Source organism: Ruminobacter amylophilus (assembly GCF_900115655.1).
In the GTDB taxonomy this organism is placed as follows: domain Bacteria; phylum Pseudomonadota; class Gammaproteobacteria; order Enterobacterales; family Succinivibrionaceae; genus Ruminobacter; species Ruminobacter amylophilus.
In genome coordinates, this window is the sequence record NZ_FOXF01000003.1 from 57,672 (window position 1) to 115,342 (window position 57,671).

Genomic DNA, 57,671 nt, shown 5'->3' on the forward strand with positions numbered 1-57,671 from the left:
CTTCGGTGTAAACAGTTCTCTTTCCGGAGTGGCTTTCAACATAGCCAAAGCCATGACGGTTCTGGGAAATGACGTCAGCCTGGCGTCACTTGTCGGAAATGATTTGGTTGCCGACATGTTTTACGCCGAGCTGAAACGGCTGGGTATTGAAACAGGTCACGTGGTACGGAAACTCAAAGATACGCCGGCTTCCGTCGTACTTTATGATGAATCCGGCAGAAGACAGATATACTGCGACCTCAAGGATATTCAGGAAACCGCTTATGACTTTTCCGGTAATATGCTGGATGATGCTGATGCGGTTGTCGCCTGCAACATCAATTTCAGCCGTCCGCTGCTGGATATGGCCAAAAAAAGGAATAAACTCATAGCTACCGATGTTCACGTCCTGTCAAATCCGGACGATGACTATAACAGGGATTTCATGCGTTATGCGGATATACTGTTTCTGAGTGATGAAGGAATATCCTGGGATAAGAAGGATTTTCTCAGAGCTTTAGGTGATCGCTACCATAATCAGGTCATTGTTCTGGGAATGGGGGCGAAAGGTGCCATGCTGTATATGCCGCACCAGAACGTTATCGTTGAACAGCCAGCCTGTCACGTGGATAACGTAAAAAATACCGTCGGAGCCGGAGACGCGCTCTTTTCAGCTTATCTTCACTATCATCTCAGCGGCCTTACTCCCGTTGAGGCGTTAAGAAGAGCTCAGATGTTCGCCTCTCTGAAAATCAGAAGCCACGGAGCCGCCGACGGTTTCGTGACACCTGATGAAATCGAAAAAAACATTCATTAACATTGTCTGTGTCAGCGTAAATGCAAGAGCAAAAACACGTTAGGTTTATATTGGAGAAAACAGTGAAATACGTTAGCAGGTATCTGTCTCTGATTGTGGTTCTGGTAACCATATTTGCATATTTTGTCGATAACAGTTTTACTTCCTGGGTCGGCAATCCCGAATTCTTCAACGGCTGGATAAATATTACGAATCTGCTGATTGTGGTTATGTGCGGTATGGGAATGACCATGAAATTCAGCGATTTCCGGGTACTGGTCTATCATCCGAAGAACGTGATTTTCGGTGAAATGGCTCAGTTTCTCATCATGCCTCTTGCCGGTTTCCTTCTGTGCATGCTTTTCAGACTGCCTCCTGAACTTGCGGTAGGTGTTATTCTTGTCGGGTGCTGTCCCGGCGGTACTGCCTCAAACGTAATGACCTTTATGGCAAAAGGCAATGTTGCTCTTTCAGTGGGAATGACTGCCGTATCGACTCTTCTTGCTCCGTTTGTCACTCCTCTTCTGACAGCTCTTTATATAGCTCTGTACACCAGCTCGGCCGAACATGCGGTAATTAATGTTGATGCCGTCAAAATGTTTCTTGATATCGTGAAGATAGTGATTATTCCTGTCTTTGCCGGCTGTCTTTTCAATTACTTTTTCAGCGGTTTTACCAGAAGGATAGTGAATTATCTGCCTCTCGTTTCCTGCCTGGCCATCTGCATGATTGTCGGAGTGGTAATTGATGCCAACAGTGCAAAGCTGTTTGAAAACGGACTGACCATTGTAGCGGTGGTGGTACTGCATAATATCATCGGGTATGCCATGGGTTTTCTCATCTGCAGAATGTTTCGTATCGGCAGGGCGGAACGCAATGCCATTGCCATTGAGGTCGGAATGCAGAATTCCGGTATGGCGACCACTCTTGCAGGTACCTGTTTTTCAGGTCTTGCACTTGCAACCGTTCCAGGTGCCATATTCAGTGCATGGCACAATATATCAGGGGCTGTGGTTGCAGGCATAATGGCCCGTTTTTCGGAAAAAGACGAAAAGCCAGGCAGGATTCAGTATAACGGTTAACCTGTCTTTTTCTGAACATCAGTTCTGTGGAAAGGTCCCGGATTTCATGCTGTCAGAATGATGAACAGATAAAAACAAAGAATCCCCGCTTTTGCGGGGATTCTGATTATAGCTCGACAGAACCTGATTAGATTAGTTGGTGAAAAGACCAACCTTAAGATCTGTAGCATGATAGATTGGGGTTCCGTCAACGGAAACCACGCCGTCACCGATGCCCATAATCAGCTTGCGCATGATTACGCGCTTGAGATTGATGGTATAGGTAACCTTCTTTGCAGTAGGGAGAACCTGACCGGTGAACTTAACTTCGCCTACACCGAGAGCTCTTCCCTTGCCAGGACCGCCTTTCCATCCGAGGAAAAAGCCTACAAGCTGCCACATGGCGTCAAGGCCGAGACATCCGGGCATTACAGGATCTCCCGGGAAGTGGCACTGGAAGAACCAGAGATCAGGATTGATGTCCAGTTCAGCAACAATTACACCTTTGTCAAATTCACCGCCTGTGTCACTGATCTTGATGATACGATCAATCATCAGCATGTTTGGCGCAGGTAACTGGCTGTTACCCGGTCCGAATAACTCACCACGGCTGCATGCGAGAAGGTCTTCCTTTGAGAAAGAATTTACGCCTCTGTCACACAGAGACAGCTTATTTGAAGTGTCTTCCAAAATCTAATTCCTTATTAATTTTTATCCCTGTATATGCGGGAATCGTATTGCACTGAGGGGTATTTTATCCTATTTGAATACATATTTACAGTGTAAGCATGTAAATTTAAAAAAATAATGTAATCTACTGTATGTTTCCTGAAAATTTTTACTGCCGGCACCGGTCCTTTCAATAGGAAAGGGGAACCTTTACGGTTCCCCGTGATGACTATTTGCCGAAGATTCTTGCAAAGAATCCCTGTTTTCTTACTCTGGTTTCCTGCTCTCCGAGGCTGTCCAGATACTCTCTTATGATGTTGTAGAGGGTAGTTTCCTGATTTCCAGTCTCTGCTTCGCCGGAAGATGAGTTCTGCTGGTCATTGTCGGCTTTTCTGCGTCCTTCGATGAGACCTGCCTTTATGCCCGTAAGAAGTTCAACGGCCTCATCAACCGTTTTTACGGGATAGATATGGAAACTGCCGTTTTTTACGGCATTCACAATCTCGTCGTTCAGAACAAGAGACTGTCGGTTGCTTTCAGGGATAATTACGCCCTGGGTCCCCGTTATGCCCTGAATCTTGCAGATGCGGTAGAATCCTTCAATCTTTTCGTTCAGACCTCCAACAGGCTGTACGTTGCCCAGCTGGTCAAGAGAACCTGTAAGTGACAGATTCTGTTTAATAGGTTTGCGGGACATGGCGGAAAGAATCGCGCACAGACCGGTAAGCGACGCACTGTCGCCGTCAATTTCGTTGTAGGACTGTTCAAACACCAGATTTGCACTGACCGGAATGGATTCGTCGCGGCCGAAGGTGTTGGTGAGATATCCGTTGATAATCATCATGGCCTTGGTATGAATCTGTCCTGCCAGATCCGCCTTGTGTTCGATGTCGGAAATGTCACCTTCGCCTCCGGAATGAATGGTGGCTGTAATACGCGTAGGTTCACCGTATTCAAAATCCTCGGCATAGGTGCTGATGACTGAAAGACCGTTAATCTGGCCGATAACCTCTCCCTGAGTCTGCAGCAGCATCTGTTTGTCTCTGACAAAGTCGGAAGAACTTTCTTCAGACTGATTGCTGCGGAAAATTCTGTGTTCCAGTGTTTCTTCGATTATTTCCCGGGTTATCTCGGCTGATTCCTTTCTCGCGGCCAGCCCCGACGCTTCACAGATGATGTTGATCAGAGTGTTTTCATCAAGTACGAAATCCTTCTGGCTTTCCGCCTGGCGGCAGCTGAATTTCAGAAGACGCAGGGCGGCTTCGTCATTTACCGGCAGGTAGCCGTTGTATGAGACCAGTGAACGGATGTATGAAAGATAGTCCTTCCCGTGTTCCCTGATGGAAAAATACGATGATATGTCGGTTCTCAGGTAGAACGAACGGTCGCATAACGGATCAAGGTTGTGCAGCTCTGCAATTTCAAAATAGGAACCGGCGATAATAACCTTTACGTTTATAGGTGTCGGTTCAGGGTTGAAGAACGGAACTATGTTGGTGGTTATTTCCACCGGATTTTCCCAGTCCAGCAGACCAGAGTCCAGAGAACTCTTCAGTTTGAACCACAGCATAGGATTGTGAATGAGTTCTTCTGCCGGAATAATCAGAAAACCGCCGTCAGCCTTTCTGAGCAGACCGGCTTCAAGCAGGTGGTGGTGAGAATAGGTGGTGCCGTTTTCGGTAAGATAGTTTACGCCGCCGAACAGCTTTTTCCAGGTAAGATCTCGGGCGTAGATGACGGGAGCCTTTCCTTCCTCGTGACACACCATGAGATTCATCAGTACAGGGTAGGTGAATTCGCCGCCCTTGGCCATGAATATTGAAAGATCCGACAGATAGGTTTCCAGCTTGGTGTTGCCCGGCTGTTTTTTCATAATCTGCAGAAAATCATCTTCAGCGTTGATCTTGTGGTTGATCTTGTTGAGAAGTTCGATAATCTGCTTGTTGAACTCATCTGCAGTTCCTGTCTTGATATGAAGCCAGGTAGGTGCCAGTTCATTGTTGAGATTCTCGGCATAGATGATGTCGTGCAGTTCTCTCGGCGGATGTTCACATCCTAAAAGCAGATCCTTTATGCATTTTTCCGGATTGCAGCCTGCCGTATTTAGCAGCATGATTGGATTCGGTTTGGAAGTGTATACCAGTTCCTGAATGGCGTTCTGAGCTCTTTTCTGGAATGATGCGAAGGTGACGCCGTCTTTATGTTCGGCATTGAGCAGTTCCTGAAAATCCGGTAATAATTCTTGGTGTTTTAATTCTTCCATATTCTTTCGGCTCTTTTTTATCTGGCGGTCATGCCGCCATTAGGCTTCTGTTTAATTTTCTTCTACTTCATTAAGGATATCATACAGTTTTACTCTGACTGTGTCAGATAAAAATTTAAGATATTGAGTGTCAGGTATCTATAAATCCGCAAAATACCGATCAAATCGACATTGTTGCTGTTTTTTGTATGACAGGGGCGTCATAAATAAGGAAAAGATCCTTTTGAGCTCCTCAAATAATGTTTAAATGATAAGTATAGAATCCTCTGTTTTTCGTGCCTGCGTACCTCAGAATCGTCCGGCACCCGGTCTTCCGTGAGCATGACATGGTAACGGCCGGATCCGAAGCATACTAAACGACAGGATGACATTATGTATCTGGAAAGAATTGAAATAACAGGATATCGCGGTATTTCAAGACTGACGGTAAATTTTAACAATCAGACCGTGCTCATAGGTGAGAACTCCTGGGGTAAAAGCTCTCTTTTACGTCTTTTATGGTGTGTGCTCGGCAACGGCGAGGTTCCCTATGAATTCGTGGAGGATGATTTCCGCAAAGAGGTATCTGACTACCAGTTCGAACGCTATGATGAGGAAAAACAGACAAAATATCTGCATGAGAAGGATATTTCCGTGGTGCTGGTGTTCAGAGAGGTTGTCCTCGGGGCCGCGCTTAAGGATTCCAGACTTCAGAGACTGTACCCCGCATGGGTGAGGTGCCGTGATTCATACAGCAGGGTCTTCTATTATCTCCACGGTCATATGAACTGTAACGGTTCCGTCTTTACTGATCATTCCTTCCTTGACGCCAACGGAGATCTGCTTAATCAGCATGTCAGCATGATGAAGCAGGTAGTGTCTCTGCTGGCTCTCAATCCTCTTTTCCGCATTCGTGACCGCCGCCGCGGCAATCACGGACTCGATTTTGGCGGTGATGCTGACAATACGTTTCGAAGGGAACAGGATTACGGTTCCGAAAGTACCGGATATCAGAACGGCTTTGATAACGGAGATTCCGAAGATTATGATTATTCCGGAGATGATGTTTCTGAGACTTCTTTCAATACTGCGGGAGCTGATGACGTCGGCAGAAAAAATCAGGTTTTCGGCAGAAAATCTGGTCAGCAGAAGGCTCTGGAACACATCAGACAGAAGCTGCCGAAGTTTCTTAAAAGCATGATTGTGTCTGACGGTGAAAATGTTGCGGATACGCTTCTTTCGGAAAATCTGGATGCCATCAATACGCTTCTTGAGCATTATTTCTCCATCGTTCCTCCGTTATCACGGACGGCAAGGGGAAGCAAGGGGCGTAAAACCGGCAGGGACATACAGGATATAGTTTTAAGACCTGTGTCCAATGAAGCCTTCGGTTCGGTAAGCAAACTGCTTAATCATTCCGGAAAACGCAGCATCAAGATAATTCTGTCTCTTATAGTGGCTTCCTTCGTCGATGATCTTGAAGGCCGGAAGATTGACAGTCAGGCCAGACCGATAGTGGTGTTTGAAGATATCGAATCCCGTCTGCACCCTACAGTGCTCATGAATATCTGGAATCTTGTTGATCTGATGCCCATTCAGAAAATTGTCACCACAAATTCCGGGGATCTGCTTTCTGCCGTGGCATTAAGTGACATCCGAAGAATGTGCAAGACCGTAAGCAGCGTGGAATGCCGGTTCATAGATGAAAAGAAATTCAATAGTGATGAAATGCGCCGCATAGCGTTTCATATCCGCATAAACCGTCCTATGAGTCTTTTCGCCAGGGCATGGATATTCGTTGAGGGGGAAACAGAAATCTGGCTGCTTAACGAGTTTGCCGCAATTCTGGGGATAGGACTGCAGGCCGAGGGTATCAGACTGGTGGAATACGCACAGTGCGGAGCCGGACCTCTGATAAAGCTGGCCAATCAGCTGGGAATTTCCTGGCATCTTCTGGCGGACGGTGACGAGGCCGGCGTAAAGTATGCGAGAAGCGCAGGAAACGGAGACAGTGATGACTGCGTGACACTGCTTCCTTCTGTTGACATAGAGCATTTTCTGTATGATTTCGGGTTTGCCGATGTCTACAGACAGAACTGCGGGGTTTCCAGTACGCATAATTTAAGCCGTAACAAGATTATCGACATGGCCATCAGAAGAAAAAGCAAACCGGGAATGGCTCTTGCCGTGGTGGATGAAGCAAGAAGAAGGGGAAAACGCAGCATACCGCATCTTTTTCAGAAAATTCTGGTAAAGGTGAAGAGTGAGGCCAATAACCGTCACTGACGGAACGAGAGCGGCACATCCTTTACGTTTTCTGCCGGGCGGGGACCGGTTTTCTTTGTATTATTTTTTCAAAAAAACTTTCAGAAAAAATAATTTTTATGAAAAAAAGTTAAGCTGAAAGTAATGTCTGTTTACAAAAAAGTGTGATTTTTAAAAAATTTTCACATTTTTAAACACTAAAACACGATATGTATGTCAAATTTTATGACAATTATAATGATTTTATAAAAAATGATTGTTATCATATGCGTGTTAGGATTTTTTATCCTGATATACCGAAAACACGGAATAAAAACAAAGAAATATAATAATAAATAGTGCGTTTTTTAAGCACTTACAAGCCACATCAGGCAATGGGAAAAAAAGACATGGTTTTCAGAATGAAAGTCATGTCTTTTTTCTTTTTCATGTTTTTGTCTTAAAGTTTTCATCCGGCTGCAGGCCTCAGACAATCGGCGTTTTCGGAGACAGTTCCCGGGTAGAGTGTTTTATAATGAGGCGCAGACAGCCTTTATTACCAATCTTTATCTTGCAGTTATCAAACTTGTGGTAAAATTCAGAAGGTATTTTATTTGTCCGGAAAATGCGAAAATCACGGGATTTTCCGGGCAGTTTTTCAGTATACGGAATCAGAAATGCGTAAGATCATAAATATGGCGGCAGTAGCGGTTAACACTACTCCTCTTGATATAGATAATAACATTGAATTAATTTATCAGGCCTACAGCGAAGCCGTCGGCAGCGGAGCCGATGTGGTTCTTACTCCGGAACTTGCGATTACCGGATATGGTATGGAGGACATGTTCTATGTATCCGAAATCATGCATGAAATTCCTTCACTGGTGGTTTCTCTTGCGGCAAGACTCAGGGAAAACACCTACCTTGCAGTCGGTTTTCCTTATCTTGTGGACGGCGGTCAGCTTTACAATGCAGTGGCTCTGCTTACAAAGGACCGGGTTCTCGGCATAGTATTCAAGCAGCATCTTGCCCGCAGCGGCATTCATTACGAACCGAGATGGTTCAATCCGTGGCATGCAGGTTCAAAGATAGAACTGGACTTTGCTGGGCAGAAGGTTCCGGCGGGGGATATCGTAATAGTTATTGACGGCGTGCGCATCGGTTTTGAAATCTGTGAGGATTCATGGGTTGCCGATCGTCCGGGCCGTTCACTGTATCTGCGCAACACTGACATTATTCTTAATCCGAGCGCCTCCCATTTTGCCATCGGCAAACAGCAGGAACGTTCCCATTTCATTATCGAAGGTTCAAGAACCTTCGGAACCGTGTACGTTTACGCCAACCTTCTCGGCTGTGAATCAGGCAGGGCGGTTTATGACGGTGACTGTATGATTGCCTCTGGCGGAAAGCTGGTTGCCGTAAGTCCTCGCTTAAGCTTTACTCCTTACAGAATTCTTCAGGCAACCTGTGACCTGCGCGTTAACCGTAATCAGAGAGCTCAGTCAAGCATGCTTCTCAACGTGTCAGACGCCTACTCTGACGGAGTGGTGTTCACTGACTGCAGATTCAATGACGAAAGTGATACGGCTCCGATTGCCGGGGCTGTTTTTCTGGCTCCGGAAAATGAGGAGGAGGCGGTTACCAGAACTGTTGCTCTCGGTCTCTGGGACTGGATGCGCAAGACTCATACCGGCGGATACGCTCTGAGTCTCAGCGGCGGTGCCGATTCCGCTCTCTGTGCCGCGATGGTTTACTATGCCATGGCGGAAGGTCTTAATGCCAACGGTTATGAAAGCTTTATGAATACCATGGCCGGCTGCGGTCTGAAATTTGAGCCTAAGGCAGAAGGTGTTTCCTACGAGGAATACCTAAAGACCGTGATTATGCCTAAGGTTCTGGTTACCCTTTATCAGGGTTCTCAGTATTCAGGTGATGTAACCTTCAATGCCGCCAAAGGACTTGCCGAAGAAATCGGAGCAAATCATAATCACTGGTCCATTGCTGAACTTGTAAAGGAATACATCAGACTGGCAGACAGTCTGACTCCTGACAGACCTATGACATGGGAAACAGATGACCTTGCTCTGCAGAATATTCAGGCTCGAGTACGTTCTCCTGGCATATGGCTTCTTGCAAACCGTGCCAACAAACTGCTGATAGCCACCTCCAACCTCTCTGAAGCTTCAGTTGGCTACTGTACAATGGACGGTGATACTTCAGGCGTTATTTCTCCTATAGGAGGTATCAGCAAGTCAAGAGTTCTTAAAATCAACCGCTACATCATGGAACAGGGGCTGTCTGTACTGGACAACCGTCTGTACGCTGAAGACAGACTCAAGCTTGCTTCAATGAGTGCCATTGTGGCTCAGGCTCCGACCGCCGAACTTCGTCCTGTGGAACAGACTGACGAGGGCGATCTGATGCCTTATCCGCTTCTTGATGAAATCCGTTCACTGACCCAGAACGGCAATCTGACGCCAAAGGAAGTGTTCATTGAACTGTGCAGAAGTTCTTTTGCCGAAAAGATGTCAAAGCAGAGTCTGCTGAATTCTGTCCGCCGTTACTACAGACTGTATACTCGTAATCAGTGGAAGAGAGAAAGAATCGCCGCTTCATTCCATATTGAACGTGACAGCGCGGATCCGAAGACCTTCAGACGCTTCCCTATACTGTCGTCAGCTCTCAGCAGGGAAATGGCGGCTCTGAACGCTTATGCGGTTTCCATCGGGCTTGAATAATATCCAAAGGATTTTCAGAATGGTAAAGGAAAAGTTTAAATCTTCAGCAGCCGGTTTCACCGGTATTCTTTCAGCGCTGACTGCCGCTGCAGTGATGTCGTTTTCCGTGGCCGGATGCGGTCTTGTGGCGATGGGAATAACCGAGTCACTGGGAAGTCCGGATTTAAAGAAAATCAGTAATGCAAAAGAAATCGGCTATGCCGTAACCTTCAGAACTCCTGCAGTTGCGTCCGATGTTACCGCGGAGGAAACGGCGGCCGCCAGAAAGAACGGCACCACCTTTACCATGCTGACCACTCAAAAGTACATCATCCTGGATATCGTCAGAAAAAACAATAACAGAGTATCCAGAAAAATGAGAGTAATTGAGTATCCGGATAAGGATCTGTATGCTCTTGAGCTCAGCGTACCTGCGGAAAAAAACACTCATAAGCGTTACGCTTATGCTTTTCCTGATGAATATACATTAAGTCAGGCGGTTGGGTTCGCTGATTTCTACAGCCTGAGAGGTTTATCCAATTATCTGATTTCAGTAAAGGATAAAGACTGTACAGGTCCGTCAGGTGAAACCTACAGGGAACTTGAACTTATTTCCGCATGTAAAGGGAACGGCTTCAGGTACAAGGTGGAATCATTCATCAATTTTGATCATGGCTTTATTTTCCCTAAGTACTTTTCCTATATGGGGCCGGCATCTGAATCCCATTATTTTGAGGTGGACGGTGTCAGAAACGTTAATTCCGACAAGGTCAGGGCTTCCTCAAAGCTTATGAATGAAGTAAACAGGGATTTCAGTCAGAAGCTGGCGCGCGGACTTGCTAAAAGGGCAGATGCTTCGGACATCAGAACCATAAGAAAGCTGGTTGAGGATAAATAGACCGGCGGAATGATGTTTTCTTAAGTCACAGGTAAACCTCCGAAATTAAAGTTTCGGAGGTTTGTCTTTTATAGGAAATTAATGCCTGGTGTCTTCCCAAAAACTGTTAGGAAACGTATAGTTTTGTTTTTTACACAAGAGGAGAAAATCAACGAATATCCGGTCTCATCTATTCGTTAATAAAAAATTGCTCTCCGGAGGAAAAATTACATCAATATTTTGGCCTCTCTCCCCTGTACTTAAAGTGCAGGGGATTTAAGTAGACAATGTTCAGAATTAATCCTGATCTTCGATGATTTCCTCAGCTGAAGATTCAGCTTCAGTATTGATAATCGCATTGTTTACCGGACGACCCTTGCTGGTCTTCTGAATGTCTTCAAGCGGCATGTTCAGTGAATTTGCAACGGATTCGGCAATTGTTTCCTTGCAGCTGTACAGCATTGAAATAAGATGCTTGAGGAGATTGTCTTCAATTTCAGCTTCCTTTTCCTCATCCGGAGTTTCAGGAGCCTTGTCTTCCTTGATACCGAAAAGCTGGTCTTCAATGGACTGCATTGATTTTGAAGCAGTATTGTTAAACCATGGGGAATCTGGATTGTCAAATTCCTTAATCAGAATTGATTCGGCACTAGGAATGCTTACCTGCTGTCTCAGATCGTCCTTGAGGTAAATCTCCCTGCCTGTTCCGGTATCCAGTTCATACAGACTGTCCGGTTCAACATTCTGACCGAGTTTGAGTTTCTGTTTGCTTTCCTCTTCGCTGAGGACATTGTTTTTCAGAACGTCATCAATTGAATTTCTGGTGTTGACCAGAATTTCTTCAGCGTATCTGGCGATGTCCTTGCGCATATTGTTAAGGGAGTTATCAAGGTTTTTGATGCTCATGCTGCTTATAAATGACTGTTTGAGCTGTGAGTCACCGGCAATAAACGGATACTGCGAGTTACGTGCCTTGTACCAGTTTACGAAGTGTTCGGCAGAATCGTTGAGATCATCAAAGTGCTTGTTGATTTCCGTTGAAACGGTAGACATCAGCTGATGCAGATCCCTAATGGCTCCGGTCTTGATGTCGCGGATTTCCTTGAGTGTTCCAATCTTATACTTGATACCGCCAATGAGTTCGGCTTCAACCTTCATCTGGGTGTTGTTGTTCATTTTGGCCATTTCAAGATACTGCATGTAGCGAGGGTATCCGAATACATAGGCTCCTGCAAGGAATACCGTCATGAACAGCGGGAGCATAATTGTTTTCCAGTTACGTACCAGGAAGCATTTTCTCTGTTTAACCCATTCCTGTTTGGAGTAAATCATCTTGAATTCACTCCATGGCATGGTAAGCATTCCGATAATGATTGCCACATGCGCACTGAATACCCCCATAGGCATGCCTATAAGCACTGATTTTACAGGTGTATACCAGGCTGAGTCGGCCAGAGAGTAAAGAATATAGTCAACCAGAGCGACTACGTAGTTGAGTCCCTGAATGAAAATGGTGAAAAGATTGTTGTGATAATCACTGTTAAAGCTTCCGAACAGAATGTTTCTGGCTTCTTCCTGAGACAGGGAAGGAGCGTACAGGAAACATCCTGTGGCAAATCCGGCAATTCCGCAGATGAGACATACGATAAAACGTCTGTTGAATCTGAAGAATGTTTCCTTTTTGTCTGCTTTCATGAGACGGCTGAAACCCGGAATGTTGAAAGTACTGTTAAGCAGCGCAAACAGGATGAATGACTGCAGGAATACCAGTCCTCCGTTTTTGGCATGGGTTACCAGAATAAAGAAGAGGATGATCCCGGACATGAGAAACATGAACATGGAGGACAGATTTCTCTTGGTTGAATAGATGAGTCTGTCCGTGAAGGAGTGCGGAGTGTAATCCTTCTTGATTTCGTTGTTCTTGTAAACACGATAGTATCTGATGTAGAAAATTCTCGGTAAGACGCCGAATATGCAGATCATTACAAGCGAGAACATGCATCTGGAGGATACGCTGCTGATGAATCCGGTAACGGCCCAGGTAAACAGAATGAGAACAATGATACCCGCGTACTTGAAAAGAAGTTCATAGAACGATTCTTCCATATAAATCTGTTCATATGATCTGGTGAAGAAATTCAGGAACCGGCTGTCATTTTCAAAAGAATGACTGAAATTTTCGAAATCCTGTGCGTCTTCATTGATTATATGAGCTGTATCATCCTGCTGACTTCCAGTATTTTCAGCGGCGGATTTGGTTTCATTTTCCTGACTGATGTTTAGAGTCGGTACAGCTTCTTCGGTATCTGCGCTGTTATCCGGCTTATTATCTGTAATGTTATTGTACATGGGCGGAACTCTGTTACCTGATTAGTTTAATTATTGCTGTTTTTCACGTAAATCGATGTGTTGTGTGATTCCGGTAAACAAAATGTAAATTCTAGGTATGTATTTTAAACTGATTATGAAATTTTTACAAAAAAAGGATGAACTGAAATAACCGAAATTCGAACAAGGATTGATTCACGGGGAATTTTCATAAAAAAAGGCCGGCAAAGGTGATATGTCACCGCCGGCCTTTCTGATTTCCAGAGAAAATTTTTATTTGAGCAGAGCTTCAATCTTTTCCTTTTCGGCAAGATAATCCGCGTATCTCTGTTTGATTACCTCATTGTTCTTCTTCATTCTGTCAATGCCTTTCTGCTGGCTGTCCTTAACCCAGCCGTCTGTTCTTCTTGCACTGAATATTCTGTTTGAGCCTTTGATTCTTGCATTAAGTTCGTTGAGAGTGATTTCTCCGTAGGCCTTTTCGTTGCTCATGGCCTTCTGACAGTCAGAGCGGCAGGAAATGATTTCCTGAATTTCCTCACCGGGCTTCAAAGGAGAGAGGAACGGATATGCAAAATGTTCGATCTGATAAAGAGGAACATCTCTGCCCTCAGCCTTGATAACGATACTCATGTTGATGTCGGTAACAAAGAGACTGTCAGTGTTGTTCTTGAACGTCAGACTGATGTTCTTCGGATCTCCTTCAACTCTTCCCAGTGTTACGGCAATCTTGTTGAGCTTGTCTTCCTCGTAATCGGAGATGATAAGCTCCTGCAGGGAATCCGTGTTTACAAATTTTGCAGAAACGTCATTTCCGGTTTTAAGCAGATGATCAACCTGTCTAGTAAGTTCTGCAGCCTGTTTGCCTGCTTCCACCTTTTTGCTGATGTCTCCTGCAAATTCCAAATTGCGCTTCTGGTTGTTTTTATATGCGACAACCAGTTCCTCGTCACTGAGATTTCCGAGTGTGTCTGCGATGATTTCCTGAAAATCACTCTGACCGGAGAAGAAGCTGATGAAATTCTTAACGTCCTGATTACCGCTCTTCTGAGCCATGATAATGATTTTCAGCTGTTCAAGTTCCTTGATGTCGGATCTGTTCAGATCCTTATCCTGAAGCATGGAAACGAAAGTTTTCACCTCGCTCTGGATGTCATTCATTATCTGCTTTGATTCGGTATCGGCTGCGAATGCGTTATACCAGCCTGAAAGAAGAATTGATAATGGCAATGCGGTAAAGAGAATTTTTCTGATCATTATTTGTTCTCCTCTGATAAGGATGAAATAACACCGTTGATCCTGTCTATGGCCTGATCTGTTATCTCAGTATATGAAGCACAGAGATCCTTTACGATGGTGTCCTGACCGTTGATGGAATAGTAGTAGTTCTTTCTTTCGTCGCTGAAGGCCTGATAATCACTCATTTCCGTAGAGAAGAAACGATTTGAATAAGGATCGTATATATTTATGTCGATATCCTTTTTATCGTTAACATCATAAAATGAATAGTATACAGGGTAGCAGTCATAACCTTCACTGAGCAGGTCTGCAGAGTGTGATGTTATTTCCAGTGTGGACTGTTCACCCGGTGCCACTCCTCCCGGAATCTTCGCATGGTCTGAAAGATGTCTGTCTATTTTCAACTGCACTGAGCTCAGAGGCATTCTGCTGTTGTTTTTAACTGTTAACAGAAGGGAATTCTTTTTGTTTGGATTGGCCTGACAGGTGTATTCGATACCAGAGAAAAGTTCTTCGTCTCTCTTTATTCTTGCCAGAGTTTCCTTCTGATAATCACTCAGTTCTTTTTTTTCAGTCCCGTTGAGACGGTTGCAGACACCGGACAGATCTGAGTAGTTAAAGCCTGATTTGGTGTTTTCGATCCATAACTTAAGAGGGGTTACATTGATATTGTTTCTTATGTATTTTTCCTTCCAGTCGTTTCTTACGATCCTGATGATTTCGGAAGCCTTTCTGCCGTCTATCACTTTGCGCTGGTTTTCTGAACCGTTGTACCAGCTGATAAAGGCGATTTTATCTTCAGCGTCCAGACTGTTGAGCATGTCCTTAAGGCTTTCTTTTACCTCTTCTTTTGAACCGCTGAGATTCAGAGTCGGATCTCCGCATCCGGTGATGAAGAGAGGCAGGAACATTCCTGCTCCGATGATTGCTGATAATATGTTTTTCTTCATGATTATTTAAATTCCGTTTCAATATGTTAAAACATGTCTGTTAGAGACTCATGTTTCTGCGGACTGCCGGTTTTGCAGTATTCTCTGCCGGAGTCTGTGCCGGAGTCTGTGCCGGTGCTGCAACAGGCTGTTCCACCTTTTTGGCTACAGATGCTGCAGGAGTAACTACGGTTGCAGTAGCTGATTTACCTGAAGATGCGGTTTTGCTTTTAACGTTTTCCGCTTTGGCAGCGGCCAGACGTCTGGCTCTTTCCTGTTCAGCCTTTCTCTGCTGAGCCTCAAGCTCCTGTTTCTTCTTTTTGTCCTTTATCAGATTTTCAACGTCTTCACGGATTTTTCTCAGATCCTCAACGGCAAACTTCTGCTTCTCGGCTTCGAGAATGTCTTCGCAGCCTTTCTGTGAATAGCAGGTGTATTCAGCTACGTTTCTGAGAATTCCGTCAGGTGAATATGCAAAAATATTCAGTTCGTAGTACGCATGATCTCCGTTGAGCAGAGGACTGAAACTGAAGGTATATACTCCGAGTCTGTGAATGTAATCCTTTGGCTTGATTTCCGGAATATTTGTCAGAATATATGTTATTTCCTTTTCATCTATGGCCGGAAAAGTCTCCCATGGTTCTCCGAGTTTTGCTTTTACGGCAGATTCGGTATCCTGACCGATGGTGAACTGATTTACTTCTTCCGATGACAGATGCGTGCCGGCACAGCCGGAAAGCAGTAATGAAACAATTGCTGAACACAGCAGTTTGCTTTTAATGTTTATGATCATGAGTTTCCCTTTTTCAATGATTGTGTTGGGTTTTAGATACTTTGTGAAATATGTAGTTAATGCTTTAATTATATTTTTTATGTATATGTTTTTTTATTCAGCATAGCTATTTTATAATAACTATGATCATTTTTGTTGTTTTTTTGTAAAAAACGTTCTGTCAGAATTGTTCTCATATTTGCAGCGTGCAGAACCCGGGCATCGTTACACACCGTTTTACGGCGAATAAGGAACCAGTCCTGAACTGTCCTGGATACATGTCAGTTCTGATATGTTACAATATAGGAACAGAGATCGGCGTGGTGAAAACACCTGTTTTTCGGAGATACGCACGGTGCGTCAATCTGAAAAGAGGTGCGCTGACTTATCTGCAGTCTGAACAGACAGGTTTATAGGAGTACGGATGAATACCATTAAAGAAGTTGTAGAAAAGGAAATTGAACATCTTAAGATTTTTGCCGCACATCTGGATGAGCCTGAATATCAGAAAGCTCTGGATCTGATTCAGGCATGCAAAGGCAAAATAGTGGTTACCGGGGTTGGAAAATCCGGTCACGTGGCTTCTAAAATCGCCGCCACCATGGCAAGTACCGGAACTCCTGCGTTTTTCGTTCATCCGGGAGAGGCCTGTCACGGAGACCTGGGCATGATTCAGCCGAACGATCTGGTGATAGCCATTTCCCATTCAGGTGAAAGCTCTGAAATAATGACAATTCTTCCTATTGTAAAAAGCAGGGGAATAAAGATCATCACCATTACTTCAAAGCCTCAGTCTTCAATGGCTCTTATTTCCGATGTCCATCTCTGCACCTATATTACTGAGGAGGCGGGGAGACTTAATCTTGCCCCGACATCCAGTACCACCACTACAATGGTTTTAGGTGACGGCATCGCCATAGCTCTTGCCGAAAGAAACAATTTCACGCCGATAGATTTCGCGGCAAGTCATCCCGGCGGAGCCCTGGGTAAAAGACTCCTGGTTCATAACAGAAACGTTATGCATACCGGTTCAGAAATTCCGTTTGCAAGACTGGATAACACGCTCGGTGAGGCGATTCTTGAGGTAAGCGAGAAAAAACTCGGCTTTGTAATTGTTCTTGATGCCGAAGACAGACTGTACGGAGTGTTCACCGACGGTGACATCAGAAGAGCGTTTACCAGCGGATTTGATTTCAGAACCGCAAAGGTGAGCGATGTAATCAAGAAGGGCTGTTACACGGTTAAGGAGGATCAGATGGCTTATGATTCTCTGGTTCTTATGGAAGAGAAAAAGGTCACCACCATGGTCGTGGTTGATGGCAACAACAGAGTAGTGGGGGCTTTCAATATTCATGATCTGTTCCAGTCGGGAATCAGAAAGTAGGAATTTAAAGTTCTGTATGTAAATGATGCGGAACAGCCTCTGCAGAATTATTGATTTCCACTTCAGGAGATAAAAGACAGAAACCGGCAAGGATGCATTTGCCGGTTTCTTTTATCTTAGCATTACAGTACAGATGCTGGAATGAGACAGTCTGTACTTAAGCCTACTTCTGCATGACTACTGCAGATAGATTCCGTCCGGATTCACTATCTCCGGAGTGTTTCTGTACTTTGTCAGAACTCCGTCAGCACATACGTTCTTTGAACGGTACTTGTGAAGATTGCCGTAGTCGTTGTTTGTAACGTAAACAGTGAATGTCTGTTCAGGGTAGTTCTTATCGAAATTGATAAAAACCTGCTGTTTTTTCTGTATCACATTTGCCACATGACCACATACCGTCTGATATTCTCCTATGTGGTTTATGGCGTCAGTAGTGGCAATACCTGCCTGTGCTGACGTGCTGAACAGCAATGTTGAGAGAATTATTTTGTTTTTCATGTAAGTTTCCAAAAAAAGAATTAATGTATATTCTTGTAATAATTATTATTAAATTTATGTACGTGAATTCCACGACACGCGGATTATACCACTTTTTTTAAAAAAGTGTGATATCTGTTCATTATTTGATTAAATGAAATAAATAATAGGTACAAAATATATAAAACAGTTTGTTATTTCCGGTTATAGTTCAATTTTATATATTAAAATCATGATTCCGGTGCCTGCCAGGATAACCGTTTATTTTTCCTGCGATGAAGGTGAAATATTCATGAACTCCATGAGTCATGCCATAGCCAATGAATTTGAAAAATAATTATCTTTTTTTTATAAAAATGACTGCGTTTTTTCTGCGAGGATAAATATTACGCAATTGCAGTTTTTTACTTGATTATGGCTGAAATGACCTTATGTTTAAAATGAAGGTTATTTTAGGAGACCATATCATGTCAGATGCAAAAACAAAGCAGAAGGAACTTCTGTGGGATTTTCCTGCTGCCTATAAGAATAAAAGTTACGATGCCGCTGATGTAAGCAGCTTTGCGGAAAAATACAAGACATATCTTGATAGCTGCAAGACAGAAAGGGAATTTGTCAAATATGCCGAACCTTTCCTTAAGGAACACGGTTATGTTCCGTTTGAATCCGCGGCGGAAGAGGTAAGGAACGGCACGAAAACGCTGAAGCAGGGTGACAAGCTGTATTTTGTAAACAGAAAGAAAGCTCTCATCATGTGTACCATCGGTTCCCGTCCTATAAATGACGGTTTGAGAATCACCGTTTCTCACGTCGATTCACCAAGACTTGATCTCAAGCCGTTCCCTGTTTCCGAAGACAGTGACATTGCTTATCTCAAGACTCATTATTACGGCGGTATCAGAAAATATCAGTGGGTTACCATCCCTCTAGCACTGCACGGTGTGGTTGTTAAGAAGGACGGTTCGTCAGTTGAAGTGTCCATAGGTGAAAATCCTCAGGATCCGGTACTCTATATAAGCGATCTGCTGCCTCATCTCGGACAGGAACAGAGTGAACGCAAGCTTAAGGACGGCATAAAGGGCGAAGAGTTAAAGGCCATTGCCGCCACCATTCCTTTTATGGACGATACTGACGAAGTTATTCAGAATGGCGTTAAGCTTAACCTTCTGCATCTTCTTAATGAAAAATACGGCTTTACCGAAAAGGACTTCCTGACTGCAGAGCTTTCTCTTGTTCCTGCATATAATGCAAGGGATGTGGGGCTCGACAGAAGTCTGGTAGGTTCCTACGGACAGGATGACCGTGTATGCGCCTTCGGCGCCTTCATGGCGGAACTTGAAGCTGACAAACCTGAATACACCACACTTACCGTGTTCGCCGACAAGGAAGAAATAGGTTCCTACGGTCCTACAGGTATGAGTTCAGATTTCATGCTGAATTTCATTGAAGATCTTACCGAGGTCATGGGTGGAAATGTAAACAGGGTACTTCGTGCTTCAAATGCTCTGTCAACAGATGTTGATGCTGCCTATGATCCTGTTTTTTCAAGTGTGTACGACAAGCAGAACAGCTGTCAGCTGAACAGAGGATGCGTAATAACCAAGTATACAGGTGCCCGCGGCAAGTCAGGCAGTAACGATGCCAGTGCCGAACTTATGTCCATGGTAACCCGTATCCTTGATGAAAATAACGTAAGCTGGCAGATAGGTGAATTAGGCGCTGTGGATGTCGGCGGTGGCGGAACCGTTGCTCTGTATATCGCCCGTTTTGACATTAATGTAGTGGATGTCGGCGTGCCTATTCTGGCAATGCACTCTCCGTTTGAACTGGCTGCAAAATATGATATTTACAGTCTGTACAGGGCAGTGGCCGCATTCTACAGATAATGAAGATATAAGACAGAGGTCTCTTTATGCCTGACCTCTGTTTTGCAGTCCTTATATACTTATATAATTAAGGAATACGGATCCGGACTTTTGTCCGGATTTTTTTCCTGTATGTCCGGATTTCGGGAATTATCTGTTTTTTGCTCAGCCGGAGGGTGTATACATATATATGTATGACTCCGTATTATGCCGGGGGCTGGTATTTGTCATAAAAGGATTTAGAAAAAACTGTACCGGAAGCTGTTTTTGCTGATTTGTTTTAGTTCAAAAAAGCATAAAACGTGAAGCAGTTTGCATTTTTATCTTGATAAAAATAGCTAATAGTATAAAATGCTTAAGATTTAAGAAGATTTTTGTTATTGAGGCATGTTTTTTTGCCCGGTAACAGGAATTTTATTTCATAAAGTAGTAAAAATAGTAAGTATTCCGGAGGTCATCTTGACTCATTCTGCATTACTAGTGTTGGAAGATGGCACAGTATTCAGGGGTGTTTCATTTGGCGCTAAAGGCTGCGCTGTTGGTGAAGTAGTATTCAATACTTCAATGACTGGATATCAGGAAATTTTAACCGATCCTTCATATTCCAGACAGATTGTAACACTCACATATCCTCATATCGGTAATTATGGTTGTAACGAAGAAGATGAGGAGTCCCCAAAAATTCATCCTCAGGGTTTAGTAATCCGCGATCTTCCTCTGTTAGCTTCTAATTTTAGAAGTCAGTGTTCCCTTTCAGATTATCTTGTTAAGCACAACGTAGTAGGTATCTGCGACATCGATACCCGCAAGCTTACCAGAATTCTTCGTGAAAAGGGCGCTCAGGCCGGCTGCATTTTATCCTGTGATGATCTGAATGAAGAAGAGGCTTTACGTCTTGCTAAGGATTTCCCTGGCTTAAAGGGAATGGATCTGGCCAAGGAAGTTACCTGTGATGCTCCATATGAATGGACTCAGGGTACCTGGTCTTTAGGTAAAGGTCACAAGGAACAGAAAGCCGAAGACCTTCCATATCACGTAGTAGCATACGATTTCGGTGTTAAGAGAAATATTTTAAGAATGCTCGCAGACAGAGGCTGTCGTCTTACTGTTGTTCCTGCAACAACTCCTGCTTCTGAAGTGCTTGCCATGAATCCTGATGGGGTATTCCTTTCAAACGGTCCTGGGGATCCGGAACCTTGTACCTATGCTCAGGAAGCTATCAGAGAAATTCTTGATCATAATATCCCTACATTCGGTATCTGTCTCGGTCACCAGCTCCTCGGCCTTGCCAGCGGTGCAAAGACCATTAAGATGAAGTTCGGTCACCACGGTGCCAACCATCCTGTAAAGGATCTTTCAGACAATACTGTAATGATTTCATCACAGAACCATGGCTTTGCCGTGGACAAGGATACACTTCCATCATGCCTGAAGGTAACTCATGTATCTCTCTTTGATGGCAGTTTACAGGGTATTGAACGTACTGATAAGCCTGCATTCAGCTTCCAGGGACACCCTGAAGCAAGTCCGGGCCCTCATGACGTATCAGGTTTATTCGATCATTTCATAGATTTAATTAAGGCACATCGTCAGGGTAAGTAAATGGCAAAGCGTACAGACATAAAAAGCATCCTTATTTTGGGTGCAGGTCCAATAGTAATCGGTCAGGCCTGCGAATTCGACTACTCAGGTACTCAGGCATGTAAGGCTTTAAGGGAAGAAGGTTACCGCGTAATTCTGGTTAACTCAAACCCTGCCACCATCATGACTGACCCTGAAATGGCTGATGCAACCTATATTGAGCCAATCACCTGGCAGGTTGTTGAAAAGATCATTGAAAAGGAAAGACCTGACGCAATTCTTCCTACCATGGGTGGCCAGACTGCACTTAACTGTGCTCTCGATCTTGAGAACAACGGCGTATTAAAGAAGTACGGCGTTGAAATGATCGGTGCTACCGCTGATGCCATCGACAAGGCGGAAGACCGTGACCGTTTCGACAAGGCCATGAAGAATATCGGTTTAAGCTGTCCTAAGGCCGGTATCGCTCACAGCATGGAAGAAGCCTGGGAAGTACAGAGACAGGTTGGTTTCCCTTGTATCATCAGACCTTCATTCACCATGGGCGGTTCAGGCGGCGGTATCGCTTACAACCCTGATGAATTCGAAGAAATCTGTAACAGAGGACTTGATCTCTCCCCAACTCACGAACTTCTGATCGATGAATCACTCATCGGCTGGAAGGAATACGAAATGGAAGTTGTTCGTGACCGTAACGACAACTGCATTATCGTATGTTCAATCGAAAACTTTGACCCTATGGGCATCCATACCGGTGACTCCATAACTGTTGCTCCTGCTCAGACTCTTACTGATAAGGAATACCAGATTATGCGTAACGCCTCTATGGCTGTTCTGAGAGAAATCGGTGTTGAAACCGGTGGTTCAAACGTTCAGTTCGGTATCAATCCGAAGGACGGCCGCATGGTTATCATCGAAATGAACCCTCGTGTATCACGTTCTTCAGCTCTCGCTTCAAAGGCTACCGGCTTCCCGATCGCAAAGATTGCCGCAAAGCTTGCCGTAGGTTACACCCTTGACGAACTCAAGAACGACATCACTGAAGGCAAGACTCCTGCATCATTCGAACCTTCAATTGACTACGTTGTTACCAAGGTACCTCGTTTCAATTTTGAAAAGTTTGCTCAGGCAAACGATCGTTTAACCACTCAGATGAAGTCCGTTGGTGAAGTTATGGCTATCGGCCGCAACTTCCAGGAATCTCTGCAGAAGGCTCTCCGCGGTCTTGAAATCGGCAAGAGCGGTCTTGATCCGATTGTTAAGCTTGATGACGAAGATGCACGTACCACCATTGAACATGAACTCGAAGATGCCGGTGCGCATCGTATCTGGTACATCGGTGATGCTTTCCGTCTCGGCATGAGCCTTGAAGAAGTTCAGTACCATACTGATATCGATCCATGGTTCCTCGTACAGATTGAAGAACTCATCAAGTACGAAGAAAAGATCAAGGAACTCGGTATTTCCGGTCTTGACGAAGACTTCATGCGTGCAATCAAGCGCAAGGGCTTCTCTGATATCAGAATCGCAAAGCTCGTCGGCACCACTGAAAGAGAAATCAGAAAGTTACGTAACAGATTAGGCGTGCTTCCTGTATTCAAGCGTGTTGATACCTGTGCTGCTGAATTCTCAACCAATACTTCATACATGTATTCATCATACGATGAAGAATCAGAAGTTGCTCCTTCAGACAAGAAGAAGATTATGATTCTCGGCGGCGGTCCTAACAGAATCGGTCAGGGTATCGAATTCGACTACTGCTGTGTACATGCGGCAATGGCTTTACGTCACGACGGTTACGAAACCATCATGGTTAACTGTAACCCTGAAACCGTATCTACCGATTACGACACTTCAGACAGACTTTACTTCGAACCTGTAACTCTCGAAGACGTTCTTGAAATCTGCCGTGTTGAAAATCCTGACGGTGTAATCGTACAGTTCGGCGGTCAGACTCCTCTGAAGCTGGCTCTGTCTCTTGAAAAGGCAGGCGTACCTATCATCGGTACCAGTCCGGATGCCATCGACCGTGCGGAAGACCGTGAACGTTTCCAGCAGTGTGTAAACAGATTACACCTGTTACAGCCAAAGAATGCAACCGTATTCGCTCTTGAAGAAGCTGTAGAAGAAGCCAAGAAGATTACCTATCCTCTGGTTGTACGTCCTTCATACGTACTCGGCGGCCGTGCAATGGAAATCGTATACGATGAAGTTGACCTTCGCCGTTACTTCAAGGAAGCTGTTAAGGTTTCCAATGAATCTCCGGTTCTTCTGGACAAGTTCCTCGACAGCGCAACAGAAGTTGACGTTGACGCAGTATGCGACGGTAAGAACGTTGTTATCGGCGGTATCATGGAACACATTGAACAGTGCGGTATTCACTCAGGTGACTCAAGCTGTTCATTACCTCCATACCAGCTTACTCCTGAAATTCAGGACAAGATTCGTGACCAGGTAAGAAAGCTTGCTCTCGAACTCGGTGTTGTAGGTCTTATGAATACTCAGTTCGCAGTACGTGAAAACGAAGTTTACCTCATCGAAGTAAACCCTCGTGCAGCCCGTACCGTTCCGTTTGTATCAAAGGCTACCGGTGTTCCTTTAGCCAAGATTGCAGCACGTATCATGGTTGGTCAGTCTCTTGAAGAACAGGGCTTAACCAAGGAAGTTATTCCGGCTTACTACTCTGTTAAGGAAGTAGTACTTCCATTCAATAAGTTCCCAGGCGTTGACCCTCTCTTAGGACCTGAAATGAGATCTACCGGTGAAGTTATGGGTATCGGCAGAACCTTCCCGGAAGCGTTCGCCAAGGCTCAGCTCGGTGCAAACTCAAAGATTCAGAGAAACGGTCATGTTCTTCTGTCAGTAAGAAACTCTGATAAGCATCGTCTGCCTGAATTAGGTAAGAGACTTATCAACGAAGGATTTACCATCGATGCAACTCATGGTACTTACCAGGTTCTTTCTGCAGCAGGTATCCCTTGCCGTCAGGTTAAGAAGGTTTACGAAGGCAGACCTAACATTCTGGACTTCATGAAGAGCAATGAATATAACTACATCATCAATACTACTGAAGGCAGAAAGGCTATCGAAGATTCCAAGACTCTCCGTCGCGGTGCTCTTCAGTACAAGGTAACCTATACCACCACCATGAATGCGGCTTTCGCTTCATGCATGGCTAACGATACCAAGGTTGATGAAACTGCTTCTGTTCATTCAATTCAGGAACTTCACGCAGCTTTACATTCAGGACTCAATATCAAGAAGTAACTGATATCTGACAATGAATGGTCCGGGGCTGAGCCCCGGATATGAAGAATCATAATACAGGGCATAAGCCGCATTGCGGTTTATGCCTTTTATGTTTTTACAAGGTAATGCGCGTCCGTGTATTACGGCCGGGGACGGCAAAAATCATTTTTGAATAAGCGTTCTGTTGTGCTAGAATTCTGCACAGAATTTTTTGAGGTGGTCTGTCGGATGAATCCGATATCGGAGTGGTAAATGAAGATTTCTTTTCTGTATGCGGCGGTTGCCGGTGTGTTTTTACTGTCAGTAGCAGGGCAGACTCTGGCTGCGGAAAAAACAGATGGTACCGACAATTACAATTTTGCCGGTCATAAGTTTAATGTTTCCAGCGGTGAATTTGACAACGAAGGCATCTGCTCGGTAGAACTTGATGACATGCATCCGAGGGAATATCAGATTACCGTAGAAACCGTAAGCAGACCTTCTCTTGAAGATTTTTCCCTGACCTTCAATGACATGAAGAAACGCTGTACTTCAGTAACCTTTATTGATAACAGCGGAAACATTTCTTCTGAGCCCAGAGTGACACCTGACGGAGTATACCGCTTTGAAGCAAAATGTTTCAGAGGCAACGGCTATGTCGAGGGATTATACGACACAAATAAAAAATTCTACCGTTATGTTCTCATGTATGACATGACGGATGCCATCATCAAAAAGCTTAACGCTGCCGGTGTTCCGGCTCACATGGACAACGTGCTTGTCAGAACATGTCCTTTCTACAGCAGATAATATGGTGTTTTCAGATATAGAAGCTGTTCAATAAATAGTCTGATTTGTTTTAAATCCGACCTAATATGCACAAATCTCTCATTAAATTCCCTTAATTATGGTTTTATGAAAATCTGTGGGGTATTATATTGAGGGATTTTGTGTAATGTTCTGTGCATTATCGGTTCAGAATTTTTTATATCCGGCTGCAGATGACACTCATGGTGAAAATCATCCATGTTTGCATCCGGAACGGTCAGCACTCTGTATACTGCGATAACAGGGGCTGCTTTTTTATTCCGTCGGAATCACGGCTCCGTCAACCATGCCGTGCGTCATTCTCTGACGGTAAGTCATCATTTTTATCAACAGACATTGCGCATAAGGTAATAATCATTTTTTGTGGAGTGGAAGGCGACAGTAATGTTATTCCGTCTTTACCGTGTTCTGTGTCTGCTGGTTTTTCTTCTGACCTGTGCTGCTAACTGTTATGCCGACACAACGTATGATGCTGATTATAACTATAACCGGCAGCTTCAGTTCCAGAACGAATACGTCCAGAAGGACGGGGGCCTCAATGACGGTGTTTCCGAACAGGTTCTGGAAAAAATAGTCAAATACAAAGTTGAATGCAGCAACAGCAGCGTAAGGGATAATGTGGAGGCATATCTTTCCACTCTCCCTGAACTGCATCGCCGCAGCTTCAATACTCCTCATGTTTCAGTCAGAAAAATTGAAGAGCGCGTCAATGAAGCTTCCAAGGTCTACGGATACTACAGACCGAATGTTAAAATGACGTTCAGATCCAAAAAGAGTGCCGTGCTGGTGGTTTATGTTGATCCCGGCAAGCCGGTATGGGTTAAGAATACCCATGTTCAGATTCTCGGAGAGGCTCTGACGGATCCGGGCTTCATGCGTATTTTCCGCAAAATGACTATTAAGCCGTATACGATTCTTACCCATGACGCCTACGAGAGTCTCAAGGCAAAGATTATTGCCACGGCTCTCATAAGAGGTTATTTTGATGCGCATTTCGTAAAGAATCACGTTTATGCGGATCCTACTGAAAACAGCGCTGATGTCTATCTGATTTTCAACAGCGGCAGAAGATACAGATTCGGAAAGGTTTCCTTTACCGGAGATACCCGGTATGTTCCGGCCATAGAACCACTGGTTCAGATTGAAGAGAGTGACAGGTTCAATACAGACAAACTGTCTTCCGTAAGCAGTCATCTGTATGACACCGGTTATTTTGCCGATGCTGAAGTTCATCCGATTCTTGAGGAAACCGAGGATTATCAGGTACCAATCAACATTCATCTCAAGCGCAAGAAGTTTAACGTGGTGGAAACCAGTCTCGGTTACGCCACAGACGAAGGTGTCAGAGGCAAGGTGAAGTGGAACATGCCGCTGCTTAATGAAAGAGGTGATTCTCTGGTCATGCAGCTTCATGCTTCTGAAGTAAAGCGTGAATTTCTGGTAAGATACAAGATTCCGTTCAGAAATCCGCTTTCCGATTATTTCTTCCTGCAGGCTCAGCAGATTCGTGAAAATCTCAATGATACCCTTGATAACATCACGTCATTTCAGGGCCATTACGTGACCAAGGAGCATGCTCCGTGGTCTGTGGATTACGGGTTTACCGTGCAGTATGAAGACTATTCTCAGGGTATAGAAAATGGAAACACCTGGACCATAGGCCCGAGTCTCAGAGTTAATTTTGCGAGAGCTTTTCCGTACAGGGACGTCCGTTCAGGAGAGAACTATAATTTCAGAATTTTCAGTTCCTCCACCAATTTAGGCGGAGACGTTACCTTCCTGCAGCTCTACAGCTCAGCCAAGTGGCTGCTGAGTCCGACCAGGGATTCCAGATTCATCCTCAGACTGGAGCAGGGGGCAAACATAGGTCCGGACGCCAAATCGGCTCCACCTTCCTACAGGTTCTTTGTCGGCGGTGACAATTCCGTAAGAGGTTTCGGGTACAAGACGGTTTCCGATCGTGACAGAGGCGGCAAGCTTTCAGGCGGTCGCTACATGACGTCAGGAACGGCGGAAATTCAGATTCCGGTTATCGAGGATCTGCGCAACGCATGGTTTATCGATGCCGGACAGGCAACCAATGAATACAAGAGTGAAAATACCGTTATCGGTGTCGGTACCGGTATAAGATATGTAACGCCGATAGGACTTGTCAAGGTGGATCTCGGCTTCGGGGTTTCAGAGAAAAAAGTTCCGTTCCATCTTCATTTCGGTATAGGTCCTGATATTTAGTTTTTGAATTTTTGTCTCAGACAGCGGTTTAATAGTTATGCAGAATCCAGAAGAACCATTGGAAGTCAGAGAAGAAACGGTAGAGAAGAAAGGTGTTTTTGGCAGAATCAGATCTATCGTTTTCAAAGTGATCAAGTGGTCAACGGTAGTGTTTTTTTCACTGCTGATATTTGTTATTCTTACGCTTTTATTCGTACTGTTTACCCATACCGGTTCGGAATTCACATGGAACAGGGTCAAGGGATTTGTGGACGGTATTGACGGTGATCTTACCTACGGTAATCTTGCCAACGGCTTTACCATGGAGAATTTCCGACTGGATATAGAGGACTCCATTCATATTGATGCCGGAAAACTGGAAATCAAGTATTCAGTATGGGATCTGCTGTACGGTCATCTGAATGTCAGATATCTTAAAACTTCAGACATACTGCTGGTGCTCGGCAATAAGCCTGTGGAATTTCCGGGAATAAGTGATATTCTGGAAAAACGTCTTTACGAGAACTATTCCTTTGCCCTTAACGAACAGGGAGACATGGTAAGAATCAGGGAATCGGCAAAAGAACCGGATCCTACCCTGATATACATGCCCGCTCCGGACGTGAATCCTTACGTGGAAGCAGAAGAAGAGGTCGAGGATGACGGGGAAAGATTCGTTCTGGACATGCCCGTGAATCTCAGTGTGAAGAACATCGAGATTGATCGTTTCCTGATGCTTTCAAACATTATTGACGTGGCTGTAAAACGCTGTACCGCGTCAGCTTCAATGAATCACACCGTGCTTAACGTGGATTACCTCAATATTGAATACGGGGATTCCCTGCTTCACGGAGATGATCGTGACGCACTGCTTGCCCGTCGTGCAGGGGGAGAGCAGATTACTTATGAATCTCTGCTGTCCCTTCATCCTGAATATACAGCCGAATCAGCCCGCAGGGATAATGAATCCGCTGAAGAACAGGCAGTAGACAGTCGGACTGAAAACAGCGGGGATGTTTCTGTCTCAGAGACTGAGAGGGTTTTGGAAAAAACGGCTGAAACGGCAGATGTGAAGACAGGTAAAAAGCCTGAAGAAAAGACTCCGGTTCAGGTTTCAGCCGACGTACAGGCATCTTCAGAGACTCCCGCTTCCAAAGACGAACTTCCTCTTAATGATCCTTATGACAGAGATGAGATACATAAGCGCATTGAACCGCTTTATACCGTAATTCTGCCGTTTGACCTTTACGTTGAAAAGGTTACTCTTACAAATTCCAGATATCACATGGATTCATTTGATACCGGTATTTTCAACGGCGGCTTCAAAATGAATTTCGTCGGACCGGATCTCCATGTTGATCATCTTTATTTTGATCATGAGCTGGGACATGCCGAGCTCAATGACAGTGACATGACCTTTAAAGAATACTATCCTATAGAAGCTCATTTAAAAGCGAGTTCAAATAATCCTGACTGGTTCGGTCTGCTTCACAATCACACGCTTGACGCCAATGTGACCGGAGATCTGGCGGATCTCAAAGGCGGAATTCACGCAGTGGGGGCAATTGACGCGGATGTCATTGTCCGCAGCAATGTTCTGGCTCCGACACTTCCTTTCAGTGCCGATATTGATGTCAGACATGCTCTCTGGCCTCTTGATGCCGATGTGATTGAATATTCGGCGGAAAGTCTGAAGCTTCATGCAGACGGCAGCCTGCAGAGTGTGGCTGCCGACATTACCGCATCAGGTATCAGGGCTCTGGATTATCCAGTGCTGGATCTGCACGGAGTTCTGAATACTGATTTCGGATCCGTCGACATAAGCGAATTCAGGGTTAATTCAGACATCGGTGACAGCCTGGATGTTTCAGGAAAGGCCATCTGGAGTGATCAGTATTCATTTGACGGCAAGGTTGATGCCAATGTCGTTGAACTTGCCAGATATCTGCCGGATTATGAAGGCAACGTAAATCTCGGCATAACCTCATACGTGCATTTCCAGAACAGCAATGACTGGGTGGTAAAGGTTTCCAGACTGGATGCCGACGGCAGACTGATGAACTATCCTCTGTCCTTAACCTCCGGCCGTTTTGAGCTGAATTCCTCCCGCAAAGGAATTATTGAAGGCGTACATCTGGCCGTTGGTGATGAAAACACCCTGGATATCAGCGGAAAAATCCAGAAGACGGCGGATCTGCATGTCAGTCTGGACGTGCAGGACATAAGCGTCATCATGCCGGATTATTACGGTCTGATTAATGGTGTCATCAGGATAACCGGCGATTTTGAATCACCAAACATCGATGCAAAGATATATGCCAGCGAGTTTATAGCCGAACATTACCATGTATACAACGCAGCCCTTGAGCTTCAGGCATTTCTGAAGAACATGGTGCTTGCCGACAGTAAACTCAGTCTGTACATGGATGAACTGAGAAAGGGCAAGGACTCATATATAAAGGATTTCAATCTCGATTTTAACGGCGGTGAATCAAAGCATCATCTGCTGATGAAATCAGATACCATCGCAGGTCCCGTAACTCTGGGATTTGACGGCGGTCTCAACAAGGCCAGAGATCTGTATATCGGCAGTGTGAGTGAACTGACCGCCAAAGCAAGGGATGTTGCCGTTAGTCTTGTAAGACCGGTAAATTTCAGAATGAAGCTTGCCCCTGATTTTTCAGCCAGTCTTAACGGTCATGCATGGTCAGTCAATGACGTGCTGATTAACGTATCAGACGGATATTATTCATCAGCAGCTTCAGAAATAAATCTGGAAATTCCGAAGCTTGATCTGATGCGTTTCAAGAAATTCCTTCCGGAAAGCTTCATGATTGACAAGCCGCTGGATATCTTCGTTAAAGCCGGCACGAAGCACAGTCAGCCTTTTGCCTCCTTCAGACTCAGGGAAGACGCCAATGCCCTGTATTACAACAGGGAACGTCTTGATATTGACAGACTGGGACTCAATGCCGAACTGTCAAAGGATAATCTGACTTCCAGCATAAGAATAGATCTCGGCAAACTCGGTTATATCAGTACTGATTTCAATGTAAATCAGCTTTCATCAAAGAAGATTGTCAGCGGAAGTCTGGATATCAGCAATCTCAACCTGATTCTTGCGGAAAAATTCTCCGAAGAGGTAACATCAGCCAACGGTATTCTGTCAGCCAGAGGAACCTATGGAGGAACTCTTGATAATCCTGCCTTCTACGGACAGCTGAAAATAAATGAAATGAATGTGTTCCCTTCAGCCGGTATCGGTATGATTGAGCATATCAACAGCACCATGGACGTGGACGGACGTAAAGCCTCCATAACCTCGTCCTTCAGCTTTAACGACAAATACGGAAAGATTAACGGCAACGTATCCTGGGAAAAAGGACTTGATGCCGTGATAAGAGTTGATACAGAAGAGCTTCCGGTTCAGCTTATGGGTTACGGTAACGCTCTTGTCAAGCTGGATATTACCGGCAAGTTCACCGACAGATACGGCAGTATTGACGGAACGGTTGACATTCCTTCAGCTAAAATCAAGGTCAAGGAACTTCCGGCAAGTTCCGTATCCGCTTCAAGCGACATAACGGAATATTATAAGAACAAAGACGGCATGTATGTCGATAACGAGGAAAACAGCATGCCTTTCCGTATGAATATCAAGGTTAATCTCGGACCCGAAATCAAGGTTAACGCTCTCGGTCTGAAATCATACCTCAAGGGAAGTCTGACCCTGGCTCAGAGACCGAGAAGGTCGATGACTCTCAACGGTAAGATTGAAATGATTGACGGTACATTCCATGCCTACGGTCAGAATCTTCTGATTGAACAGGGCAGAATTCTGTTTGTTGGAGATCCGGCAAGTCCGAACCTGAATATCAGAGCCATCAGAAATCCTCAGTCCATGGAGGATGACAATATCATGGTCGGTATCAAGGTTACCGGTAATGCCAACAGTCCTACGGTTTCCATCTTCTCACGTCCGGAAATGAATCAGAGTGAGGCTCTGTCCTACCTGCTTCGCGGCAAGGGGCTTGACCAGACCAGCGGCAGCAGCGACATGGCTACTCAGCTGCTGCTGGGTGTCGGGCTGATGCAGACCAACAGCATAGTGGGGCGCATGGGAGAGGTTGTAGGTCTCGAGGATGTGTCTCTTGATTCGAAGGGGGAAGGCGATGATACCTCCGTTGAGGTTTCAGCTTACATTCTTCCTAAGGTTCAGGTGGCATACGGTTACGGTATCTACAATGCGGTATCTGAATTCCGCATCAGATATGAAATGTTCCCGAGATTCTATATCGAAGCCCTGAGTTCCATCGAACAGGCGGTTGATGCGGTCTACAAGTTTGATTTTGATTTCTGGAATTCGGATTCGGCTGAAAAGACAGATGCCAGATAATAAGATTATTCTGAGGTAAAAAATCCCGTTACCGGGGGTCAGTGCGAATCCCGTTATTGATCACACAGATTGATAACGGGATTCGGCCATAATTCCCCGGATTCAGGCGCAACCGCATGATTCGTTACTTACTGTATCTGATAACCGAACCGTCCTCGGCTGATACGGTAACGTATCTTGGTGTGGAGTCATAGGTCCTTGTATATTCCGGCTTAGTTGTTTCAATGCTGCTCTGTTCTGCCACGAAATAATCATCGGCATCGAAGACTCTTTCTATTTTTTCCTCATATCGTTTTTCTTTGTGCAGATAGAGTTCATTGAGAATTGATTTGTAAACCATCGGCTGTACGCAGAAGAATGTGATCAGCGCTATTATAAATACCGGCTTGGTAAAAAATATCACGAACAGTACCAGCAGGAACAGGACTGTCAGGGCAGTGTTGAACAGTATCCGGGACATCCTCTCGTCTTCAAACAGACTGTTGTAATCAGGCTGAATGTTTACTATGAAATAAAAAGGCTGAGTCACCATAACCAGAAACAGACCTAGTTCAAAGGCATGTCTTGAAAGGATAGAACACGCACACATGATTATGGTGGAGACAACCAGATTGACAACGGTCAGAAAAGCGGCTCTCCTGTACGGAGCTATTTCATCAGCAGGCAGTGTTCCCACCAGTCTGCCGGTCTGTCCGTTCATGGCAAAAGTAAATTCCTCATTGTCGCACTTTACGGTCATTTCCCATACCGGGAATATGGCGTAAACAATACTTACAGGCTTAACATTGAATTCTGAACTTCTGGATATTTCATGAAAATATCTTAACGACTGTCTGGTTTTTTCCTTTGCCGTTGTCAGAACTCGCTGTTTTACAGTTGCAAAGCCTGCTTTTTCCTTGATATCAGGCAGTACCACGTCGAGGCCTGAAAGGTATCCGGCGCTGTACGGTCTGCTCTGATTTATATTGAACGGTTCCACACTCTGGGAAACGTCATCTGAAAATTTTCTGCTGGCATCCTGAGGAATGCTTGAGAACGTCAGCCGGCAGGTCATCTGATTATTATAGCATTCGTGCGTAAGAACAGGCTGCCTGTACGTAAGCTTTTCCATCTGACAGGTTCCCCTGCCTTCGACATCAACGTCGTAAATCCAGAAGGGATAATATCTGGCTGTTATTTCTGCAGAGTCGAGGGAATCAAGAAAACCACGACGGATAAAACTTCTTTCATCGCACAGTTTTTTAAGTTTTTTCAGGAGAGTGTTCTTTGACTGCATGAATGGAATGACAATATCCGGAGATTTATCCTTTTTGATTTTATCATTCAGTATGATGGGTCTTTCGCAGAAAGGACATTTTACAAAGGCCTGAAGCGCACCGGGATAAATTGCGCCCCCGCAGAATGAACAGGTGTAGAGGGACGTTTTGTTTACCCTGCTTATGTATTCGTTCCGCAGACCTGTTTCCTGAATCTCTTCGCTCTGAGAGGCGGCAGGGACGGCCGTGTTTCCCTTAAGGGCTTCATAATCCTCACATGACAGCACTCTGTCGCATTTATCGCAGCGCAGTTTCTGATAACCGATGTCAAAGAGTAAAAAACCGTCACATGATGGGCATCTGCAGCTTTCAGGTTTGTTATTGTTTACCATCATATTCTCTCTATATATCCGCAACGGCATATCTTACGTGCTGTGGATATGCCAAAGTTAAGGTACTCAGGTTAATGATAGGTTATTTTTTATGAAAAAAATAAAGATACACACACAATATAATAAATACGAGACACGGTATGTATAAAAATGTTATGAAAGAAACAGGAAACGAAAACTTAATACAAGGTGTGAAACTGTCAGGCATGGAATGTATTATCATTCCGGTTTGTCGGAATGATTCGGTGTTTTTCGGAAAGAGGCTGTTTCCGATAATTCCTTGTATTTTTCTAGGTTTTTGAAGGCTTCCCGTAAATCAGTCTTTAAATCATCTTAAAATGTGTGATTGATCAAAAAAAATCAATGTGCAATAATGCATGCAATTTTTGATTTTTGGTTTAAAAACTTTGTTTCAGGCGCTTGCCTGAATATTTATTTTCGGGACAGATTATGACCAGCAGCAAACAGATTCTTCTGATAAATGATATTTGCGGTTACGGCAAGGTGGCTCTTTCAGCCATGATTCCTGTGCTTACCAATATGGGGTACCACATCTACAATCTTCCTACCGCACTGGTTTCAAATACTCTGGAGTACGGTAAATTCAGAATACAGGATACCACGGACTATATGCGTGATTCCATCAAGGTATGGGAAGAACTCGGATTCAGATTTGATGCAATCTCCACCGGACTCATCACCTCCACGGCTCAGGCGGATCTGCTGATTGATTTCTGCGGCAGGGAAGCTCAGAAGGGCGTGCTGATTTTCGTGGATCCAATCATGGCGGACAACGGTTCTCTGTATAACGGCATGAGCATGGAAACCGTAGCCAACATGAAGAGACTTCTGGCCGTTGCCCACTGCTGTGTTCCGAATTACACCGAAGCCGTGTATCTGACTGATTCCGAGTATAAGGACGATCTTACCAGGGAAGAGGTTTTTGCTCTGGTTGACCGCCTGAGAGACCTCGGTTCCCGTTCAGTGGTAATTACCAGCTGTCACGTTGAAGGCAGCGAGGCAGTTGCCGGATACAGCGCCGAACAGGATGAATACTTCTTGCTGCCGTATGTTTCCGTACCGGTATTCCTGCCGGGAACCGGTGACATATTCCTGTCAATACTGATGGGCAGACTGCTTCAGGGAATGTATCTCAAGGCCGCAGTTTCAGATGCCATGATTTCAGTCAAGAAGATGGTTATCAGAAACAAGGACAACGACGACAAGTTCAAGGGCATCAGAATCGAAGCCTGTCTTGACGTTCTGCAGTAGGCGAAAGTACAGGTCGTTTTTTTGAGATAACCGGCATATTCGCGCTTCTGATATGCAGAGTCTGCGGTAATCCCTTTATAATTATCCGGCTGACGGTTCTGATGAAGGACCGCGGCCGGATATGTTTTTATACCGTCTGAAACCTTAAGGTTGTCAGTCGGAGGTTAATGGAATTCGAGTGTATGATTAATAAGATCTGGGGCGGGATGATAGTTCTGGGAATTATCTCCGCGCTCATAAGATGTCTGGTTACGGATGACATGCAGATTGACGCATTCCTGCAGGAGTTCTTCAGTTCCGCGGATCTGTCGGTCAAGGTTATCATCGGGCTTCTGGGAATGACCTGTCTGTGGATGGGGATTGCCTCCATAATGGAATCCGCAGGACTGACCGCAAAGCTTGCCAGAGTGCTCGAACCTCTTTTCAGAGTGATAATGCCGGATATTCCGAAAGGACATCCGGCCATCGGCAGCATCACCATGAACATGTCCGCAAACATGCTCGGACTCGATAATGCCGCAACTCCCTTCGGTATTCGTGCCATGAAGGATATGCAGACACTCAACGGCAGTTCAGATACGGCTTCGAACAGTCAGATCATGTTTCTGGTGATAAACACCTCGGCCATCACGATTTTTCCGGTAAGCATCATCATGTACAGAACCCAGTTCGGTTCCGCAAGTCCGACGGATGTGTTTCTGCCGCTGCTGCTTACCTCCGCGGTCTCTACCACGGTCGGTTTCCTGGTGACGGCCCTTATCCAGAAAATCAATATTTTCAAAGTGCCTGTGCTGGCGGCTTTCGTCTTTCTGGCGGGGCTTATTGCGGGGCTTGCCGTATGGGCGGTAAGAGCCGGAGAAAATCTGGCTTCACAGGCCACCGTATTCAGTGACGTGTGCATGGTGGGTTTCGTGGGTGCGGTGACTGCCTATGCGATGTTTCTTAAAAAGAATGTGTTTGAGGACTTCGTAAAGGGAGCCAGACAGGGCTTCGGCATCTGTATCGACATTCTTCCTTATCTTGTGGCCATGCTGTTTGCCATTGCGGTATTCAGAAGCAGCGGACTTCTGGAACTGATTACCGGAGGACTTAAATGGCTGTTCGGTCTGTTCCTTTCGGATACGGCCTTTACCGATGCGCTGCCGGTAGGTCTGGTCAGACCTCTTTCCGGAAGCGGGGCAAGAGCCATGCTTCTTGATGTCTTCAAAAACTACGGACCTGATTCGCTGCAGGGGCACATAGCCTCCATTATGCAGGGATCTACTGAAACCACACTGTACGTCATAGCCGTTTATTTCGGTTCGGTGGGAATTACCAGAGTCAGACATGCCGTATTCTGCGGTCTGATGGCGGATCTCGCCTCAGTGATAGCCGCAGTGGTTATAGGCTACATGTTTTTTGGTTAAGTGCGTTATGGTTTTGTCAGCCTTCCGTTTGGGAGAATAACGGATCTGCTGTATAATTCAGGCTGTTTGCGCCGGAGTTTCCGGCTGTTTTTTCTGAATATTTAAGGATGTGTCGTGAGCTTCAGATTTAATTTAAAGCAGGTTTATTTCCTGTCAGGCTATGCGCATGCGTACGAGGAACTGAAAAAAATACAGGGAAGCAACTACAATCATCATGATGACGGTTCGATTAAGGAACTGCCTGTCATAAAGGCCATTCCCATGATGATGCGCAGACGTCTGAGCTCTTCGGGCAAGATGGCCGTGGCCCTGTCAATGGAAGCATTCAGACATTATGAAATCGACAAGGTTATCTTTGCCAGCAGAACAGGAGAGACCAAAAGGTGCATCACACTGCTAAGGGACGTATACATGGACAACGGTGTTTCTCCTACCGAGTTTTCCGCATCGGTTCATAACGGCAATGTCGGCGTGTTCTCCATCGTCAGCAGATTCTTCGGAGAAACCACGGCGGTAAGCGCCGCTGAAAAAACGCTCGGTGCGGCCATGGCCGAGGCCTATGCCTCCCTTTACGGCGAAGGAAAGGAAAGAGTCCTAATTGTGGTTTATGAGGAGGATCTTTCAAACAATATCATGCCTATTCCGGAAAGCGTGTTCGGCAACGGTTCCTATGCCTGTGCCGCGGTTCTTGAAAAATGGCAGGCGGACATCAGTTCGGTGGATGAGCTTTACCGCACGGACAGCGCCATGAAAACTTCCGAATCCGATCCGGAAACCGAAGAGCATTATTTTGAATTTGACTACGGCAGAGAAGGTGGAATGGATCCGGTTGATTATTTCAGGGAACTGAGGTTCGTGAATCCTCCGCAGCCGGAACCTGCAGAAGACAGATAAACAGCTTTTCTGATACGGAAAAAGAACATGCAGAAAATCGCGCTGATTTTAAGAAGTCTGGCAACACTGACCGTTTTCGGTGTCTTCTCACTGGGAGCGGTACTTCTCGGCGTTCCGGTGTTTTTTCTGCTGAGTCTTGTCATCCGTAACGGCAGAAAGCGCTGTCTGGTACTCAGAGGGCTCGTAAAATCCAGTTTCCGCTTTATAGTTTTTCTGTCCGGAATAATGTTCGTATTCAGAGTTCATTTCAGGGATGTCGAGGACGAAAAAGATTCCGCAGCCACGAGTGACCGCTCAATGTCTTCCTCTTCAGGCAGAGGCCGTATCTACATTTCCAATCATCCGACACTGGTCGATTACGTGATTCTGCTTACTCATACCGAAGTAACCGTAAATACCATGGTAAAGCATTCGCTTACCGTTGGATTCATGAGACACATCATAAATCATCTGGGATACGTGAATAATCTCTCATCACTGGATGAGGTATCCTCATCTCTGAAAAACGGAGACAGCCTTCTGATATTTCCGGAGGGAAGCAGAACCCACGGTGACATCTGTTTTAAAAGAGGTGCCGCCAATCTGGCTTCACGTCTGGACATGGATATTGTTCCGATATTCATTTACTGCTCGGAACCTGAATATCTCAGCCGCGGTTTCCTGAACATCATGGCTCCGAAGCATGTTCCTCATTTCTACATTGAAAGGCATCGGCCGATTAAGGTTTCCGACATGGTGCCGGAAGATAATCTGCCTCCCGCCGTACGGGCAAGACATCTGAACAGGTATCTTGAAAAAATGTACAGAGAGAAAATTCCCGAACTGAAATCAGCCTGTGATGAAGGTCGGGCCGGCTTCTGACATAAAGCAGTACTCAATTCTGAAAACCGGGGCTTTTACATGCTGTCCGGCGGCGGACGGAGATTGTTTTTCATGCTTACGGATATTTTTCAGGCTCAATATTTGACTGAGGCACGCTTTTTTAGGTGCTGATGTTTCATAAGTTTTGATGAACAGTCAGATAAAACATAAAATGTTGTACATAAATATTCTGTTTGTTTTACATGTTTATGCAGAAACGGATTTACAGCATAAAGATTATGTACTTTTTCGAGGACTGAAGAATGAAATTATCCAAGTTGACAGTGGCAGTAACGGCACTGGTTTATTCAGGATACGGAGCAGCCGCTCTGGCGGCCGACCCCGAGGTTCTGAGAACAATTGATCAGAATCAGACCGGAGCAGCCACCACCTGTCTTGTCATGACACAGAGCATGGAAACTGAAGGCAATACTCCGAAGGTGCTGGCCAATTACGTGTCCGCACTTAATAAGACAACCGGCAGGGTTCAGGAAGTGAACCTTTTCACCAGCGGCAGAAATCTCTGTCTTTCCGATCTTGATTTCGGAACCGAATACAAGGTTACCCTGAAGGCAGGTCTCAGGGATTCCTCCAATGCAAAGCTTAGTCATGACACATCCGTGGAATTCAAGACAATCGATCATCAGCCGAGCATCAGATTCCAGGCCGGAAATATAATTTCTGCAGCCGAAAAGGATAAGAAGGTAGCCGTAGAAAGCATTAACCATGATAAGTTCAGGGCTGTTCTCTACAGAATCTCCTCCATGGATCTGGCAGCTTACACTTCAAGAGCAACCAGTGATCTGGATTACCGCTGGAGCACGGTTGACTATATCCGCGAACACGGTACTTTCCTCGGAACAAAAGTCTACAAGGTTGAAGGCGGAGAAAACACCACCGTCACTACTTTTGTGGATCTGAAGGATCTTTCCGCAAAGCAGGAACCGGGTACCTATGTACTGTTCATTACCGGCACCGATACCACTGAATGTGATGCCGAAGGAGACTGCCTTGACTACATCACGGATCATTACGGAAGCATGTTCATGGCAAAGTCTCTGGTTATCTCCAACATAGGAATGACCACCTACCAGAAGGATACCGGCATTGATATCGCCGTGAGGGCGCTCAATTCCGCCAAACCGATGGCTGGCGCCAGGGCCACGCTCATAAGTTCTAGCAATGAAGTGCTGGCTACAGCCGTTACCGATAAGAACGGTTATGCTCATTTCGGCAGAGAGGCCGTTAAGGGGGTAAATTCCCAGAAGCCGGTGATCGTAAATGTTACCAAAGACGGTGATTTTTACAGTCAGGATCTGCGTCTGATGCCTCTGGTGCTCGAAGGTGTCCGTACCACTGATACCAGCGGAACCGATTCCGACTACAACGTGTTTGCCTATACCGACAGAACCATGGTCCGTCCGGGTGAAAAGGTGAACTATCATGCCATTGTAAGAGACAGAAAACTCAAGGCCACCTCCGTCAAGGCGCTGAAGCTTATGGTGTACAGACCTGACGGACTGCTTTATCAGGAACTTACCTTAAGCAATCCTGTAGCCGGTGCCTTCGATTATGATTTTGATTTCGATGAATATTCTCAGAACGGCAGCTGGAAATTCGTACTGGGCTTTGACAAAAAGCATACTTTAAGTACAACCAGCGTGCTGGTTGATGATTTCATACCGTCATCCATTGAACCTAGCATTCTCAGAAAGGGGCCGGTGCTCAAGGTCGGCGACAGTGTAATCATCAGTACCAGATTCACTTATGACGCTCCTGCTCCGGGGATCAGTGTGTCAGGTTACTACACCATTGAACCTGATAATCAACCGGTGGACGCATACAAGGATTACTACTTCGGTCCTAATCAGCGCAAGGTGTCAGAACTGACAGTTTACGGAAATATGCCTGAGTTAGAGACGGACAATACCGGTGCCGTTACCATAACCCTTGATTCCGAAGGCGTTTCTGATGATTATGCCCAGAAGGTAAAATCCAGCTACGGCTTTACTGATCCTAATTCCAAGGTTCTTAACAAGAAAGACGAGTTTAAGATCTATTTCAAGTCTCCGCTTGTCGGGGTAAAGACCGATTTCGACAAAAATGACTCCATGATGACGGATTTCGGCGTTATTCTGGCGGATCAGTCCGGCAATCTTCATAAAGGAAAGGTTGATTACTCCATCTACAAGCGTCACATCTCATACCAGTTCGTGTATAACAACGATTCCTGGAATTATCTCAGAAATGAACATCTGACCCCGGTAACAGCAGGTTCGCTTGATCTCAAGGAAGACACCTCAGGCAGGATCAGATACAGACTTGAAAGCGGCAGCTATGTAATCAAACTTAATTACAACGGGCTGGAAACATCATCCGATTTCTATGCCGGTTCATGCTCTGACATAGATCCTAAGTATCCTGACAGATTTGAGCTTTTTGCGGACAAGACGGCATATAAGGCGGGAGAGACAGCCTACCTTGAATTCGACAGCAGTTATGACGGTTTTGCCGATCTGGTTGTGGATACTCCTGATTCCTCAATGACTCATTACGAGATCAGAAAGGGGCACAACAGACTTCCTGTGAAGCTTTCCGATTCCTTTGTCCGCGGCAGCTATGCAGTGCTGTCCACCTATGCTTCCGCAGAGAACAGGTATCTCGGCTCTCTCCGTTCCATCGGCGTGGCTTATCTCGAAGCCGATAAGAGTGCCGATACTCTGAAGATTTCCGCAGATATTCCGCAGAAGGTTGTACCTAACAGCGGTGTTGATATCGTCGTCAAAGTGGATAATGCCGACAGCAACACTTACGTGGCGGCCTCGTTCATCGACCAGGGAATTCTGAACATTAATGGTCAGAAGGCGCCGGAACCTGAGAAGAAACTGTACAACCACAGATATTTCAATACCGATATCTATGATCCGTACTCATACATCATGAAGAGCGTGTCTCACAAGGGGCAGGGCTACGGTGATGAATCCGGAGACATAAACATGATGGCAGGCATGACACTGAGCAACATTACTGACAATCTGATGTCATACCATCTGCCAAGAGTGAAGGTTGAAAACGGTGAAGCAAAACTTCATTATGATCTGAAGGACGTAAGCAGCACGGCATCTCTTATGGTTACCGCATGGTCTGCCGACAAACTCGGCTCCTATTCCGTTGACGTACCTGTAAAGGATTCTGCCGTAAGCAGAATGGTTATGCCTTACTACCTGCATCTCGGTGATACCATGGAAGCGCAGCTTACCATAAACAACTTAAGCGGCAGGAGCGGAACCTATACCTATTCCGTAACCTGCTCCGGCGGTATAAAGTGCGACAGCAAGGGCAGTGTTTCCGCTGAAAACAACTCTCTTGCATCCGTACCGGTTCAGATTGAAGCCACGGGGACCGAAGACGGTCACGTCAGCCTGTCCGTGAAATCAGACGGATATGATTTCGCCACCGAACGCGAAATCAAGGTGATTAACCCTATGTCCAGAATCGCCGAAAACAGAATTGTGGTGCTCAAGGCCGGTCAGAAGGCAGACGTATCATTTGTGAATGCATACAGGGACGGTACCGACGTTGTGGCCAAACTCGGAAAATTCCCTCTGTCTGATACCTCTGAAATGGTTAAGGACATTCTGGCTGACGACACCATGTTCGGCAACATCTACAAGCAGTCTGCCAACGGCATGACGCTTCTGAGTGTTCTCAATACCATGGAGAAGAACAGCGCGGCCGACAGCCGTGAGCTTCGTGAAATCAAGAAGAGCATCAGCGACAGGGTATCTCTGGTAGAGTCCAGATTCGATACCTACGGTTCTCTCCTGAATGTTTCATATTCATATGAAGAATCATGCTACGCCTACGCATATGCTTCTCTCTTCCTCATTGAGGCAAACAACGCAGGCTTCGGTGTAAACAGGAATATGCTTGCCATCATCAGGAACAAGCTGTCTGATCTGCAGACCGCTGAAAGTCACAACACGGCGGCTCTGGCAATGTACGCTCTCGCCAGAATGGGGGTTAATGTAAAGACCAATGCCATCTACAGATTCGACTCTCTGGAAAACAGCAGCAATTATCAGATTGAAGCCTTTGCGTACTATGCTGATATTTTCGGACTGTACGGAGACAGGAACAGACGTACCCGTGCTCTGGAAAAGGGAATTTCATCTCTGAACAACGTGGTCAACACCTATAATGTTACCTCAAAGAACGTACACGTGTATGACAGTGTGGATCTGTACAAGAAGCTTCTGGTTCATTTCCCTTACGTCATCAACAACGTACGTCATGAAATTCTGGCATTAATCAGATCATCAGTCAGGGCCGGTTACTCAGAAGGTCTGGACGGACTGTACGGTTATTTAAGCGAGGATACCTATTTTGATCCTTCATGCCAGTACCTGATTGCCGATATTTCCGGAGTTAACAGAACTCCTGCATCCACCGTCAAGCTGAAGGTTAAGGGCAATGCGGTTTCAGTTGAAAATCCGTCATCAGAAACCGCTGTTTCCACCGTCAGTGTCAACGATTACGTGGTGAAGGCTCCTGTGACCGGAGACAGTATCAGACTGACTACTCGTTATTATGACAGTAACGGAAAGGAAATTACCGGACCTGTAACTCTCAAGGTTAACGAGGAAATTCTGGTGGTTAACGAGTTAACCTCAAAGACCAAGTTCAGCGGTCTGATAACCGTGGAAAACAAGATTCCTGCCAATGCCGTACTGCTAAAGGTATACAGCGGTGACGATGAAAAACTGCTTAAGGGCATAATTTCAGGAAGTCTCGGATATCAGGAAGTCTCAAAGGGCGATACCGGTTTTGTATCATCTGTCACTGCATACAATACCAATGCCATTACCGTAGCCTACACCATCAAGGCGGCTCACAGGGGCGTATCGGTTCCTCTGATGAACAGTGCCTATCTTGACAGAATAGGCACCAAGATGTTCGTGTCATATAACGAGAATGCTTCAATAACGGTTAAGTAACTGAAGCTGTAAGAAACATAAAGCTCCGACACTTTTTATACAGGGTGTCGGAGTTTTTTTTAAGTATGAACCGTCCGTAAAGATCTCCATAAAACCCGAGATGGTTATTTCTCTTCTTCTTAAAAGCTGTCCGGCAGCCATGTAGTAACAGGATAAGCCCATTGATGCATTAAAGATGGTGATACAGATTATCGTAATGTTTTCAAAAATCGCCAGGCTCTTATCCGGGTGATGAAACAGATCATACTGAACGAAAAAGTTAATTCCCGTCAGAATCATAATGAGGAATCCGATGGAACCGAATACTCTTCCGTAAGAACTGAAACTGTTTTTTATGGCTTCCGGAAAAATGGATAATCCTTCCCTATGGGTTATTTTATTCAAGGGGATTTAAATAGCTTTTGAAAAATATGATTGATATATTATTTTTTGTTTTTGTGCTAAATATAAGTACGGATGCATTATAAATGTTTCTTATATGTCTTTCAGTAAATTAATGTCTATAACCGTATACAAAATAGTCAGACAGTATGTTATTCCGGCAGATTTATTCTGATTCTCCTGTCCGGATATCTGCTCCGCAAAAGATTAAAGAATGTTCATTTTACGGAACAATACGTGGTGAGGCAGACCGTCAGCGAGTCAGGTTGTTACGTTATTTGTGTCCCGTAATACAAGATTTGATGACAAGTCCTTTAAAAAAAATGCATACAGCCGGATTTCTGATATGATTTTTAGACTGAAAAGATGAATGTGAATGACATATTCCTGCCGGTTTTTGGCAACAGGAAAATAAAAAAGGCGGCTGTGTCGTATTAGAGATTGGTGATTATGCTAAAGAATTTTTTTTCCGGTCTGATAGACAGAAAGAATCACAGACCGTGTGTCGGTTTTGAATATTTTATCAGTGCGGTGATTGTCCTTAATGCCTTGACAGCGGGACTTATGCTGTCTTATCCCCGGCCGGAGCTTCGTTTCTTTGATTCTCTATGCGTGGCGGTGTTCTGCGTGGAACTGGTGATAAGATTCATTGCCAGCAGATCAGTTAAGGCATATTTTACTGATCCTCTGCAGATTTTTGATATTCTGGTGGTTGTCTGCTGTCTGATTCCGGAAAACTTTGTTTCAAGCGCCAATGTGCTTGTCGGACTCAGAGTGGTAAGACTGCTGAGAATAACCAGATTCATTTCCATGAATCGTGAGATGAGCACGGTTATAAAGGTACTGCTGAAATCAGTGATGTCGCTTTACAGAGTCACGATACTGATGCTGGTGTTCGTATATGTTTTTTCAATTATCGGTGTAGGCCTGTTCCGGATGCCTGATCCTGTCTCTGTGTCCGCTGAGGAATCCGCGGTATATGAAAGGTTTAAGGAGGAATCCCAGAACTATTTTGTCGGAAAAAACGTGGATCCGTTCGGATCGGTTTCTGAAAGCATGTTCACTCTTTTCAAGGTGGTCACCGGTGATGACTGGAGTAATCTGCGCAACAATCTGGTGATGGCTTCGGAACTCGGAATTGTCAGAGCTCCTTCCTGGGTGATTACCTTTTATTTTACCGCATGGTTTATATTCGGAGCGTATCTCCTGCTGAATCTGCTGGTCGGAGCCATTCTGCAGAACTATGAGGAACTGTATTCGAAAGTCAGGGCCAGAAACTCATCAGAACAGCGTGAACGTGAAATCAATGAAAAAGTGTCAGATCTTGTGGCTGAACTCGTAAGGGCGGTGGAGGACGAGAAGCTCAGTTCAGAGGAAAAAAGAGCTCTGGTACAGAAGGCTATGAATATAATTCACCGGGACTAGAACGGAGTTTGTTTGTGAAAGTTAGTACTGTGTTTCGCGGAAGAAGGGCGGTGTATCTGCTGCTGATAATGTCTGCCACTGTTACCGGTGCGGTACTGTTCTGTCTGAGCTGTATCAGTGAACTGGATTATTCCCTTATTGAAAAAAGATCCAGAGTCCTTTATGCCGCTGACGGTTCCATTGCCGGTTTTTCACTGTCAGAGGATAACGAGTCTTACAGATTCTATACTTCCGTAGAGGACGTAAGTCCCCTTTATATCAGAATGCTGCTTGCCAACGAGGATCGGAATTTTCACAGCCACTGCGGAGTTGACTTTCCGGCAATGGCTCGTGCACTGTGGGGCAATGTGTCCAGCGGCAGAATAACCTCCGGAGGTTCGACTCTGGCCATGCAGGTTGTAAAGAGACTCACCGGACACGAAAGAACCTATCTCAATAAACTGAAGGAAGTTGTTCAGGCCATTTACATAACTCAGAAATTCGGACGCAGGCAGGTTCTGGAGTGGTATCTTACCCTGGCTCCGTACGGGGGAAACACCGAAGGTGTCAAGGCGGCGTCACTGAGATGGTTCGGACATCTGCCTTCAGGAATGACTCCTTCTGAAGCCGCTCTTCTTACTGCTCTTCCAAGAGCACCGGAGCATATCCGTCCGGACCGGAATCCAAAAGCCGCAGCCTACTATATCAACGAGGTTCTGAGAAATTCCCGTGACAAGGGTGTTTTCGGAGACGACGTGTGGAAGTCCACACTTGAAGATAACGTCGCCGGAAATCTCAGAAGCATTGACCAGAGTGCCATAACACTGGCATCCAGAGTCTTTTCGGAAACATCTGACAGGGAGGTTCATTCATATCTGGAACCATCCGTGCAGCACGTGCTTCAGGATGTGTCTGAATCTTTCAGGAAAAAGCATCAGGACGGTGCGGTACTTTCCGCAGTGGTTCTGGATGCCGATACTCACAGAGTTACGGGGGTTCTCGGTTCTTCGGATCTGGGTATTACCCGTATCTGTCTGCCTTTTTCACCGAGATCTCCGGGGTCCGCACTGAAGCCTTTTGCCTACGGTCTGGCCTTTCAGGAAGGACGGTTGCATCCGCGTACCGTTCTTCATGACAATTCAAAACTGTTCGGCAGCTGGCGTCCCGATAATTTTGACAGAAGTTTTTCCGGAAAGGTAACTGCGGCAAGGGCGCTTGTAAGTTCTCTCAATCTTCCGGCTCTTGAGGTTCTTGAGCTCATAGGTCCGGGATACTTCGTGAATTCCATGAACCGCAATGAAAATCTGCTCAAGGTACGCAACAGCACGGCTGATTATTCGGTGATTCTCGGAAGTGCCGACATATCCCTGATGAATCTGGCAAGACTTTATGCCATGCTTAACGAGGACGGTATGATGAATCCGTATGCCCTGTATGAAAATCAGAAGCTCTTTCCGGCAGTGAGATTTATGGAAAAAGACAGCGCCAGAGCCGTTTTCAATATTCTCAGGCTTACCAGAAGACCGGACAATGCCGTTACCGCTGACGAGGTCTCATACAAGACCGGAACCTCAAGCAGGTTTACGGACGCCCTTGCCATCGGCAGTCTGGAAAATCATACCGTGGCGGTTGCCATAAGATTTCCGGACAACAGAACAGGTTACTATCAGTATTCCGGCTTTAAGGATGCCGCTCCCGTTCTTTTTGAAATTCTCGGCCGTCTGCCTGCCAAAAAAATGCATCGTCCGGTGATTGAAAGTGAACTGCTTGAAATCTCTTCTCCGGAAGCTCTTTTTGAGGTGGTTGAAGAAAGAAAGCTTATTGACGACAAGGCTCTTCACATTGATTTCCCGAATGACGGGGACGTGGTGCTGGCCGATGCCGACGGCAGAGTGTTCATTCATTATACGAGCGGCACTGGAACCGTTTATCTGTCCCATGACGGTGAACAGACCGAAGACAGCTTCATTCAGGTTGAGAAAGAGGGGATTCATACGGTAAGTATTCTTGACGGTGAAGGTCATTCAGACAGCGTCACTTTCAGAGTGCTTCTTGGAAACTGAACGGAAACACATTGCTTATTATCAGGTTGTGTGCAGATGTCCAAATCACTGTATCTGTGTGATTTGTGGTCAAATATATTTAAATTTTTGCACTGAGGTTGATATTAAATGCTTATTGTTGGATAAGTTGAGCTTATTATGTTTTAATAACCAACTGGTATGACAGTAAAAAAAACAGCTAGGAGTAGTGTATATGAACAGCGATCTGGTTCTTTCAGTAAAGAAAATGATTATAGATGCTTTAAATCTCGAAGACATCACACCTGAAGATATTGATACCGATGCTCCGTTGTTCGGTGACGGTCTCGGTCTTGATTCCATTGATGCTCTGGAACTCGGTCTGGCACTGAAGAATACCTTCGGCGTCTCAATCAGTCCGGAATCAGAAAATGTCAGGGAACATTTCTACTCAGTGGCCACACTGGTCAGGTTCATCGAATCTCAGAAGAAATAGTTAAAGGCGGATTAACGCCTGACATATGACAACATACAAGGAGAATGCTTCAATGACAGAAAATGAAGTATTTGAAGAATTAAAAAAGATTATAGCCGACAATTTTGAAATAGATCCCGCACAGGTTACCCGTGAATCAAACATCGTTACCGATCTCGATCTTGACAGCATTGATGCCATTGACATGGTTGCAGAACTTCAGAAGAAGGTCGGATGCCGTTTAAGCGCAGAAGATTTCAAGTCAGTGAAAACCGTCGGTGATATTGTAAAGGTTGTTGCAGACAGGATTTAACGTTCAATGAAAACTCTTTTTTCGGTATACGCGGATTCCGGTAATCATGATCGTGTGATGTTCTTTGACGCCACCGCCGGGTTTCTCGGCAGGGATATCATCAGACTGTCCTTTATCTGCACAGAATGTCTTCGCAGATATTCCGATTATGATGATTTTGTGGTGGCAACCGACAATTCTGCCCATATGCTGGCACTGATGTATGCAGGCTGGGTTCTGGGAAAGAATATCGTTCAGCCGAATACGCTTCAGCCTGAAGGTTTCAGGGTATTCGATGCAAAATGCACTCTCTGCGTGTTTTCTGAAGAAGGAATCTTCACTGATGCCGAAAATCATTTCCGGAATGAAGACGGGGCATACGGAATAAACTCTCCTGCTCTTCTGGATCTTTCCGGTATTTTTGGAAAATACCGCAGTGAATGTCTTTGCGGTCCCCGCTATTCGTCTCCCGCCGAGGCGCCTCTAGCGTGTCAGAAAACCGAAGAATCTGAAAAAGAGAATGATTACGAGACGGCTGCCGGCAGTGTAAGGGCCATTCTTGATGATGTTTCCTTAAGGGAAACGGTGCGTTCCTGTACTGAAACGTATGCCGCTCCCGACGGACAGAAAAAAAACATTAAGATTTCAGATTCCGACTTCTGTCAGAGCGTTGACCGGTTTATTGCCTGTCTTTCGCCGTTCGTGAAAGACAGAAATGCAGAAGAGAAGCTTACCATTACCGGTCTCACCTCGGGTTCTACGGGACTCCCGAAAAGAGTTCCCCGCACACTTGGGGATTTCTACCGTGAAATAGAATGTGTGAGGAATTTCATTCTTCCTTCTTACGCCGACAATACCGTTGGTGCCGCCACGGTCACAAATTTCCATGCCTACGGAGTGCTGTTCCGTTTTCTGCTTCCGGTAATTTCTGAAATCCCTGTATATGTTTCCATGCTGGAGTATCAGGAACAGTTCATGAATCTTCGCGGTCTGTCCAGAAATCTGTTTCTGATATCAAATCCGGGGTTCTTCAAGAGACTCGATGATACAGTCTGTCCGGTTCGTGTCAATCTCATGATGTCCGCCGGCGGCAGACTGACGGCTCCCGTATTCAGAAAGGCGAAAGCCGTTTATGATGCGCCGCTTCTGGAAATCTACGGCAGTACCGAAACCGGAGTCATGGCCTACAGATATCCTGAAAATACCGAGGAGGAATGGCTTGTTCCGTCAGTTTCCAGAGTGGAGACTGTTGATGAAGAGGGGAACGCAGCCGGAGATACCGGACTTGTCAGAATCACCTCGGCTCATGTTAACGGAGGTGTTCCGTATACCGGAAGTGATGTTATCAGACTTTCTGAAAATTCCTGCGGCCGACAGAGCTTTACACTTCTCGGCAGGAGTGACAGAATCATAAAGCTTGAGGACAACAGGGTAAGTCTTGATGAACTTGAAAAGATAATTACCGCGCACGAATTCATCAGGGAATGCGCAGTAGTGAAATTTGAACAGAAGGGACGTGAATTCATCGGAGCCATGCTGGTGCTGTCTGATACCGGCAGACGCGAACTTTCTTCAGTCACTCATGGGCGGTTCTTTATCAGACTCAGAAACGAGCTTGGCAGAGTGATGATAAAGCTTACCGTTCCAAGACGTTTCATCATAACTGACGAGCTGCCTTTAACGGACAGCCGAAAGATTGCCTATAAAAAAGTGGAGAGGGCTTTTTATCATGAATCTGCCTGATTTTGGAAAAAGTGAAGTTTCAGAAAATTCATTACGCATACAGGCCCGTTTTCCGGAGAAGCTTGACTGGTTCAACGGTCATTTTGAATACCGGAAAATATTTCCCGGAGTGGGACAGCTGTATGTGATTTCCCGTCTTGCCGAAAAGTTCTTCGGAATTAACCTTAACACTGACGGCGTCAGCTTTGATACCGTTAAGTACAATCATATGATTTTTCCGGAAACAGAAGCTGTTATCAGCATCAGTGTCGGGAACGGCAGTCTGAGTTTTGTCATTGCTGATGCTTCAGATGAAAGCATGATTTATTCTCAGGGAAAGATTTCTTTCGGAAAGTAGTCTTCCTTTAAATAAAAACCTCTCATTCGTAAAAGTAGTCCGGGAGGTATTTTCTGTATCGATCATCTAAATGGATTTTTTCCACCTGCTTAGATTCGCAATTTATTCAATCTTTTCCGTGTTTAACATGAGCAGCCTGGAAAATACTTCAAATAATCACAGCCGTAAATCAAGGCTTTACGTCCTGTGCCCGCATCTTTTATTTCTTATCATTCCTTCAATTTTTCTGACGCGCTTTCGGGGATTTTCACGGGAGCTGTCATCATTTAATAATTCAACAGCATAAAAAGAATTTTTCTCCTTGATTCTTCTGTTCGGCTTTCCTGTCCGGACAGTTTGTTTCCTTCGGGAAACGCTGATGCCTCTTATCGGAGGTATGGGTTCCGGAATCTTCTGATTTCCGGGTTGGGGCTTAAGCCCGTTGCCCTGAGCACAGTTCTGCTCGGAGGCGCTGTACGCTAAGGAGAAAATTATGCGTAAATCTTATGACAAGACTGAAACTGAAATGTCTGAAAATGTAACCCGTGATGAAGCATCTTTATCAGTCCGCAAGGCTGATATCGGAGCTGAATTCGGACTTGACGGCCTTAAAGGTGTTTCCATTGAGGTTCCCGTGTTTGATGAAAACTGTCAGTATCTGGTAAAACAGCAGAATGATTATGTTTTTGATGAACACATGTTAAGACACATTGTTTCATTTCTCGGAAAGTCTTCCGGCGATGCTCTCTATCTCTACGGCCCTAGCGGCTGCGGTAAGACATCAATGGTCATGCAGACAGCTGCGGTTCTTAAATGGCCGGTGGTTTCTCTAACCATCAACGGTCGTTTTGAACTCTCTGATCTGATTGGTCATCCAACCATTGTCAGTAATGAGTTGGTGTTTGTTCACGGTCCGCTGGCCAGAGCCATGAAGTACGGTTATATTCTGATTCTTAATGAAATAGATTTAGCCGATGCTGCTGAGCTTTCCGGTCTTAATGACGTCCTTGAAGGACGAAATCTGGTCGTGATACAAAACAATGGAGAGGTGATTAAGCCTCATCCTGATTTCAGGATGGTGGTTACTGCAAATACCTGCGGCAGGGGTTCTCGAGGAACCTACCACGGTACACAGCTCCTTAATGCCGCTTTTCTGGACAGATTCAGATTCATCAGATGTGATTACATGTCACATGACGAAGAACTGAAACTTCTTGAACTGGTGGCACCTGAACTTGATGCGGGTCTGTTGTCTGATATGGTAAAGGTGGCTTCTGAAATCAGAAAGTCGCACCTTGATCCGATGCCTAATCATATCTATATGTCCGTACCTATGAGTACCAGAACATTAGTGAGATGGGCAACACTGACGGTTGCATATTCCTATGAAAGTGATCCTGTTGATGCTGCCCTGCTGCATGCATTTGCCGGTCGCCTTTCTGAAGAAGAAAGCAGTTATGTGTTAAGACTAAAATCTGATGTCATGGCAGGAGTGACAGATAATCTGTAAAGATGTCACTGTGCTGAACAACCCTCGTTTGAGGGTTGTTCTTCTCATTTTGATGCTGCTTTTTCTCATTATGACAGAATTTTGTGAATTCTAATTTGTTCGAGGCGACAACTATTTGCATCAGTGTTTTAAATAATTGCAGGATTTGTTTATAATCTATGTCAGTGATAACTGATGAACACCAGGCTGTAACATTCAGTCAGGCGCATCGGTTTCAGCATTTATGCCGACAGACACCTGAATATTATTGGATAGAGAAAAATAAATGAGCAAAAGTCAAATTTACAGTGATTATTCATCTTTTAAGAATTCTGATACTCTGGTAATCAATAAAAAGTACACTGAAGACGAAATAAGTCTTCTTCTGGCGGCACCGATACCTAAAAAATTAGAAATTCTCAATAAAATCTGTAATGTTACGGCCAAGGAAGTGAGCAGGGCCATAGGCATTTCACTTGGACATTATTACCGTCTGACAGGAGGAAAGAGTCCGATAAGTCCCGCAATTGCCAGAAAGCTTGCCAATCTTTTCAATCTGAAAATAGAGTTTTTCGGAGGAGTCGGGGGCGAAGAGTCTGGTGAAAGAAGTCTGTCTCAGAACGAACTTTTTGATCGCAGAGCGTTTCTCCTGTTTAACAGCAGAAACAATGATTCCAGAAATAATTACATGAAATATGTTCTGGATATTCTTAAGGAAAGCTTTGATTTACAGGATGAGGTTTTCCCTCAGAATTATTCAATGATAGCAAGTGATGCCAATCTGGCTAAATTGTCCATTTACCCCGATGATCTCATAGAACTTATGTATCTCAATGACGACAACCGCTTTGATTTGAAAGATATAACCGGAAAAATCGTAAAAACCAGAACCGGTGATTTCGGAATTCTGGAACAGAAAAACAGCTGCTTCCTGATAAAACCTCTGAATGACAGATACGCCGCTGTTTCCGTTAATAAAACTGAAGATGTTGAAGCGGTGGTGGTTTCCGTAAAACATGTTACCGTATCAACCAATGATTTGCTTCATCTTCTCTTTGACAAGAACTAGGCCGCAGAGGCTTTAAATTCCGTATCAGGATAGTCGCTGTTTTCGTGCAGGGCTGCGACTATTTCGTCACGCGTAAGTTCGTCTTCACCGCCGAAACCGAGGCTTTTATATTTTTTGGTGCAAAGCGCTTTGTTAATATGGCCGATGGAATGTCTGAATGTTTTAATTTTATTATTCAGCAGTATTGTCTGAGTAAGGCGTTCAGCATCTCCCATAAAACCTGAAAGCCAGTAGAAATCCAGTTTCTTCAGCAGATTGTCGTAACGTACGATCAGTCTGGCTAATCTGAGTGCATAAGGATTGTCGACAAGCAGAGTAAATTCCTTCTCATTGGTGAATTTCAGAGAAGTGTATCCATCCTTAGGTAATCCTTTTTCACTGTATTTATCATCCAGTTCCTTTTCATATTCTGAATAGTATTCTTCGACATCGTTAAAGGAGTTTTTCAGAAAAATGCTCATGGCATCCTTTACACTCGGGTCAATTTTACAGCATGGCAGAGGAACGAGTGTCGACATGCGGTACAGAACCGGATTCATTCTGGCATAGTAACATCCTGCGAAACGCTGAGGTTTATCAAGAGCAAGAGTCAGGGTCATTTCAATCTGAGAGGCTGAAAAAGTCTCATAATTATCTTTCGAATTCATAAAATTACTTCCTTTTATATTTTTATGACGGAATTCAGTTGAGGCATTAGTTCCGTTTAATGCTTGAACAGTGTAAATTTTTAATGATGTCTGTTGGTGGATATTGTTTTAAAATATTTGCTTTATGTGGGTTAAATATGTTTTTAGTATACATTTGTATGGTGTTATGTCAATAAAAATATTGAATATGTGATTAAAATATAACAAATATGTCTGATATGTGCTAATATTAAAACATGATGATAAAACATCAGTTTATACAGACGTCATACGATTATGTGAAACAGTTATTAAGAAAATAAGGAGAATATGCGATGGGTGATGTGAATAATGCAGAAAAAAATCAGGAAACTTCAGATCGAATCAGAGAACTGACAGCTGCTGAATCTAGCCTGTGCAAGGCTCTGGCCACTGGTAAGGAAAGTGCTGAAATTGCCAGGAAAACTGCCGGTGTCTGGTATGAAATTGTAAAAAAGTATAAGAAATTACAGAAAATTGTTCATGATATTGATGATATTTATACCAGTTCGATTTCTTTTGCATATGAAGCTCGTGCTTACGGATTGCTGGATAATAATAGCTGCCGGTTCCTGCACGAGTGCAGATCCGCAAACAGAAGAGTGTGCGACAGTATTGATGAGAGAATTCAAATCTTCAAATCACGTGTGAAAAGTCAAATTGCTATGTATAGAATGACAGTCAAAGGTAATACCCAGAATGATGAACTTATAAGGATTACTAAGGAATCTAAAAAGCTTGAAGAACATCATCTGCCTGCTGATTTTTTTTCTGAATTAATTGCTTCATTGAAATCATCTTATGAAGAAATTTATGACTTTAATAAGAAATTACGTCAGTTTTCAGAAGAGGCGGAACAGGATCTGATAAATGTAAATAAATCGCTGGCGGAAGAACAGGAAAATTATGACAGATTACGTGCCGAACGTGATGACTATCATCGCATCTATCTGAAAGGCAGAATTCCGGAAATAAAAAAGCAGTTAGAGACACTGCGTGAGGAATTATCTGAAGATGAGTTAAAACTGAAAGAACTGGAGAAGTGATTTCCAAAGAACTTCAGGATCTTTATCATTCACGGAACCGTCCATGTTAAGAAAAACATATACGGAAGTATATGCCGTAAGGAATATCCGGCTGATTTATGGAAAAAAAGAAAAATCAGTTTACGACAACGGATTATGTTTCTTTCCGGAAATCCTGTTCTGTTCAAGTGAAGGCACAGAAACAGAACAGCGGTCAATCGGCTAAATTAGATCTGAGGAAATACATAATAAGACATTTCAGTATTTTCTTGTTTTATCTTGATTTTATATGACAACGATATTAAATAGTATAAAAAATGCACACTGTGTCTGCTTCGTGTTCAAGTTTTTTTTATGATAAAACTAGCAATTATTTAAAATGTATAAAATTAATACAGGAAAACCAGTCAATCATTGGTTACAATTAGCATGTTAATGAATTGTATATTTTAAGGTAACTGGAAATATCATTGAATTCGTTAAACACTGTGTGTGCTGTGTTCGGCAAAAGCAGATGTTAAAAATAATATAAAATAATAAAATACTAATGATAATCAAATAAGCATAAAAGTTAAATTCAGGATTAATAATCGCAGTCAGCAGTATATATTTTAACTGAGGATTATAAGATGATAAATCTTGAGAGTTTTCAAAAATCTCTATTAGCTGTAATTATTTCTGCTTCACTTACAGCTTCTCTTACAGGTTGCGGAGCATCCGCAAGTTCTGACGGTACGGAAATTTCCATTGGTGATGATTCAGGTTCATCAGGTAATGACGGCTCGTCTGACGGTGATTCCTCCGGAGATGATGGTTCATCTGAAGGCGGAGCATCCGGCGATGATTCTTCCGGAGATGGCGGCTCTTCAGGAGGCGGTTCGTCCGGCGGGGATGATTCCGGCGATGATTCTTCCGGGGATGGCGGCTCTTCAGGGGGCGGTTCGTCCGGCAGTGATGATTCCGGCAGTGGTGATTCTGACAGCGGAGATTCCGGCAGTGGTGATTCTGACAGCGGAGATTCCGGCAGTGGTGATTCTGACAGCGGAGATTCCGACGGAGATGAATCTGGCAGTGATGATTCCGATGCTGATGATGAGGATTTGAGTTCCTACGGTACACCGGCTGTTAAAGCGGATCTCTTTTCCGGCTATACCGGAGATTACGGTAATAATGCCACAGATGAATCCTTACCGGTATTCAGTGATACCATCTATATAAATCTCAGTGATCTGACTTTCTCAACCGATAATTCGGAATTCAGTTCAATTCTCAAGGGAACTGAAACTGCCGTCATAGACGGTGTTTCAATAGTAAGAGACGGTAAAGGTTATATTACAGTTGATGCCTCCGGTACTTCAGACAGCATTAAATTTGTTCTTTCAGGTACCCTGACAAAAGGTACCGTTGACATAACAGCCAAAAAGAATGCTTCCGTAGGCGTGGAACTTAACGGGGTGGATATTACCAGCGGCAATAATCCTGCCGTTGTAGTCGGACCCAAGACTGCCACCGCATATGTAATTCTCAAAGGCACCAATTACCTGACAGACGGACGTATTTTCGGTATAGGATACAGTAAGGCAAACGGTACTGACTATTATGATTCATCCGTTGATTCATCCGTTGACGTCAGCGAGGCATCCATGACTCAGAAATGGGCTCTCGGTTCAGACGATAACGGTGTTATCAGTACCAAGGGAATTTTCCGTATCAGCGGTGACGGTATCCTGAATATCAGCACGGCTTACAAGCACGGTGTTTATGCCAAGAACAGACTTTACGTGTACGGCGGTCAGATAGGTGTAAAGAACAGCGGCCGCAACGGTCTGCAGAGTAAGAACGGCTTTGACATGTTCGGCGGAACCATTAACATTGAAGGTGTAGGCAATCATACCAATAAGCAGAGTCGCGGCATTATCGTATCAGGCGATGAAAGTGAGGACGGTGCAGGTCTTGGCGGTATGAACTTTGTTGACGGTGTCGTAAACATTACTACCGTCGGCAAGGCCATAAGTGCAAAATGGGATATCGAAGATGATGCAGAAACAACCGAAACCACCGACGATCCGAGTCCGGTAGTAAAGATTTCCGGAGGTACCTTCAATATCACCACCAGCGGTCAGGTTATTGATTCAGACAGAAGCCAGAATACAGTTTCATATTATGACGAAGACGGTATTCTCACCACTGAAGCTGAAAAATGTTCACCTGAAGGGATTGAAGGCAAACTCGGTCTGGAAATCTCAGGCGGTACTTTCAACATCAATACTACGGATGATGCACTCAATGCAAGTCGTGACGGCTCCGCCTATATAAACATCAGCGGAGGCAGTCTCTATCTTAATGCTTCCAGTGCGGATGCCATTGACTCCAACGGAGACATCAACATTTCCGGCGGTGTTATAGTAAGCGTGGCCACCATGGGCAGTGAAGACGGTTTTGACTGTGACGGAAAGCTGACATTTACCGGCGGCGTGGCTGTCGGCATCAGCGGTTCAAACCATGAGTATGCAAGTACCGGTTCTTCAACCACAACTCAGAATACCTTTGTAATCGGTTCAAGCTATCTCGGCAGTCAGAATACCGTTATGGCAATCATGGACTCTTCAGACAATCCTGTGTTTGTGTTTAAGCTTCCTTCAACTTCATACAGTCTGGCAACGGTGTCCTCTCCAAATCTTGCCGCTGCGGATACCTATGGCGTATATTCAGGAGTGACCGTAAGCGGTGGAACAGAGTTCAGAGGCCTGTATACCGTAATGCCTTCAGTAAGCGGAGGCTCTCTAACCGGTTCCGTAACCACCAATGATTCAACCCATGTCTATACTTCTCTGTCTCAGGGCGGCGGATCTTTCGGACCGGGAGCCGGCGGCGGTGAACCGCCTTCATTCCCTGGCGGAAGATAATCATTCCGTGATTTTATTCTAAAGATAAAAAGAGTCTGCCGTGGCAGACTCTTTTTTCAGTATGTTTCAGTATGTGTCATAAATTCTGATTAAAGGTAACCTGAAAGCTTATCTTTAATTCTGAAGTTCACTGCATCCTTTTTTACCCGAAAAGAATTTTCTGGTTTCCTCGAAAATAACCTTTCTCAGCATGAACAGAGCCACAAGGTTAGGGAAGGCCATAAGTCCGTTGGCAATATCGGCAATGGTCCAGATGGCATTGATGGCCGTGTTTTCGGCAACATTGTTCATATCGACAAAAAGCACAATCAGAATGTATGAGGCTACCAGCAGAATATACAGTATCTTGAACGGTCTGATTCCCTTTACTCCGAACAGGAATATCACGCATCGTTCCGCATAGAAATTCCAGCCGATGATGGTGGTGAAGGCGAAAAGAATCAGACAGATATTTACCACGTACAGGCCGATTTCATTGCCGAGAGCTCCCTGGAATGCCAGGGTGGTCATGGCAACACCTGTTTTGTCTGAAGTCCAGGCTCCGGTTATTACCAGGGTAAGACCTGTGAGCATACAGATGATGATGGTATCGATAAAGGTTCCCGTCATGGATATCAGCCCCTGCTCAACAGGAGAATTCGTTTTGGCTGAAGCGGCGGCGATAGGAGCGGAACCGAGACCTGCTTCATTTGAGAAGATACCTCTGGCCACACCTTTCTGCATTGCCATCATGATGGTTGCTCCGGCAAAACCGCCGATGGCTTGAGTAGGAGCAAATGCCGAACTTATAATCAGATACAGGGATTCAGGAATCTTTTCCAGATTGAGAAGGATTACCAGTACACAGGTGATTATGTAGATGATTCCCATGAAAGGAACGACCTTCTGAGCGGTTTTGGAAATCGTTCTGAGTCCGCCGTAGGTGATGATGATTGTCAGAATCGTGATGATAATGGTTACGTAGAGTCTGTCAAAGCTGAGCTG

At 44.8% G+C, this 57,671-nt stretch carries 37 protein-coding genes (2 of these 37 cut by a window edge); 27 read left to right on the plus strand and 10 right to left on the minus strand.

Features of this window, described 5'->3' with window-relative positions:
* Positions 1-796: the 3' portion of a carbohydrate kinase family protein gene (locus tag BMY80_RS01370; RefSeq protein ID WP_093140209.1), read on the plus strand. It extends 95 nt beyond the left edge of the window; the window shows 796 of its 891 coding nt (coding positions 96-891); its start codon lies off the left edge, out of view; its stop codon occupies positions 794-796.
* 62 nt (positions 797-858) lie between these two features.
* Positions 859-1,857, plus strand: coding sequence for a bile acid:sodium symporter family protein (locus BMY80_RS01375; RefSeq protein WP_245730017.1), 999 nt, complete (start codon positions 859-861; stop codon positions 1,855-1,857).
* A 132-nt stretch (positions 1,858-1,989) separates the two neighbouring features.
* Here the strand turns inward: BMY80_RS01375 and fabA are convergent, their stop codons facing one another.
* Both fabA and BMY80_RS01385 read right to left on the minus strand, forming a co-directional pair.
* Positions 1,990-2,526: a 3-hydroxyacyl-[acyl-carrier-protein] dehydratase FabA gene (gene fabA / locus BMY80_RS01380; RefSeq protein ID WP_051622107.1), complete on the minus strand. Its 537-nt coding sequence runs from the start codon at positions 2,524-2,526 to the stop codon at positions 1,990-1,992.
* Between the two features lie 208 nt (positions 2,527-2,734).
* On the minus strand, positions 2,735-4,768 hold the full coding sequence (locus BMY80_RS01385) for an AAA family ATPase (RefSeq protein WP_093140214.1): 2,034 nt from the start codon (positions 4,766-4,768) through the stop codon (positions 2,735-2,737).
* A 372-nt stretch (positions 4,769-5,140) separates the two neighbouring features.
* Here BMY80_RS01385 and BMY80_RS01390 point away from each other — a divergent pair, with 372 nt between their 5' ends.
* From BMY80_RS01390 to BMY80_RS01400, 3 genes are all read left to right on the plus strand, one after another.
* Positions 5,141-7,033: a DUF2813 domain-containing protein gene (locus BMY80_RS01390; RefSeq protein WP_093140217.1), complete on the plus strand. Its 1,893-nt coding sequence runs from the start codon at positions 5,141-5,143 to the stop codon at positions 7,031-7,033.
* A 635-nt stretch (positions 7,034-7,668) separates the two neighbouring features.
* Positions 7,669-9,729 (plus strand): NAD(+) synthase, encoded by a 2,061-nt coding sequence (gene nadE / locus BMY80_RS01395; protein WP_031578135.1) that lies wholly within the window; start codon positions 7,669-7,671, stop codon positions 9,727-9,729.
* Positions 9,730-9,748: 19 nt separating this feature from the next.
* Positions 9,749-10,606, plus strand: coding sequence for a hypothetical protein (locus BMY80_RS01400; RefSeq protein WP_093140219.1), 858 nt, complete (start codon positions 9,749-9,751; stop codon positions 10,604-10,606).
* Between the two features lie 276 nt (positions 10,607-10,882).
* Here BMY80_RS01400 and BMY80_RS01405 read toward each other — a convergent pair whose 3' ends face one another.
* The 4 genes from BMY80_RS01405 to BMY80_RS01420 all read right to left on the minus strand — a co-directional run bounded on the left by BMY80_RS01405 (position 10,883) and on the right by BMY80_RS01420 (position 15,874).
* Positions 10,883-12,934 carry an MATE family efflux transporter gene (locus BMY80_RS01405; RefSeq protein ID WP_093140222.1) on the minus strand — a complete coding sequence of 684 codons (2,052 nt, stop codon included), beginning with the start codon at positions 12,932-12,934 and terminating at the stop codon, positions 10,883-10,885.
* A gap of 252 nt (positions 12,935-13,186) precedes the next feature.
* Complete coding sequence (locus BMY80_RS01410) at positions 13,187-14,170, minus strand: hypothetical protein (RefSeq protein WP_093140225.1); 984 nt, start codon at positions 14,168-14,170, stop codon at positions 13,187-13,189.
* The gene (locus BMY80_RS01415) at positions 14,170-15,102 is read right to left on the minus strand and encodes a hypothetical protein (protein WP_031578130.1); all 933 of its coding nucleotides are present in this window, start codon (positions 15,100-15,102) and stop codon (positions 14,170-14,172) included. Before BMY80_RS01415 ends, BMY80_RS01410 begins: the two co-directional genes overlap by 1 nt.
* A 40-nt stretch (positions 15,103-15,142) precedes the next feature.
* Entirely contained in the window at positions 15,143-15,874 is a 732-nt protein-coding gene (locus BMY80_RS01420) for a cell envelope integrity TolA family protein (RefSeq protein WP_093140227.1), read from the minus strand.
* A 403-nt stretch (positions 15,875-16,277) separates the two neighbouring features.
* Here BMY80_RS01420 and BMY80_RS01425 point away from each other — a divergent pair, with 403 nt between their 5' ends.
* Positions 16,278-17,237, plus strand: a complete 960-nt coding sequence (locus BMY80_RS01425; RefSeq protein ID WP_093140230.1) for a KpsF/GutQ family sugar-phosphate isomerase — start codon at positions 16,278-16,280, stop codon at positions 17,235-17,237.
* A gap of 177 nt (positions 17,238-17,414) precedes the next feature.
* Here BMY80_RS01425 and BMY80_RS01430 read toward each other — a convergent pair whose 3' ends face one another.
* The gene (locus BMY80_RS01430; protein ID WP_051621670.1) at positions 17,415-17,735 is read right to left on the minus strand and encodes a hypothetical protein; all 321 of its coding nucleotides are present in this window, start codon (positions 17,733-17,735) and stop codon (positions 17,415-17,417) included.
* Positions 17,736-18,181: 446 nt separating this feature from the next.
* On the opposite strand from BMY80_RS01430, the gene BMY80_RS01435 reads away from it, so the two are divergent.
* The 6 genes from BMY80_RS01435 (at position 18,182) to BMY80_RS01460 (ending at position 31,823) form a co-directional block, all read left to right on the plus strand.
* On the plus strand, positions 18,182-19,600 hold the full coding sequence (locus tag BMY80_RS01435) for an aminopeptidase (RefSeq protein WP_093140233.1): 1,419 nt from the start codon (positions 18,182-18,184) through the stop codon (positions 19,598-19,600).
* 438 nt (positions 19,601-20,038) lie between these two features.
* A complete protein-coding gene (gene carA / locus BMY80_RS01440; protein WP_031578124.1) occupies positions 20,039-21,181 on the plus strand; it encodes a glutamine-hydrolyzing carbamoyl-phosphate synthase small subunit in 1,143 nt (380 codons plus the stop codon).
* Positions 21,182-24,427, plus strand: coding sequence for a carbamoyl-phosphate synthase large subunit (carB, locus tag BMY80_RS01445; RefSeq protein ID WP_093140236.1), 3,246 nt, complete (start codon positions 21,182-21,184; stop codon positions 24,425-24,427).
* A 234-nt stretch (positions 24,428-24,661) separates the two neighbouring features.
* Positions 24,662-25,198 carry a hypothetical protein gene (locus BMY80_RS01450; RefSeq protein ID WP_093140238.1) on the plus strand — a complete coding sequence of 179 codons (537 nt, stop codon included), beginning with the start codon at positions 24,662-24,664 and terminating at the stop codon, positions 25,196-25,198.
* Between the two features lie 402 nt (positions 25,199-25,600).
* Positions 25,601-27,448, plus strand: coding sequence for an autotransporter assembly complex protein TamA (locus BMY80_RS01455; protein WP_093140241.1), 1,848 nt, complete (start codon positions 25,601-25,603; stop codon positions 27,446-27,448).
* A 37-nt stretch (positions 27,449-27,485) separates the two neighbouring features.
* Complete coding sequence (locus tag BMY80_RS01460; protein WP_093140243.1) at positions 27,486-31,823, plus strand: translocation/assembly module TamB domain-containing protein; 4,338 nt, start codon at positions 27,486-27,488, stop codon at positions 31,821-31,823.
* A gap of 124 nt (positions 31,824-31,947) precedes the next feature.
* Here BMY80_RS01460 and BMY80_RS01465 read toward each other — a convergent pair whose 3' ends face one another.
* Positions 31,948-33,474, minus strand: a complete 1,527-nt coding sequence (locus BMY80_RS01465) for a hypothetical protein (protein ID WP_093140246.1) — start codon at positions 33,472-33,474, stop codon at positions 31,948-31,950.
* Positions 33,475-33,921: 447 nt separating this feature from the next.
* On the opposite strand from BMY80_RS01465, the gene BMY80_RS01470 reads away from it, so the two are divergent.
* The 13 genes from BMY80_RS01470 to BMY80_RS01535 all read left to right on the plus strand — a co-directional run bounded on the left by BMY80_RS01470 (position 33,922) and on the right by BMY80_RS01535 (position 52,091).
* Positions 33,922-34,743: a pyridoxamine kinase gene (locus BMY80_RS01470; RefSeq protein WP_093140249.1), complete on the plus strand. Its 822-nt coding sequence runs from the start codon at positions 33,922-33,924 to the stop codon at positions 34,741-34,743.
* Between the two features lie 182 nt (positions 34,744-34,925).
* Positions 34,926-36,149, plus strand: a complete 1,224-nt coding sequence (locus BMY80_RS01475) for a nucleoside recognition domain-containing protein (protein WP_093140346.1) — start codon at positions 34,926-34,928, stop codon at positions 36,147-36,149.
* A gap of 114 nt (positions 36,150-36,263) precedes the next feature.
* Positions 36,264-37,043 (plus strand): beta-ketoacyl synthase chain length factor, encoded by a 780-nt coding sequence (locus tag BMY80_RS01480; RefSeq protein ID WP_093140251.1) that lies wholly within the window; start codon positions 36,264-36,266, stop codon positions 37,041-37,043.
* Between the two features lie 27 nt (positions 37,044-37,070).
* The gene (locus tag BMY80_RS01485) at positions 37,071-37,904 is read left to right on the plus strand and encodes a lysophospholipid acyltransferase family protein (protein ID WP_093140254.1); all 834 of its coding nucleotides are present in this window, start codon (positions 37,071-37,073) and stop codon (positions 37,902-37,904) included.
* Positions 37,905-38,167: 263 nt separating this feature from the next.
* Positions 38,168-42,901: an alpha-2-macroglobulin family protein gene (locus tag BMY80_RS01490; RefSeq protein WP_093140256.1), complete on the plus strand. Its 4,734-nt coding sequence runs from the start codon at positions 38,168-38,170 to the stop codon at positions 42,899-42,901.
* A gap of 831 nt (positions 42,902-43,732) precedes the next feature.
* Positions 43,733-44,707 (plus strand): ion transporter, encoded by a 975-nt coding sequence (locus tag BMY80_RS01500; RefSeq protein ID WP_093140261.1) that lies wholly within the window; start codon positions 43,733-43,735, stop codon positions 44,705-44,707.
* 14 nt (positions 44,708-44,721) lie between these two features.
* Positions 44,722-46,749 (plus strand): transglycosylase domain-containing protein, encoded by a 2,028-nt coding sequence (locus BMY80_RS01505; RefSeq protein WP_093140264.1) that lies wholly within the window; start codon positions 44,722-44,724, stop codon positions 46,747-46,749.
* Positions 46,750-46,942: 193 nt separating this feature from the next.
* Positions 46,943-47,203 carry a phosphopantetheine-binding protein gene (locus BMY80_RS01510; protein WP_031578110.1) on the plus strand — a complete coding sequence of 87 codons (261 nt, stop codon included), beginning with the start codon at positions 46,943-46,945 and terminating at the stop codon, positions 47,201-47,203.
* 52 nt (positions 47,204-47,255) lie between these two features.
* Complete coding sequence (locus BMY80_RS01515; RefSeq protein WP_031578109.1) at positions 47,256-47,495, plus strand: acyl carrier protein; 240 nt, start codon at positions 47,256-47,258, stop codon at positions 47,493-47,495.
* Positions 47,496-47,501: 6 nt separating this feature from the next.
* Complete coding sequence (locus tag BMY80_RS01520; RefSeq protein ID WP_093140267.1) at positions 47,502-49,217, plus strand: AMP-binding protein; 1,716 nt, start codon at positions 47,502-47,504, stop codon at positions 49,215-49,217.
* Entirely contained in the window at positions 49,204-49,554 is a 351-nt protein-coding gene (locus BMY80_RS01525) for an ApeI family dehydratase (protein ID WP_093140270.1), read from the plus strand. The genes BMY80_RS01520 and BMY80_RS01525 overlap by 14 nt, the downstream gene beginning before the upstream one ends.
* A 472-nt stretch (positions 49,555-50,026) precedes the next feature.
* Positions 50,027-51,043, plus strand: a complete 1,017-nt coding sequence (locus BMY80_RS01530; protein WP_093140273.1) for an AAA family ATPase — start codon at positions 50,027-50,029, stop codon at positions 51,041-51,043.
* 265 nt (positions 51,044-51,308) lie between these two features.
* Positions 51,309-52,091 carry a helix-turn-helix domain-containing protein gene (locus BMY80_RS01535; protein ID WP_093140276.1) on the plus strand — a complete coding sequence of 261 codons (783 nt, stop codon included), beginning with the start codon at positions 51,309-51,311 and terminating at the stop codon, positions 52,089-52,091.
* On the opposite strand, the gene BMY80_RS01540 is transcribed toward BMY80_RS01535, so the two are convergent.
* Positions 52,088-52,738: a hypothetical protein gene (locus BMY80_RS01540; RefSeq protein WP_093140279.1), complete on the minus strand. Its 651-nt coding sequence runs from the start codon at positions 52,736-52,738 to the stop codon at positions 52,088-52,090. The genes BMY80_RS01535 and BMY80_RS01540 overlap by 4 nt on opposite strands.
* A 314-nt stretch (positions 52,739-53,052) precedes the next feature.
* On the opposite strand from BMY80_RS01540, the gene BMY80_RS01545 reads away from it, so the two are divergent.
* A complete protein-coding gene (locus BMY80_RS01545; protein ID WP_093140282.1) occupies positions 53,053-53,802 on the plus strand; it encodes a hypothetical protein in 750 nt (249 codons plus the stop codon).
* 608 nt (positions 53,803-54,410) lie between these two features.
* On the plus strand, positions 54,411-56,687 hold the full coding sequence (locus BMY80_RS01550) for a carbohydrate-binding domain-containing protein (RefSeq protein WP_093140286.1): 2,277 nt from the start codon (positions 54,411-54,413) through the stop codon (positions 56,685-56,687).
* A 114-nt stretch (positions 56,688-56,801) separates the two neighbouring features.
* On the opposite strand, the gene BMY80_RS01555 is transcribed toward BMY80_RS01550, so the two are convergent.
* Positions 56,802-57,671, minus strand: partial view of an alanine/glycine:cation symporter family protein gene (locus BMY80_RS01555; protein WP_405349410.1) — the 3' portion only. The gene runs 552 nt beyond the window's last position; the window shows 870 of its 1,422 coding nt (coding positions 553-1,422); its start codon lies beyond the right edge, outside the window — the gene reads right to left on this strand; the stop codon is at positions 56,802-56,804.

Bases quoted from the DNA above. Each gene is read 5' to 3' on its own strand.
- BMY80_RS01425 (WP_093140230.1), top strand. From the start codon at position 16,278: ATGAATACCATTAAAGAAGTTGTAGAAAAGGAAATTGAACATCTTAAG.
- BMY80_RS01525 (WP_093140270.1), top strand. From the start codon at position 49,204: ATGAATCTGCCTGATTTTGGAAAAAGTGAAGTTTCAGAAAATTCATTA.
- BMY80_RS01430 (WP_051621670.1), bottom strand. From the start codon at position 17,735: ATGAAAAACAAAATAATTCTCTCAACATTGCTGTTCAGCACGTCAGCA.
- BMY80_RS01530 (WP_093140273.1), top strand. From the start codon at position 50,027: ATGCGTAAATCTTATGACAAGACTGAAACTGAAATGTCTGAAAATGTA.
- BMY80_RS01485 (WP_093140254.1), top strand. From the start codon at position 37,071: ATGCAGAAAATCGCGCTGATTTTAAGAAGTCTGGCAACACTGACCGTT.
- BMY80_RS01385 (WP_093140214.1), bottom strand. From the start codon at position 4,768: ATGGAAGAATTAAAACACCAAGAATTATTACCGGATTTTCAGGAACTG.
- BMY80_RS01500 (WP_093140261.1), top strand. From the start codon at position 43,733: ATGCTAAAGAATTTTTTTTCCGGTCTGATAGACAGAAAGAATCACAGA.
- BMY80_RS01450 (WP_093140238.1), top strand. From the start codon at position 24,662: ATGAAGATTTCTTTTCTGTATGCGGCGGTTGCCGGTGTGTTTTTACTG.
- BMY80_RS01435 (WP_093140233.1), top strand. From the start codon at position 18,182: ATGTCAGATGCAAAAACAAAGCAGAAGGAACTTCTGTGGGATTTTCCT.
- BMY80_RS01420 (WP_093140227.1), bottom strand. From the start codon at position 15,874: ATGATCATAAACATTAAAAGCAAACTGCTGTGTTCAGCAATTGTTTCA.
- BMY80_RS01405 (WP_093140222.1), bottom strand. From the start codon at position 12,934: ATGTACAATAACATTACAGATAATAAGCCGGATAACAGCGCAGATACC.
- BMY80_RS01415 (WP_031578130.1), bottom strand. From the start codon at position 15,102: ATGAAGAAAAACATATTATCAGCAATCATCGGAGCAGGAATGTTCCTG.
- BMY80_RS01515 (WP_031578109.1), top strand. From the start codon at position 47,256: ATGACAGAAAATGAAGTATTTGAAGAATTAAAAAAGATTATAGCCGAC.
- BMY80_RS01465 (WP_093140246.1), bottom strand. From the start codon at position 33,474: ATGATGGTAAACAATAACAAACCTGAAAGCTGCAGATGCCCATCATGT.
- BMY80_RS01400 (WP_093140219.1), top strand. From the start codon at position 9,749: ATGGTAAAGGAAAAGTTTAAATCTTCAGCAGCCGGTTTCACCGGTATT.
- BMY80_RS01550 (WP_093140286.1), top strand. From the start codon at position 54,411: ATGATAAATCTTGAGAGTTTTCAAAAATCTCTATTAGCTGTAATTATT.
- BMY80_RS01545 (WP_093140282.1), top strand. From the start codon at position 53,053: ATGGGTGATGTGAATAATGCAGAAAAAAATCAGGAAACTTCAGATCGA.
- BMY80_RS01460 (WP_093140243.1), top strand. From the start codon at position 27,486: ATGCAGAATCCAGAAGAACCATTGGAAGTCAGAGAAGAAACGGTAGAG.
- nadE (WP_031578135.1), top strand. From the start codon at position 7,669: ATGCGTAAGATCATAAATATGGCGGCAGTAGCGGTTAACACTACTCCT.
- BMY80_RS01410 (WP_093140225.1), bottom strand. From the start codon at position 14,170: ATGATCAGAAAAATTCTCTTTACCGCATTGCCATTATCAATTCTTCTT.
- BMY80_RS01475 (WP_093140346.1), top strand. From the start codon at position 34,926: ATGATTAATAAGATCTGGGGCGGGATGATAGTTCTGGGAATTATCTCC.
- BMY80_RS01470 (WP_093140249.1), top strand. From the start codon at position 33,922: ATGACCAGCAGCAAACAGATTCTTCTGATAAATGATATTTGCGGTTAC.
- BMY80_RS01455 (WP_093140241.1), top strand. From the start codon at position 25,601: ATGTTATTCCGTCTTTACCGTGTTCTGTGTCTGCTGGTTTTTCTTCTG.
- BMY80_RS01540 (WP_093140279.1), bottom strand. From the start codon at position 52,738: ATGAATTCGAAAGATAATTATGAGACTTTTTCAGCCTCTCAGATTGAA.
- BMY80_RS01510 (WP_031578110.1), top strand. From the start codon at position 46,943: ATGAACAGCGATCTGGTTCTTTCAGTAAAGAAAATGATTATAGATGCT.
- BMY80_RS01535 (WP_093140276.1), top strand. From the start codon at position 51,309: ATGAGCAAAAGTCAAATTTACAGTGATTATTCATCTTTTAAGAATTCT.
- BMY80_RS01490 (WP_093140256.1), top strand. From the start codon at position 38,168: ATGAAATTATCCAAGTTGACAGTGGCAGTAACGGCACTGGTTTATTCA.
- BMY80_RS01390 (WP_093140217.1), top strand. From the start codon at position 5,141: ATGTATCTGGAAAGAATTGAAATAACAGGATATCGCGGTATTTCAAGA.
- carB (WP_093140236.1), top strand. From the start codon at position 21,182: ATGGCAAAGCGTACAGACATAAAAAGCATCCTTATTTTGGGTGCAGGT.
- BMY80_RS01520 (WP_093140267.1), top strand. From the start codon at position 47,502: ATGAAAACTCTTTTTTCGGTATACGCGGATTCCGGTAATCATGATCGT.